The organism is Lachnoclostridium sp. Marseille-P6806 (genome assembly GCF_964238185.1).
In the GTDB taxonomy this organism is placed as follows: Bacteria; Bacillota; Clostridia; order Lachnospirales; family Lachnospiraceae; genus Brotaphodocola.
The window spans coordinates 1-57671 of sequence record NZ_CAXSLG010000008.1; the positions used below are offsets into that span (position 1 = coordinate 1).

Consider the following 57671-nt stretch of genomic DNA (forward strand, 5'->3'; position numbering starts at 1 on the left):
CGCGAGTGGCTCAGTTGGTGGAGTACGACCTTGCCAAGGTCGGGGTCGCGGGTTCGAGTCCCGTCTCGCGCTCTTTTATTTGCAGCGGAAGTCTTTGTAAATCAAGACTTCCGCTGTTTTTGTTTTTGTGGCAATGTTGCCGTCAATATGATATAGTTAAAAAATAAAATTAAGAAAATAAAGTTTATAAGGAAGTGAAAATACAAAACGAAGAAGGAGTCACATTGTGAAAACATGTAATCAGAATTTTATGTTAGATTATTCCGTGTCTGTTTCTCCCCTGGGGGAAATTGAAGGATTTCCGGTAAGGCCAGGACTGTTTGATGTTTTTGGAGCCATGCCGCTTCCCAGCGGAGTCAATTTTACCATTCATACCCACGGAGGAACCTCCTGCGAGCTTCTGCTGTTTCGAAAGGGAGCGGAAGAACCCTATGCCGTCCTGCAGTTTCCAGAGGAGTACAAAATCGGTGATGTATATTCCATGATGGTTTTCGGACTGGAGGTAGAGGAGTTCGAATATGCTTATCGGATTGATGGACCTTATGATCCAGAAAAGGGACTGCTGTTCGATAAAAAAAATATTTTGCTGGATCCCTATGCAAGAGCAGTAACAGGGCAGGGTACCTGGGGCTCTCAGAGTCAGGAACATTATCATGCAAGGGTTGTAAAGGATGTATTTGACTGGGGAACCATGCCGCAGTCAAAAAAGGAACTGAACGAGCTGGTAATTTACGAACTGCATGTACGTGGATTTACAAAGCATCCTTCCTCTGGTGTGCGTCAGAAGGGAACCTTTGCCGGACTGAAGGAGAAAATCCCCTACCTGAAGGAGCTGGGAATCAATGCAGTAGAGCTGATGCCTATTTTTGAGTTTGATGAAACTATGAATGCCAGAGAGGTAAATGGAAAAACTCTTCTGGATTACTGGGGATACAATACAGTTGGTTTTTTTGCACCAAACAGCAGCTATACGGCAGCGGAGGAATACAATCATGAGGGAACGGAACTGAAGGAGCTGATAAAAAGTCTTCATGACAATGGCATTGAGGTTATTCTGGATGTAGTATTTAATCATACAGCAGAAGGAAATGAACTGGGACCGTCATTCTGCTTTAAGGGATTGGATAACAATGAGTATTATATGCTGACACCGGATGGCAACTATTATAATTTCAGCGGCTGCGGAAATACTCTGAACTGCAACAATCCTATTGTCCGTCAGATGATTGCAGATTGTCTCCGCTACTGGACCATCAGCTACCGGGTAGACGGCTTCCGCTTTGATTTGGCCAGTATTCTGGGACGAAGCGAGGACGGTTCTCCCATGAACAATCCGCCGCTGCTTCAGACCTTAACCTATGATCCGATTTTAAGCAATGTAAAACTGATTGCAGAGGCCTGGGATGCAGGCGGTATGTATCAGGTAGGAAGCTTTCCCGCCGGAAAGCGGTGGGCTGAGTGGAACGGAAGATACCGGGATGCGATCAGAGGGTATCTGAAGGGAGACTGCTGGCTTGCCTGGGAGGCTGCCTGGAGCGTAGCCGGTTCCAGTGACCTGTACGGGGAAGGCAACTCTCATGGAAATTATGCCGGATACAATTCCTGCGTGAATTTTATTACCTGCCATGATGGCTTTACCCTGTACGATCTCTATTCTTATAATCAAAAACATAATGAAAATAATGGATGGGACAATACAGATGGAGCCAATGACAACCGGAGCTGGAACTGCGGTGCGGAGGGAGAAACTCAGGATCCGGAGGTTTTAAAACTTCGGTTCCGTATGATTCGCAATGCCTGTGCAGTTTTGATGTGCAGCCGGGGAACTCCAATGTTCCTGGCCGGCGATGAATTTGGAAATACGCAGTTTGGAAATAACAACGGATATTGCCAGGATAATGAATTATCCTGGCTGGATTGGACCTATCTGGAGAAAAATCGGGATCTGTTTGAATTCTTTAAGTTCATGATTGCGTACCGGTTCCGTCATCCGGTCATCCGTAAGGAACTTCCGCGGGCAGTCTGCGGTATGGATGCGCTTCACGCCCATGATGTCAATGCAGATCGGGTAAATATTCCACGGGACACCAGAGTATTTGCCACCAGCTTTGCAGGCTATGATAAAGAAAAAGGCCAGGATGACGTTGTTTATCTTGCCATTAATACTTACTGGGAGGATGTGGAAATTACACTTCCGAAAACAAACCGGGCAGGCTACTGGTATCTCAGCGTCAATACTTATGGAGATGAGAATGGAAGATATTTTTACGAAGAGCATGAGGAGCGGCGGATTGAGGGAAGCTTTGTTATGAAGCCGAGAACGGTTGCCGTTTTCCATGTGAAAAAATATTAAACAGCTCGAGGATTTTCTGTTTAGAGAGGAAAAGAGAAAAAATGCTGAAAATAATGATCTCACCGGCGAAAAAAATGAGAATCGACGATGATTTTCCAGAAGAGGTATCCTTGCCGCTACTGCTGGAACAGACAGAGCAGATTATGGAGTATCTTCAGAGTCTGGAGCCGGAAGCTTTAAAGGAGATCTGGAAGTGCAATGATAAGCTTGTCCAGGAAAATACAGAACGTCTGAAAAACATGAATCTTCGGAATAGGCTGACACCGGCGGTGATTGCGTATGAAGGAATTCAGTATCAGACTATGGCTCCCGGTGTAATGGATCAGAATTCGTTGGAATATCTGAAGAATCATCTTTATATTCTGTCAGGATTCTACGGGATTTTACGGGCCTTTGACGGTGTTGTTCCCTATCGCCTGGAAATGCAGGCAAAAATGAAATGGCAGTGGAAGACGCTGTATGAATATTGGGGAGATAATTTATACCGGATTTTAGCAAGACCGGGAGATACGATTATCAACCTGGCATCCAAAGAATACAGCAAAGCCATAGAACCCTGGCTGACAAAAGAGGTAAGCATGATTACCTGCGTTTTTGGAGAACAGGAGGAGGGAAGCTGCGGGCAAAAAATGCCAGGAGTAAAGGTCAAAGCCACTGCAGCCAAGATGGCCAGAGGAGCTATGGTTCGGTATATGGCTGAAAATCAGGTGACAGCTCCGGAGCAGATAAAGAATTTTGACTGGATGGGATATCGGTATATAGAAAATCTGTCGGATTCTTCCGTCTGGGTCTTTGCTGCGGAGAAAAAAACAAAAAGAAAATCATGAGAAATTCATTTTCAGATTGATAAAATCGCAGGAAGCAGGTAAGATATAGGATAGTATAAAAAGGAGGAGGATAAGAATGACAAAAGCCTATGAGAGACTGACAGCCTGTTATCAGAGTATTCAGGACAGAATTCCCTTTCGACCCAAGGTAGCCCTGGTGCTGGGTTCCGGGTTAGGTGATTATGCAGATGAGATTCAGGCAGAAGCTTTTCTGGATTATCATGATATTGAAGGATTTCCCGTATCAACCGTAAGCGGACACAAGGGACGTTTTGTATTCGGATATGTAAATGAAATTCCTGTAGTGATTATGCAGGGACGGGTTCATTACTATGAAGGCTATGCTATGGAAGATGTAGTGCTTCCCATTCGTTTGATGAAAATGATGGGTGCGGAGATCCTGTTTTTGACCAATGCGTCCGGCGCGGTCAATTATGATTTCCATGTTGGAGATTTTATGATGATTACGGATCAGATTTCCAATTTTGTTCCGTCGCCGTTAATCGGTCCGAATATTGAGGAGCTGGGAGAACGCTTCTGTGACATGAGCCAGATTTACAACCATGATTTATGCCGGATTCTCAGGGAGACGGCAGAGGAGTTGGGAGTCCATCTGCAGGAGGGAACCTATATTCAGCTGACAGGACCCAATTATGAGACACCGAAGGAAGTGAAGATGTGCCGGATTTTAGGGGCAGATGCAGTGGGAATGAGTACTGCCTGCGAAGCAGTTGCGGCCAATCACATGGGAATGAAAATCTGCGGTATTTCCTGTATCTCCAATCTGGGATGCGGAATGTCAGAGCAGCCTTTGAGTCATGAAGAGGTAAAAGAGACGGCGGATCGCGTGGCTCCGTTGTTTAAGAAGCTGATTACAGCTTCGATTACACGCATGGGAAGAATGTAAGAGCTTTCGCAGAAGCTTTGCAGAAATTGCGGGAATTCAGGGAGAATGGTTTTCTGGAATTGCTGCGGGAAATTAATGGAATATGGTAGGTGAATTTACAAATGAAACAAAGAGAAACATTTAAGTCAAGACTGGGATTTTTGCTGCTTTCAGCAGGGTGCGCAATTGGAATCGGAAATGTATGGAGATTTCCTTATGTAGTAGGACAGAACGGCGGAGGCGCTTTTGTTCTGTTTTATGTACTGTTTCTGGCTATTATGGGAGTTCCGGTTCTTTCTATGGAATTTGCAGTAGGACGCGCCAGCCGGAAAAGCCCGGTTAAGGCTTATCAGCAGCTGGAGCCGAAGGGAAGCAAATGGCATCTTCACGGCTATGTTGCGCTGTTTGGAAACTATGTTCTGATGATGTTCTATACCACTGTTGCCGGATGGATGATGTATTATTTTTACAGCTTTTTGACTGGCAAGTTTACGGGAATGACCTCAGAAATGGTGAACGCATCTTTTGGTGAGATGTTAGCAAGCCCTGGAACCAATGTGTTCTGGATGATTGTAGTTGTCATTATGGGAATTATTGTCTGCTCCAGGGGACTGCAGAGCGGAGTTGAGAAGATCACAAAGAACATGATGCTGTGCCTTCTGTGCCTGATGGTGATTCTGGCTGTCCGCGGTATTTCTCTGGAGGGCGGTACCGAGGGTCTGAAGTTCTACCTGTATCCTGATTTTGCAAAAATGAAGGAAGTGGGAATTGGAAATGTCATTGTCGCAGCCATGAATCAGTCCTTCTTTACTCTGAGTCTTGGTATTGGTGCGATGGCTATTTTCGGAAGCTATCTGGAGAAGGAGCATACTCTGCTGGGAGAAGCAGTAAATGTGGCAATTCTTGATACCTTTGTAGCGTTTACAGCTGGATTGATTATTTTCCCAGCTTGCTTTGCCTTTGGTGTAAATCCGGACAGTGGTCCCAGCCTGATTTTTATTACACTGCCCAACGTATTTATTTCCATGTCAGGCGGACGCGTGTGGGGAACCCTGTTCTTCCTGTTTATGTTCTTTGCAGCTTTTTCCACAGTGCTTGCAGTGTTTGAAAATATTATTGCATGTGATATGGAGCTGTTTGAAATTGATCGAAAGAAGTCCGCTTATATCAATCTGGTGCTGATTATTCTGCTTTCTCTGCCCTGTGCTTTAGGTCCCAACCTGCTTTCAGGTTTTCAGCCTATGGGAGAGGGAAGCGTTGTTCTGGATCTGGAGGATTTCATCGTCAGCAACCTGCTGCTTCCAATTGGTTCTCTGATTTATCTGGTATTCTGTACCAACCGTTATGGATGGGGCTTTGAAAAATACCGGGAGGAAGCCAATCAGGGAACAGGAATCCGGGTTGCACCCTGGATGAAGTGGTATGTAACCCTGGTACTTCCAGTTATGATCCTGGTACTGCTTCTGCAGGGACTGTTATAAGGAAAACAAAAAGAATATAAGAATTATTGTGCGGTGTGGCATTTGCCACGCCGCATTTTATGTCATAGGAAAGTTCGCCCTATGACATAAAGACGCTCCGCGAGGATCGCCATGGGGCGGAAGAGAATTTTGTCGCAGAAGCGACCCGCCGCAGGCGGAGAAGCTCGCAAGCGAACTTCTTTTTAAACCTGTGAAAATTAGACAAAACAAGATGAAAGCTTTTAGAGTAATTGCTGAAAATGAGCGAGAAAAATAATTTTACGAAAAAAGATATTGACGAAATATAAAAATCATAATATGATTATCACAGGCAATGAAAATATATTTCATAAAAAATAGGAGGTATGACATGTGATTTACACAGTAACGTTTAATCCGGCTTTGGATTATGTTGTCCGGGTAAATCAATTTGTGCTGGGTGAGGTAAACAGAACCGTACAGGAGCATATATTTTATGGAGGCAAGGGCATCAATGTATCAACGGTTCTGGCGCGTTTGGGGGTTGAAAATACAGCCCTGGGCTTTGTAGCAGGCTTTACTGGAGCGGAAATTGAACGGGGGGCGGCAGGTCTTGGCTTTGCAGGGGATTTTATTCATGTGGAAAAGGGCATGACGCGGATTAATGTAAAGCTGAAGGCAGAAGAGGAAACGGAAATCAATGGAATGGGACCAGAAATACAGCCGGGAGAGGTGCAGCAGCTTTTTGAGAAGCTGGACAGACTGAAAAAAGGAGATGTCCTTGTTTTGTCAGGAAGTATTCCTGCATCTATAAGTGACCGGATTTATGAGGAGATCATGGCACGTCTGGAGGGGAGAGGAATCAGGATTGTGGTAGATGCCACAAAGGATTTGCTTCTGAATGTGCTGCAATACCATCCTTTCCTGATTAAGCCCAATAACCATGAGCTGGGAGAGATGTTTGGCAAAGTTCTTACATCAGAGGAAGAAATCATTCATTATGCCAGAATCCTGCAGGAAAGGGGCGCGGGAAACGTTCTGATTTCTATGGCTGGAGACGGAGCTGTTCTGATTGCGGAAAACGGTGAAATATATAAGAAAAAGCCTCCTGTGGGAAAGGTGAAGAATTCTGTGGGAGCAGGAGATTCTATGGTGGCCGGTTTCATAGCCGGATATCTGAAGACAGGAGATTATGAGGAGGCGCTGAAGCTGGGAACGGCAGCAGGAAGCGCTACGGCATTTTCTGATGATTTGGCGTCAGGAGAATATATTCAAAAGCTTTATAAAGAGATCTAGGGCTTTTGGAGCGGGAGTACAGAAAGTTTCGGAAAGAAGAAAAGGGGAGAAGTATTCGGAACGGCATTTTCTGTAAAACAGGACGCATAGGGCTGGAGAAAGAGGAAGGGCGCAAAGGCCTGTACAGAGGGAAGCAATTCCGGAAAAGACTGGAAGCGGAAGATTCAGAGAAAGCGGAGCGATCGGAATTGTGTGCAGGGGATAGGCGCAGGGAACACAGAAAAAGGGAATGGAAATTCTGTGTAAAAATTGAACGGAGGAAATGAGAATGAAGATTACAGAGCTTTTAAAGCCTGAGAGTATTGCTCTTGGCGTGAAAGCATCATCGAAGGACGAAATTATTGACTGCCTCACAGGCCTGATGGAGCAGGGCGGAAGACTCAATGACAGAGCAGGATACAAAGAAGGAATTTTGGCGAGAGAAGCTCTGGGAAGTACAGCCATCGGGGAAGGAATTGCCATTCCCCATGCAAAGGTTGCTGCAGTAAAGGAGCCGGGACTGGCAGCAGTGACAGTTCCAGAAGGAGTGGACTATGAGGCATTTGACGGTTCTCTTGCCAATTTGATTTTTATGATTGCAGCTCCGGACGGAGAGGCGGATACTCATCTGGAGGCACTGTCCAAGCTGTCCACCTTGCTGATGAACCCTGGTTTTAAGGATGCATTGATTGCAGCAAAGACAAAAGAAGAGTTTCTTCAGATTATTGATGATACGGAAAATGCCCGCTATGCAAAGAAACAGGAGGAGCAGGTATCTCAAAAATCTCAGGATGCTGCAGCGCAGAAGGATGCAGGGACAGAGCCGATGCCGCCACAGTCAGGATATCGAGTTCTTGCTGTAACTGCCTGCCCCACAGGCATTGCCCATACTTATATGGCAGCGGAAAACCTGGAAAATATGGGACGAAAGCTGGGAATTCCATTAAAGGCAGAAACAAACGGTTCTGCAGGCGCAGATAATGTGCTGACAGCAGAGGAAATCAAAAATGCAGAATGTATTATTATCGCAGCAGATAAAAATGTAGAAATGGCCCGTTTTGACGGAAAGCCTTTGATCCAGGTTCCGGTAGCAGAGGGAATTCATCATGGCGAGGAGCTGGTAAAGAGGGCAGTCAGCGGAACCGTTCCCGTATACCATCACAGCGGCAGTGTCGGAGAAAGTGAACGGGGAGGTTCTGGCAGCAGTGATAGCCTGGGACGTCAGATATATAAGCATCTCATGAACGGCGTTTCCCATATGCTTCCCTTTGTCATTGGCGGAGGTATTCTGATTGCCCTGGCATTCCTCTTTGATGATTATGAAATGAATCCGGCAAATTTTGGTAAGAATACACCGCTGGCAGCATATTTAAAGACCGTAGGAGAACAGGCTTTTGGCATGATGCTTCCGGTTCTAGCAGGCTACATTGCCATGAGCATTGCAGATCGCCCTGGACTGGCAGCAGGTTTTGTGGGCGGTCTGGTGGCAAAAATGGGTATGACCTTTGGAAATCCTGCAGGCGGAGATGTAAACGCAGGATTTCTGGGAGCGCTGTTTGCAGGCTTTGCAGCAGGATATATTCTGGTAGGCTTAAGAAAACTGCTGTCAAAGCTTCCTAAGTCTCTGGAGGGAATTAAGCCGGTGCTTTTATATCCGGTACTGGGTGTTTTTATTACCGCAGTCGTTACAACCTTTATTAATCCCTATGTAGGTATGATCAACGATGCCCTGACAAATGCATTAAACAGCATGGGAGGAACCAGCCGCGTGATTCTGGGTATGGTAGTGGCAGGTATGATGTCTGTAGATATGGGCGGCCCGGTGAACAAAGCAGCTTATGTGTTCGGCACAGCACAGCTGGCAGAGGGGAATTTTGAGGTTATGGCAGCTGTCATGGCAGGAGGAATGGTTCCGCCGCTGGTCATTGCCCTGTGCTCCACTTTCTTTAAAAAGAAATTTACCGAAAAAGAACGCCAGTCTGGCCTGGTCAACTATATCATGGGACTGTCCTTTATTACAGAAGGCGTCATTCCATTTGCAGCTCAGGATCCCTTACGTGTCATTCCATCCTGCGTGATCGGTTCTGCAGCAGCAGGGGGCTTGTCCATGTTTCTGGGATGCACCCTCCGGGCGCCTCACGGCGGACTGTTTGTTCTTCCCACGATTGGAAATCCTCTGGGATATCTGGCAGCGGTCTTGATCGGTTCAGTAATTGGATGTATAATACTTGCAGCACTGAAGAAAAATATAGAAGAATAGAGGAGAGTCTTATGATTCGCTGCTGCATATTTGATTTGGATGGAACGCTGCTAAATACCCTGAAAGCCCTGACTTTGACGGTGAATCTGACCCTGGAGCATTTTGGCTATGAGCCAGTGGATGAAGACCATGTCCGGCAGTTTGTAGGTGATGGATACAAGCTTTTGATGGAGCGGGTGCTCCGTTACAGAGGAGATGAACAGCTGGAGCATTATGAAGAAAGTCTGAAGGTTTATCTGGAGCTGTTTGCGGTACACAGCATGGACGGGGTGCATCCCTATGACGGCATCTGCGAACTTCTGGAGGAATTAAAAAAACGGGGAATCAAGACGGCAGTGCTGTCGAATAAGCCGCATCCCAGAACCGTAGAAAATATTGAAACCGTATTTGGGCCAGGATACTTTGACTATGTGGCAGGAGAACAGCCGGGAATTCCCAGAAAGCCGGATCCTGCAGGTGTAAAGCTGATTCTGGACAGGTTTGGAGTAAAGCCGGAGGAGTGCCTGTATTTCGGTGATACCAACACAGATATGAAAACAGGACTGGGCGCCGGTCTTCAGACGGTAGGCGTTACCTGGGGATTCCGGGACAGGGAGGAGCTGGAAAGCTTCCATCCCCAGCATATTATCAGTCATCCAGATGAGGTTTTCGGACAGATTCTTGAGAAAAAAGCATAAAAATTAATGGAAAACCACGAAAATACAGGAAAAAATAAAAACCCTCTTTCTTTTATGAGAAAGACATGGTACAATAGCGGAAATGAATAAATTGTTTCCGCAGACGAAACAGAGATAACATGATAGAGGCGCGGGATTCATCAGTACCAAAGGCAAAAAAGGCAGGACAGCCGCCTGAGGGAAAGGGGATACCGCCGAAGGATGATTTGCCAGTCCAGGCAGATGATTCTGGGATGACGCAGAAGATGCGGCATACTGTCACGATACGTGGAGCGCTATCTGTGCTGTTAAGTAATACTTTTCAAAAGATTTGAAACACCACAAACGCGCTTTTCAGAAAAAACTGCCGTTTGTGGTGTTTTTTATTCGAAATAAAACAATTCAGAATGGTTTGTTACCAGAAAGAAAAGAAAGGGAGAGGTTACAAATGCAGGGAATGAGGAAAAATGCAAAATGGAAGATGGTGCTGCCAGCAGCGCTGATTCTGACGCTGATGTTTGCCTTTGCTGCTTTCGGGGCAGAAGAGGCGGCTGCAGAGTACGTTCCGGAGGCATACGGAACGATATGGGCGCTTCTGCCGCCGATCGTGGCAATTGGGCTGGCCTTGATTACCAAGGAGGTATACAGCTCTTTGTTTGTGGGAATTTTAGTAGGTTCTATTCTGTATTCCGGAATGAATTTTGAAGTGGCAGTTACCCATATGTTTGAGAATGGCGTGATTGGTGTGCTGTCCGACAGCTACAACGTGGGAATTCTTGTATTCCTGGTAATTCTTGGAGCAATGGTAGGCCTGATGAACCGTGCAGGCGGTTCTGCTGCTTTTGGTCAGTTTGCCTCAAAGCGGATTAAGAGCCGTGTAGGAGCCCAGCTGTCTACGATTCTTCTGGGCGTGGTGATTTTTATTGACGACTATTTTAACTGTCTGACTGTAGGAAGCGTAATGCGTCCTGTTACAGACAAATTTAAGGTGTCCAGAGCAAAGCTGGCATATCTGATTGACGCAACAGCAGCTCCGGTCTGCATTATCGCTCCGATTTCATCCTGGGCAGCTGCAGTAACAGGCTTTGTAGAGGGCGAGGATGGATTTTCTATGTTTATCCGGGCCATTCCCTACAACTACTATGCCATTTTAACCATTGTGATGATGATTGCAATGGTTCTGCTTAAGGAAGAGTTCGGACCGATGGCAAAGCATGAGAAAAATGCAGTGAAGGGAGATCTGTATACCACAGAGGGACGTCCTTATCAGGATTCCAACGATATGGTTGTGGCGGCAAAGGGAACAGTTCTGGATCTTCTCATTCCTATCGGAGCCCTGATTGTGTGCTGTGTTATCGGTATGCTGTATACCGGCGGATTTTTCTCTGGAACTGATTTTGTAACAGCCTTCTCTCAGAGTGATGCATCTCTGGGACTGACCCTGGGCAGCTTTTTTGCTCTGGTGATTACGATTGTTTTATATCAGATTCGTCATGTTATGACCTTCAATGACTGTATGGGATGTATCCCGGATGGATTTAAGGCTATGGTTCCGGCTATTATGATTCTGACCTTTGCATGGACCCTGAAAGCAATGACGGACAGTCTGGGGGCAGATGTGTATGTGGCTAACCTGGTAAAGGTCAGCGCAGGCTCTCTGTTAAACTTCCTTCCGGCAATTATTTTTGTGGTGGGATGCTTCCTGGCCTTTGCAACCGGTACCTCCTGGGGAACCTTTGGCATTCTGATTCCGATTGTAGTTGCTGTATTTGAAAACAACAATCCGGAGCTGATGACGATTTCTATTTCTGCATGTATGGCAGGAGCGGTCTGCGGAGATCACTGTTCTCCGATTTCCGATACCACTATCATGGCCTCTGCAGGAGCCCAGTGTGAGCACGTAAACCATGTGATGACCCAGCTTCCTTATGTGGTATTGGCTGCAGTAGTTTCTTTTGTCACCTATGTGATTGCCGGCTTTGTACAGAATCCGTGGATCTGTCTGCCGATAGGATTTGTTTTGATGCTGGGAACTCTGGTCCTGGTGCGGATGTTTGTTTCCGAACCGATTACAGAAGAAAAATAAAAGCAATGTGCAGAAAAATGCAGGATTCCTGCATTTTTTGCATTTTATGCAAAAAAATCGAAAAAAAATACGAATTTTTGAAAGAAAAAGACTTGATTTATTTGAGAAAATGAGTATAATGAATAACTATTGAGAGGTTAATATTTATGCATAATATTCACGTTAAATGAATATATGCAATATGAGGAGGATGTAATTATGAAAAAGAAAATGTTTGCTATTGCTATGGCATCTGTTATGGCTGCTTCTTTAACTGCCTGCGGCGGAGGAGAAAAAGAGACTACCGCAGCTGCAACAGAGGCTGCAACTACTGCAGCTGAGACTTCTGCAGAGGCAGAGGAAAGTGAGACTGCAGCAGAGGGAGAGAGCGCCGCAGAGGCTGCTGCTGAGGTTACAACAGTAAACGAGGGTAAGCTGACTGTGGCTACCAGCCCGGACTTTGCTCCCTATGAGTTTTATGCAATCGGCGAGGATGGAACTCCTCAGCTGGCCGGCTTCGATATGGCTCTGGCTCAGTACATCGCAGATGACCTGGGACTGGAACTGGAGGTAGTTACCGTTGATTTTGACGGCGTATTAAGCGAGCTTTCCACCAAGTCTGTTGACCTGGGCATGGCAGGACTTTCTCCGGATCCCAAGCGTGCAGATATTATGGATTTCTCTGATCTGTATTACATGGGCGGACAGTCTCTGGTTACTACCAAGGCAAATGCTGAGAAGTTCAACAGCTTTGAAGCTGTAAACAAGCCGGAGGTTTCTGTTGGTGCACAGACCGGTTCTATCCAGATGGATCTGGCACAGACAAACAGCCCGGATGCAGATATTGTTGCTCTTCCGAAGGTTACGGATATTATTTCCGAGTTGCTGACTGGAAAGATGGATGCAGCTTATATTGAGACAGATGTAGCTGTAAGTTATCAGAAAAACTATCCGGAGCTGGAACTGGTATTAGAAGTTCCTTATGAGTCTGAAGGATCTGCAATTGGTGTATGCAAAGACAATGAGTCTCTGTTAAAGGCAGTAAATGCTTCGATTGCAAAGGCTCTGGAGGATGGTACTATGGAGAAGTTCATTGCTGAGGCAAATGAGCAGGCATCTGGTGAGAAGTATGAAGGTCTTCTGGATGCAGAGGGCAATATTCAGCAGTAATCTGAGCTGACTCAGAATGATAGTGAAGGCAGCCGGTTTTCCCGGACAGGGAAAAGGCCGGCGGCCTTTTGGTGTGTAAGAAAGAGTCTTGCCGCCGGTCAGGATCCCCATGAAAGGAGTATACTATGGATCAATTTATCAAATGGAGTAATTTCTCCAAAATCGTGCCTTATGCCGAGCTGTTCAGACAGGGACTGCTGGTTACGGTGCTGCTTTCTTTATTTACCGTAATGATTGGTTTCTGTATCGCGCTGGTTTTGGCGCTGATGCGGATGTCCAATGTACGCCCTTTCCGGGCTCTTGGCTTTGATAAGGACGGCCATCAGAAGGAGGAAGGCTTTCTTGCAGCTGTCAGCCGTTTTAATCCTCTGGCATTTCTGGCAACAGCCTATGTGGAAATTCTTCGTTCCACTCCCGTAGTTGTTCAGGTATTTATTATTTATTATGGTGTGTTCGGCATCATTGACCTTCCGGCTTTTAAGATGTTTGGATTTATTAAATTTGACCGGTTTTTCCCGGGCGTTGTGGCTCTGGGCATGAACTCCGGCGCTTATCTGTGCGAGATTATCCGCGCCGGTATCCAGTCCATTGACGGAGGACAGACAGAGGCAGCCCGTTCTCTGGGGCTTTCCCAGGTACAGAACCTGCGGTATATTATTCTGCCTCAGGCGCTGAAGAATATTCTTCCGGCTATTGCCAATGAGTTTGTTGTTATTATTAAGGAATCCGCGATTACCTACACCATCGGTGTGCAGGACATTATGTCTGCAGTAAATGCAGTAAAGGGCGCGACCTTTGTTATTATTGAGCCGCTCCTGGTAGCTACAGCAATTTATTTCTGTCTGTGCTTCCCGGCTTCTAAGCTGATTGCATACTTTGAAAGGAGAATGAGCCATGGCGACAAGAGATAGTCTGATTCAGGTTACGGATTTAAAAAAATGGTATAAGGGCGGCGCCATTAAGGCTCTGGACGGAGTGACAGTTGATATCAATAAGGGGGATGTGATTGCAGTCATTGGTCCTTCCGGTTCCGGAAAGTCCACCTTCCTCAGAAGTCTGAATCTTCTGGAGGAGCCGACAGGAGGAGCCATCCTTTTCAACGGGGTGGATCTGACTAAGAAAAAATATAAAAATAACGAGGGAAAGACTGTCAAGCTGGATGTGGACAGCCTGCGCCAGAAAATGGGTATGGTTTTCCAGCATTTTAATCTTTTCCCTCATATGACCATTTTGGAAAATATGATTCTGGCGCCTATGAAAGTAAAGAATATCAGCCGCGCAGAGGCAGAGGAAAAAGCTCTGGCCCTTTTGGACCGTGTTGGACTGAAGGATCGGGCAGACGCCTATCCGATTCAGCTGTCCGGCGGCCAGAAGCAGCGAGTAGCCATTGTCCGTGCTCTGGCTATGGAGCCGGAGGTTATGCTGTTTGACGAACCTACCTCCGCTCTGGATCCGGAGATGGTTGGTGAGGTTCTTGATGTTATGAAGGAACTGGCCCAGGAGGGCATGACGATGGTGGTAGTTACTCATGAAATGGGCTTTGCCCGTGAGGTGGGAAGCCGGGTTCTCTTTATGGCAGATGGAAAGCTTCTGGAGCATGGTACACCGAAGGAGATCTTTGAAAATCCCCAGAACCCCCGATTGAAGGATTTTCTGGCAAAGGTATTGTAAAAGATATAGCAGAAAGAAGTTCAAAGAATCGTCCGGCTTATCATACAGGAACCGGGCGATTTATTTCATATCATGGGAAAATGGACCTATGAAATTTAGGAATGGCAGCAGTTTGCTCTCGTGGATATGACGGGAATATTGACAAAGGCATCAGGAAAATGACAAAAAGATAAATGGAGGTATGACAGAATGACACAGGAAAAGCAAAATGCAGTAAATGCAATCGAAGAAAAGGCCGGACTGATTGGAGATGTGGCAGATCATATCTGGGAATATGCAGAGCTTTCTCTTCAGGAGGTAAAGTCAGCTGCTCTTTATTGTGAGGTGCTGGAAAAGGAAGGATTTCAGGTGGAAAAGGGAATCAGCGGTATTGAGACGGCATTTTCCGCCAGCTATGGACAGGGACGCCCGATGATTGGATTTCTGGCAGAATACGATGCTCTTTCCGGATTATCTCAGGAAGGCGGAAGTCTGGAGAAGAAGGAACTGACGGCAGGCGGCTGTGGTCATGGCTGCGGTCACAATCTTCTGGGAGCAGGCGCTATGGCTGCTGCTTTGGGGGTAAAGGCTTATCTGGAAGCGACAGGAAAGCCTGGTACCGTAGTGCTTTACGGCTGCCCTGGAGAAGAGGGAGGAGCGGCCAAGGCATTTATGGCCAGAGACGGTGTCTGGAAAGCCCTGGATGCAGCGTTGACCTGGCATCCCGAGGATGTGAATGAGGTAGCTACAGGATCTTCTAATTCCTGTATTCAGGTACAGTATAAGTTTACGGGAGTAGCTTCTCATGCGGCAGGAGCCCCGGAAAAGGGTCGAAGCGCCCTGGATGCAGTAGAGCTGATGAATATTGGCGTACAGTTTTTAAGAGAGCACATGAGTGATAAGGCTCGTGTCCATTATGCGATTACAGATGCAGGCGGATGCAGTCCCAATGTAGTTCAGCCTACAGCGTCTGTGCTTTATATGGTTCGTTCGAATCATGTAGCGGAGGCGGTGGAGCTTCAGGCGAGAGTAGACAAAATTGCAGAGGGAGCAGCTTTGATGACAGAGACGACCGTTGAACGGAAGTTTATTGACGGACTTTCTGACACAGTGAGCAACTTTGCTCTGGAGCGGGTTCTCTATGAGAATTATCGGGAGCTGGGAGTTCCTTCTTATACAGAGGAGGAGCTGGCCTATGCGGATCAGCTGGCAGCAACCTATCCGGGAAGCGATAAGGTGCCGGGAGTAGCTGCAGCCAATGACAGAGAAGCATTTGAAGCAGTAAAGGATATGCAGAAGGCTTTTGGACATAAAATGAACGGTTTTCTGGCTCCGCTTTATCAAAAAGATGCTTTTCAGCCGGGTTCTACGGATGTGGGAGATGTAAGCTGGCTGACGCCCACGGCTCAGATTCATGTGGCAGCATGGCCGAATGGCTGTCCCGGTCACAGCTGGCAGAATGTATCCTGTGACAGAACGGAGATTGGCCACAAGGCAGCCGTTCATGCGGGAAAGGTGCTGGCAGCAGCGGCAATCGATCTGATGAATCACGAGGAGCTTCTCAAAGAGGCAAGAGAGGAATTTGAAAAACGGACAGCAGATGGATTTGTATCTCCGATTCCGGCAGATGCAGTTCCGGTAATTCCCGACTAAAACACAAGGGACAGCAGCTTTGGACGGTGGAAAAATGCCGTCCGGAGCTGTTACACAATTTTTATGCCAACTTTAGAAAGTTTTTATAAGCGAGGGTTACATTACCCTCGCTTTTGTTGTATACTTAATGTTAGACTATTCAGAAAGTAATTGTATTTATAGAATAGTTATATGGAAAAGGAGATTAACATATGGGTATGAAAAATGATGAGCCTAAACGGCCGCCAAAAAGTATTTTATACTATTATGGTATTGTTTTAATTGTATTACTTTTATTGAATGTGCTGGTATTTCCTTCTCTGACCGAGCGGCAGGTAACAGAGGTTACGTATGACCAGTTTCTGGATATGCTGGATCAGGGCATTGTAAAGGGAGTAAACAGGACGGATGATCAGATTACCTTCTGGACAGAAACAGAGCTTCCCACAGACAGCGCCCAGGGAAGTGGCAGCATGTTTGATTTAATTGAGCAGATGCAGATGCGGGCGGAGAATGTACAGCTGTTTAAGACAGGAGCCTGGCCGGATCCGGATTTGCTGAATCGTCTGCGGGCAGAAAATGTTACATTTACAGAGCCGATTCCTACAAAGGCATCGCCCCTGCAGAATATATTGTTTAACTGGATTCTTCCCTTTGTGATGCTGCTGGTGATGGGGCAGGTATTCAGCCGCATAATGATGAAAAAAATGGGCGGAGGCATGGGCAATGCCATGACCTTTGGAAAGTCCAATGCCAAGATCTATGCGGAAAATGAGACGGGAAAGACCTTTGCGGATGTGGCAGGACAGGAGGAGGCCAAGGAGGCCTTAAAGGAGATTGTGGATTTCCTTCACAATCCGAAAAAATATGCGGATATCGGAGCAACTCTGCCGAAGGGCGCGCTTTTGGTAGGCCCTCCCGGAACTGGTAAAACCTTACTGGCAAGAGCTGTGGCAGGAGAGGCCCATGTGCCGTTTTTCTCCATTTCCGGTTCGGAATTTGTAGAGATGTTTGTAGGTATGGGTGCGGCAAAGGTTCGCGATCTGTTTAAGCAGGCCAATGAGAAGGCTCCCTGTATTGTGTTTATTGACGAGATTGATACCATCGGAAAGAAGCGTGACAATGGAGGATTTTCCGGCAATGACGAGCGGGAACAGACCTTAAATCAGCTGCTGACAGAGATGGATGGCTTTGACGGCAAGAAGGGCGTTGTGATTCTGGCTGCCACTAACCGTCCGGAGTCTCTGGATAAGGCTTTGCTTCGTCCGGGACGTTTTGACCGGAGAATTCCTGTGGAACTGCCGGATCTGAAGGGCCGTGTGGCGATTCTGAAGGTTCATGCAAAGCAGGTTAAGCTTTCTGATAACGTGGATTTCGATGCCATTGGCCGGGCTACCTCAGGCGCCAGTGGTGCAGAGCTGGCCAATATTATAAACGAAGGTGCGCTTCGGGCGGTTCGTCAGGGACGCAGCGTAGTCAGTCAGGCAGACTTAGAGGAGAGTGTAGAGGTCGTAATTGCCGGTTATCAGAAAAAGGATTCCGGCGTTTCTGTAGATGAGAAGCGGATTGTGTCTTATCATGAGGTAGGTCACGCTCTGGTAGCGGCCTGTCAGAGCCACAGTGCGCCAGTTCACAAAATTACCATTATTCCAAGAACCTCTGGTGCATTGGGATATACCATGCAGGTGGACGAGGGCGAGCGGTTCCTGATGAGCAAGGAGGAGGCTCTCAATAAGATAGCCACCTTCACCGGCGGACGGGCGGCAGAGGAGTTTATGTTTGGCTCTATCACGACAGGTGCGGCCAATGATATTGAGCAGGCGACCAGAATTGCCAGAGCCATGGTAACCAGGTACGGCATGAGTGATCAGTTTGGTATGGTTGCGCTGGAAACGGTGAATAATCCTTATCTGAGTTCGGATACGTCTATGACCTGTTCTCCAGAGACGGCCCGTATGGTAGACGAAGAAGTAATCAGGATTGTGAAGGAGCAGTATGCAAAGGCCATGGATATTTTAAAGGCTAATGCAGGAAAGCTGAATGAAATTGCTGCGTATCTTCTGGAAAAAGAGACCATTACCGGAGAGGAATTTATGGAGATTTTAAACCGTGGAAAGGAACCGGAAATCGTGGAAGAGCCGCAGGCAGCAGAAGAACCGGTGATAACGAAGAAATCTGAGACAATCGAAGAGCCGGAGAAAACAGAAGAATCAGCGTCTCAGGAAGAAAATGAATGATAATATAGTGTTATAGTTTCTCTAAAAGGGGCGGCTGCTTCCTACGGTCAGGGATCGTGGGAAGCAGCCGCCCCTTTTTAAGGATTGATAGGGATGGAGAACCAGACAACCGTGAATTTTCCCTCTTTGCTCGTGATTTGTAACCGTGAATCAGAGCCATAGGCGAGAATAAGCCGTGCGTTGGTATTGGAAAGTCCAATATGCTGGCTTATGCTGTGTTCCTGATTTTTTAAACGTTTTTTTAGGACCTCCAGCTCATTTTCTGTCATTCCTTTTCCTGTATCATAAATTGTGAAATACAATCGAGAATGTTTTTGATGAACATAAACTTGTATACGTCCGCTGCTTCTGTTTCCTCTTAATCCATGATAAATGGAATTTTCTATTAGAGGCTGCAGCAGCATTTTTTTAATGGAAGCTCTGCTGCATCCAGGATCGGCATAAGTACTGTATTCAAATAGATCAGGATATCGAAGTTTCATAATACTGATATATTTTTCCAGGTATTCAAGTTCGTCTTCAACCAAAACGTCCTCCTGAGGATCGCCTAGGGAATAACGCATCATAGAGGATAGATTGGAAATCATACGGCTGCATAGATTTTCACTTCCGGTGAGACGTATAGATTCCCAATAAATAGTATTAAGTGTATTATGAAGAAAATGCGGGTTAATCTGGTGCTGCAGAGCCTGTATTTTCCAAAGCTGAAGTCTGGCTTCTTTTTCTGAATCCTGAATGCGAAGATAGTTTTGTTCAATAAAGAGATTGATTACATTCGTCAGTATAAATTCAAATGGACCAGAACGAAAGCTGCGGGAAACGGGGACGTTATGAATGGCGGTTTCCGGTGCTGTAAATACAGAGATAATCTGATTTAAATATTTATATTCATGCTTTGTCTTTAACAGGGCGAGAAAACCGGCAACTGCTATAGCAAGAATTGTAATCGGAATATACATACTGGTTAAATGTATGGTAGTAGAATATATTTCTGCTCGCGGGGTTAGAAGCAGAAAAGGAAAACCATAGGAGCGGGGAGTTGTGAGGCAGGCCACAGGATATTTGAACTCGGCTCAATCAGAAATAGCTTTTGATTTGGATAGGTCAAAAGCTGATCCATTTCTTTTTTCAGCCGATCAGAACGAAAACTGTAGATCACAATACCATTTTGTATTTCAGTAGCCCGTTTTGAAAGTTTTCGGCAAATCAGGAGATTTTCCGAAGGGTATTCTGTATACAAAAATGGGGTGGAAGAAAACTCCATCCATGCATCTGTTTCTCCTACACAGTCAAATAACGAAAGAATTCGTTTTTCATTTTCTTCGGAAAAGGACAAAATTTTTGAATTCAGAGGAGCAAAAATCCTTCCATAGTCATTAGTATAATAAATATAAATGGCATTTAAAAGATCATTGGTATAAATCTGATTCTGAAAGCTTAGCGAAATATTTTCCAGTGTTCTTAGTGAATCCAAAGAAAAACTGGGTTCCTTAAATGCCTTATGAAGACTCATGGAAACTTTTGGGTTCGAAGAAAGGAATACACAGGCATTATCAACATGGTTATAGTAGCTTCCCAAAATAGATTCAGCCCGTTTTAAAGTATTATATGCGCTTTCTTTGGCATCTGCATCATTCTCCTTGTATGTGCGGAATATGCTGTAGGTACTTACTAATAAAAGCGGTATTAAAAGAAGAAGCATATTTGCCAGCAGACTTCTGATAAAAAAATGAAGAGTAGTGGAATGGGCTTTTTTTCTGATTTAAATGTTTTTTGATTTGTCCACAAATATGAAATCCCTGTTCTTCCCATGGAAAACAGGAGGCTAAAATCGAGCGGGAACTGGTTTCATCATCTGCGATTAAAAGCTCATACAGGGTAATTCTCCTTTATTTTATGAAAAAGACAGTCCCATAGAGGGGCCTGTCAAGCTGATTTAAGTATATCATGGCCCCCTTTTGAAGTCAAAACATTAGATGCTTTTCAGGATAATACCAAAAATAATGATACACTTCTAAAATAATGATAGATAAAAATGATAGATGAAAGCAATATACGCAGGGGCTCAAATCTCATAAATAATGCTAGAATTATGAAGTAGAAAACCCGATTATGATAGGAGGAAATTGCTATGTATTACGGACTTGACAGACAAACAGAGATTTGGATACAAGATCTGGAAGAAAAATTAACCTATAAGCTTGAGGCAGAGTGCAGGCGGCTGGGAAGCATGATGCCATATGTTCCGGAAAATGGAGCTTATTACGACATGGGTGTCAGGGAATTGAGCACTTGGACTAACGGTTTTTTTGCCGGGATGATGTGGCAGATGTATCACGCAACGGAAAAGGAGTGCTTCAAAGAATCTGCAGAGCAAATTGAAGAAAGGCTGGACGAGGCTTTAACGGAGTTTGTTAAATTAGATCATGATGTCGGATTTATATGGCTTCACACAGCCGTAGCAAACTGGCGTCTTACCGGAAATCAGGCTTCCAGAAAAAGAGGGCTTCATGCGGCTGGTATCCTGGCCGGAAGATATAACCCGGCAGGTCATTTTATACGCGCATGGAATGGAGACAGACAGGGAATTGCTATTGTCGATTGTTTAATGAATCTTCCGCTTTTATATTGGGCGGCAGAAGAAAACGGTACGAGTGCATGGAAACAGATAGCGATTGAGCACTCGAATATGGCTTTAAAATATATTCTGAGACCGGATAGTTCCTGTAATCATATGATTGATATAGAACCGGAAACAGGAGAATACAGAAGTAATCCTGGCGGACAAGGCTATGAAAGTGGTTCATCATGGAGCCGTGGCCAGGCATGGGCAATTTCCGGAATGGCTTTAGCTTACCGTTATACGGGAAATGAAAATTATTTGGATGCGGCAAAAAGAACAGCTCATTATTTTATGGCGTATGCGCAGCATGCGGTTTATTGGAACTTTCGGAACATGTAAAGCCTTTGGAAAAAGATCTTTATGTACAGTCTGCTTTGGAATGTTTAAGAGCAATAGAGTTATTTTGCTGCTGGGATCCGGAGAGGGATGCAGTTTTAGACGGAGGCTCTGCACGATATGATCGGGCTTCAGACAGGCAGGTACCAATTATTTATGGAGATTATTTTCTTGCAGAGGCGATATTACGGTTGACCGGAAAATCATTTCTTACATGGTAGAATGATCCGGCAGAAAAAGACACCGGTATCATAGGAAAGGAAACATTATATCAAATAAATATCTGACACCAATCCAATGAGGTGGTATTCGATGGAATACCACCTCAATTTTTTTTAGGAAAAGGTGATTTCGGTGTAGTTTTTGCCGAAAGCTATTGGAAGAAAGTGGGATTGATGTAAGTCTTTATTAAGGATATACTGAGATATATAGAGAATGTATCTGCCAGTTCGCAAGAGTGTTTTCATAGAACCATAGAGACGGAGGAGCGCGCTATGCAGATGGACGAAAGGTTAGATGCTTTGCTGGCGGTTCTTTCAGAAGAAACCTATCTGAATGTTGAATCAATTGCAAAGAAACTGCAAATTAGTGAGAGAACGGTCCGGATGCAGGTAAATCAGCTGAAAGAACTGTTGGAGCAGAACGGAGCTGATATTGAGCGGCGGAGAAACCTGGGACTTCGGATTCAGGTAAAGGATAGAGAAACCTATCAGGCATTTATGAAGGGAAAAACTTCTCCAGTCTATCCGCAGACAGGAAGGCAGAGAGTTGAATATATTATTGCTCTTTTTTTTGTTTCTTCTGCTTATATCAAGGCAGAAGAGCTCTGCGAAAAGATGTACATATCCCGAAAAACCTTATCTCTGGATTTAAAAACGGTTGAACAGTATTTGAACCGTTATCATCTGGAATTGGAACGAAAACCGTACTACGGGCTGCGTATGTGCGGAAGCGAGTTTGCCAAGAGAATTTGTCTTTGCGCAGTATTCTATGAGTTCCGGGATCAGTGGATTCAGGAGATTCAGAGAGAGCTGAAGGATTCGGAGCTGATTCGCAGTGTGATTTTAGACAGTGTAAAACAGTGCGGATATACCATTTATGAAATGGATATTCCCAACATTGTGCTTCAGATACAGATTGCAATCTACCGTCAGGAGCAGGGCTTTTTTATCCGGATGGAAGAAATTACAGACAGCGGGTTTTTGCAGGAAAGCGATATTTATGCGGCCCGCCTGTGTGCAGAAGGTTTACGCAGCTCTCTGAATATAACTATTCCGATTCCGGAGATCAAATATATTGCAATTCAGCTTTCCGGAAAAAAGAGAGTGGTGGAAAGCGACAAAGGCAATCTGGTAATTGACATGGAGATCAACCAGCTGGTCAATCAGATGCTGAACCGGGTACAGGAAGCGTTTTCCATGGATTTTAGTTCCGACTTTGACTTAAATGCCACATTGCGGCAGCATATGGTACCTTTACGGATTCGGCTTCAATACGGGCTTAGAATAGACAATCCCATTCTTCAGGAGATTAAATCAAATTACAGCTTTCCATATGTAGTTGCGGCTCATGCCTCTACGGTGCTTTCCGAGTATTTTCATACCATTGTACCGGAAGCGGAGATTGGTTATCTGGCACTGTGCTTTGCTCTTTCGATGAAACGCCAGGATCAGGAACGCCATCGTCATAATATCCTTCTGGTGTGTGCGTCAGGAGCCGGAAGTGCAAAGCTGTTTGAATACCGGTTCCGGGAAGTATTCGGGGAATATCTGGACAAGGTGGAAACATGTAATATTGAGTCTCTGGCCCGGAAAGATTTTTCGCAGGTAGATTATGTGTTTTCTACGGTTCCTGTATCTGTTTCAATACCGGTTCCTGTTTATGAGGTACAGTATTTCTTTGAACGCCATAATGTGGCGGAAGTGGAGCGGATTTTAAAGCATAGCGGACGGAAAGGCATTGAGACTTATTTTGATAAAACACTTTTTTTTACTGATATAAAAGGAGATACCCGGGAGCAGGTTCTGCATGAACTGTGCAGAAGGATTGGAGAGGTCCACAGTCTTCCGGAAGGTTTTGAAAATGCTGTTCTGGAGAGGGAAAATCTGATGCAGACAGATTTGTGTCCGCATATTGCAATTCCTCATCCATACCGGCCTATGACAGAAACAACCTTTGTCAGCGTGGGAATCCTGGAAAAGCCGGTATGGTGGCATCATTACGAAGTTCAGATTGTATTTCTGCTGTCGATTTCGTCGAAGAAGGAGGAAAATCTGGAGGACTTTTACAAGGTGGCGCCGCGTTTTATGATGGATGAAAAGCGTATGGAACATCTCATACAGACAAAGAGTTATGATACTTTGCTTGAGCTCATTCACTGGGCAGAACAAGATGGGTTATAAAAAATTTAATTAAATACATAGGAGGTATTAAGTTATGGCAACTATCAGAGTGTTATTGTGCTGCGGAGCTGGATTCTCCAGCGGATTTCTGGCACAGAAGGCAAGACAGGCGGCAAAGAAGGGGAAAATCGACATGTCCATTGAAGCGCGCAGTGAGAGCGTGGTAAGCGAGTACATGGACAAGATGGACGTTCTTTTAGTCGGCCCGCATTATGCAAGTGCACTTCCCAAGTTTAAAGCAGAGTGTGAGCCTCATGGAATTAAGGTAGACCTGATTCCGGCAGATATTTATTCTACTTTAGACGGAGCAGCGCTGGTAGACTTTGCAGTAAAAGTTTCAGAGAGAAAGGACGGATAACAGGATGGAACGTTTGATGAAATGGCTTTCCGAGGTATTTGCCCCGAAGGCGAGAGAGGTATTTGCAAACCCGTGGATTGATACTGTAGCAAGTACAATGAAGAAGGTTCTGCCTATCATTTTGACAGGTTCCCTGATCTTCTTCTATAATGTATTCCGTTCCTATTTATCATTTTTACCAGACTTAAGCCCGATTGCAAACTTTTCCTTTGGTTTGCTGGCAATCTTCGTAGCATTCCTGATTACCCATGAAGCAATGCTGAAGCTGGGACATGGCGAGTATCAGATTAACGCAGCTCTGATTTCCATTGCTGCATATTTAATGCTGTGCCGTCCGGAGGTTGTGGATGGAGTGTTCCAGATTTCCAACGGACGTATTGGAGCCGCTGGTATCATGATGGGTATCGTTGTTGGTCTGTTTGTAGCCATCGTATTCCATCTGTATGCAAAGCTTCACGTTCTGGAGAACAATGATACACTTCCGGACTTTGTAAGAGACTGGATTAACAACATTATTCCGATTACCATTACATTAGGCTTATCCATGATTTTTGCCAATGTACTGAAGCTGGATCTGTATGATATGCTGGTAAGTCTGTTTATGCCGCTGCAGAAGGGCGCTCAGACTCTGCCTGGTTTCATTCTGATTTGTTTTGTACCTGTTATTTTCTACTCTATGGGTATTTCCAGCTGGGTATTCAATGCAGTTACCACTCCTATTTTCATGGTAGCAATCGCAGAGAATATCGAAGCTGTTGCAAATGGCCATGCTCCGCTGAACATTGCTACCAGTGAGGCAGTATTTACTGCAGCTCTGATTACCATGGGCGGACGTGGAGGCACACTTCCGTTAAACGTTTTAATGCTGCGTTCCAAGAGTAAAAAATTGAAAACCATGGGTAAGATTTGTATCGGACCATCCCTGTTTAATATCAATGAGCCGCTGATGTTCGGTGCACCGGTTGTATTTAATCCGCTTCTGATGCTGCCTATTCTGATTAACAGTATTACAGGTCCGGCAGTTGTTTGGCTGACCATGCACTATGGCCTGCTGAAGATTCCGTGCACAATGGTACAGGTTGGACAGATTCCCGCTCCGTTCTCCAGCGTAATGATTACAGGAGACTGGAGAGCAGTTCCGGTTTATATCCTGCTGTTTGCTATTTATCTGATGACCTGGTATCCATTCTTCAAGGTATACGAGAAACAGTGCGTAGAGGAAGAGACAACGGTAGCATAATATTGAAAATTGTCCGATATAGCAGTGTTTCTCTTGCAGGAACACTGCTTTTCAGAAAGGAGAGAACTTTTTATGGGAGAAATGTTATTTCAAGATGATGATAAGGTCGTTCAGGTTGCCATGCAGATTGTAATTGCAGCCGGCGACGCCAGAAATGCAGCTGGCAAAGCATTGGACTGTGTAGGACAGTTTGATTTCGCAGGTGCAAAAGAGTATATGAAGGAGGCGCACAGCCATATTTCTGAAGCACACAATGCACAGACAGAAATGATCCAGGCAGAAATTTCAGGAGAAGAAAAAATCCAGCCCAGTATGCTGTTCAGCCATGCTCAGGATACCCTGATGACGGTAATGTCTGAAATTCACATGGCAGACAAGATGATTGCTGTGTTTGAAAGCTTTTATGATAAAATGGGTAAATAAGGAGGAGGTATGAGCGAAATGATGAAGAAAACCATGCCGGAGAACTTTTTATGGGGCGCATCTACCAGCGCATATCAGGTAGAGGGCGCTGCAGAAGAGGATGGCAAAAAATTATCCCAGATGGATATTTTAAATCGCGGAACTGGATTTGCAGATGCCAGCGTAGCCAGCGATCATTATCATCGCTATAAAGAAGATATTGCTTTGATGAAGGAATGTGGATTTACAGCATATCGCTTTTCTTTCTCCTGGTCCAGAATTTTCCCGGATGGAACGGGAGAGGTGAATCCAAAAGGACTTGAGTTCTACGATAACCTGGTAAACGAGCTGGTTGCCAATGGAATTAAGCCGGTACCGACAATTTACCATTATGATATGCCAATGGCACTGGTTGACAAGTATGACGGATGGGTAAACCGCCAGAGTGTAGAGGATTTCGTGGCTTACGGCGAGTTCCTGATCCGCAGATACGGTGACAGAATCAAAGACTGGCTGATTATCAATGAGCAGAGTATTATTGTGGAATTCTGGAAAAAGAAAAACTATGTTCCGGAAAAATATCATGACAATCCTCAGATTAAGTTCCAGATTAACCATCACATGAATCTGGGACAGGCAAGACTCAGCAAGCTGATTCACGAGCTGGTAGAAGGCGGCCGTTCCGGCGCAGCCATCGGCTATTCTCCGGTATATGGACTGGATTCCAGCCCCAAGAATATGCTGGCAATGCTGAATGCAGAAGATCTGAAGAATCACTTCTTCCTGGATATTTACTTCAAGGGCAAATATCCGGTAGGCGCATTCCGTTATCTGGAAGAGCACAACATGGCTCCGGTAATTGAAGAAGGCGATATGGATATTCTGGCAGAAGGAAAGCTGGATTTCCTGGGAGTTAACTATTACGCAAGCAAATGCGTTCGTTTCCCGGATGCAGATAAGAATGAGCTGACTGAGGCAAAGAGCAATTTAAGCGGTAAGAAGGGCGCTATGGGCGCTTACGAAGTAATGCCGGATTTCTATCAGTATATGAAGAATCCCAATGCAGATACGAACGATTGGGACTGGACCATTGATCCAACCGGTATGGAATACTTATTAAGAGACATTTATCAGCGTTACGGAATTCCCATGATTATTACAGAAAACGGTCTGGGCGCCAGAGACGTTCTAGAAGACGGAAAGGTTCATGATGATTACCGGATTGATTACTGGACCAAGCATCTCCAGTCCATTCACAGAGCTATCGAACTGGGCGTAGATGTAAGAGGATTCCTGCCATGGTCCTTTGTTGACGTACTCAGCACCAGCAACGGATACCAGAAGAGATATGGTCTGGTATATGTAAACAGAGATGACGAGGACTTAAAAGATTTAGCAAGAATTCCGAAAGACAGTTTCTATTGGTACAAGAAAGTAATTGAAACAAACGGAGCTTCCTGCCTGTAGGAAAAGGATAAGGATAGGGAACAAAATGGAATAAAACTGACGGTTTTTAAACAGTTTCCTCAATAGTGTGTTAAAAAAATATCAAAAAATCTCTTGACTTATTGAAGGAAAAGCAGTAAAATGTTAATAATTTAACAAGTTTTAATTCATCAAAAAGAAAAGAGGATATTGAGATGGCTAGATTTACATTACCGAGAGATTTATACTATGGAAAAGGTTCCCTGGAAAATCTGAAAAACCTTTCCGGCAAGAGAGCAATTGTTGTTTCCGGAGGAAGCTCTATGAGAAAAGGCGGCTTTCTTGACAAGGTAGAGGCTTATCTGAAGGAAGCAGGAATGGAAGTAAGATTTTTCGAAGGCGTTGAGCCGGATCCTTCTGTTGAGACTGTGATGAAGGGCGCAGCTGCTATGACCGAATTCCAGCCGGACTGGATTGTTTCTATCGGCGGCGGTTCTCCCATTGACGCAGCAAAGGCTATGTGGGCATTCTATGAATATCCGGATACAACCTTTGAGGATTTGATTACTCCGTTTAATTTCCCGAAGCTGAGAACAAAGGCTCATTTCTGTGCAATTCCCTCTACCTCCGGAACAGCAACAGAGGTAACCGCATTTTCTGTAATCACAGATTATGCAAAGGGAATCAAGTATCCGCTGGCAGACTTTGAGATTACACCGGATGTGGCAATTATTGATCCGGAGCTGGTTGAGAGCCTTCCTATCAAGCAGGTAGCTTATACTGGTATGGATGCTCTTACTCATGCAATTGAAGCATATGTTTCTACTCTGAACAGTCCGTTTACGGATCCGCTGGCAATTAAGGCAATTGAGATGGTATTTGATTATCTGCCAATGTCTTATAAGAAGGATATGGATGCAAGAGAGCAGATGCACTATGCCCAGTGTCTTGCAGGTCAGGCATTCTCCAATGCCCTGCTTGGTATTGTACATTCCATGGCTCACAAGACCGGCGCTGCATTCTCTACCGGTCATATTCCTCATGGCTGTGCAAATGCAATCTACCTTCCGTATGTTATTAAGTACAATGCTCATGAGCCGGAAGCTATGAGAAGATATGCAGATATTGCAAGACGTGTAGGTTTGGGCGGAACCTCTGAAAAAGCTCAGGTAAATGCTCTGATCGAGAAGATTGAAGAATTTAACCGCGCGATGAATATTCCGAAGACCATTCAGGAGTTTGGTGTGAAGGAAGACGAGTTCCTGGAGAAGCTGGATGAGATTGCTGCAAATGCAGTTGGTGATGCATGCACAGGTTCCAATCCAAGATCCATCAATCCGGAACAGATGGCAAAGCTGTTTAAGTGCACCTTCTACGGCACAGAGGTTGATTTCTAAGGATTTCTGATAAAAATGTAAAAAAGAGACTGTGAAGAACAGATTTGTTTTTCACAGTCTCTTTTTGTGTAGTGCGCCTGGCGGCGCACGTTTCTAACGGGTGCAAGTCCCAAATCCGCCCGGTAGTGGGAAGGATATAGCCGAAGGCAAGGGTGTTGCAGGCGACTGCAAATCTGAAGGAAGCCGGATGTGGGGAACCTACTAACCCACGGGCAAACCTCTGGTCTGACGAACAGAAATCGCATACTTCGACACGCTGAACCACACAATCCTCTTAAATCTGCTGAGAAAGCAGGTAAAAGACGAGAGGGTCATACAGATGGTAAAGCGATACCTGAAAGGCGGAGTGATGGAAAACGGTGTTATAACAGAGATAGAAGAAGGCTCCCCGCAGGGAGGGAATCTATCCCCACTCTTAGCAAATGTGTATCTGAATGAATTCGATTGGGAGTTTCACAGACGGGGCGTACCGTGTATTCGCTATGCAGATGATATTGTACTGTTGGCGAAGAGTGAACGGGCGGCGGAACGTCTGCTGGAGAGCAGTACGAAATATCTGGAAGAAACATTAAAGTTGAAAGTAAATCGGGAAAAGAGCCGGACAGTCAGCGTGTTCGCAATCCGAAATTTTAAGTTCATTGGCTTTTGTTTTGGGAAGAGCGGAAAAGGAATCTATATCCGTGTCCATGGAAAGTCATGGAAGAAAGCCAAGGAGAAGCTGCGACAGCTCACTTCCCGGAGCAAATGTGGGAGTATCATCCGAGCCATGGAAAAGATAAAAGTATACATGAGAGGGTGGGTAAATTATTACGGAATAGCGGACATAATGTTTGTTATTAAACAATCAATTTATGGTTACATAAAAATAAATAAGGTAGTTAAATGTTTGTGTGGGGAAAATAGAAAAGAGAATCCGAACAAGTGTTTGCAAATAAGTCTGGTCTGTGATAAAATACAGATCAGTTACGCAAAATACGGACAGGAGACGCCAGAAAGGCTTTCGGAAGCTGCGGCGGATGGAAAAACAAAGGAAAGGTTTGAAGTATGGCAAAGCAGTATATTAAAATACGGGGTGCCAACGAGCACAATTTGAAGAATATTTCTCTGGATATTCCGAGAAATGAGCTGGTGGTGCTGACGGGACTAAGTGGTTCCGGTAAGTCATCTCTGGCATTTGATACTATTTATGCAGAGGGGCAGAGAAGATATATGGAATCTTTGTCTTCTTATGCGAGACAGTTCCTGGGACAGATGGAGAAGCCGGATGTGGAGAGCATTGAGGGACTTTCCCCTGCTATTTCCATTGATCAGAAATCAACCAACAGGAATCCCAGATCTACAGTGGGAACAGTGACAGAGATCTATGACTATCTGAGACTTTTGTACGCCAGAATCGGAATTCCCCACTGTCCCAAGTGTGGGAGAGAGATTCGCAGACAGACGATTGATCAGATGGTAGATCAGATTATGGAGCTGCCGGAACGGACGAAAATCCAGCTTCTGGCTCCGGTGGTCCGGGGACGGAAGGGAGAGCATGTAAAGCTTCTGGAACAGGCCAGACGCAGTGGCTATGTGAGAGTTCGGATTGACGGAAATCTTTATGAGCTGTCAGAAGAGATTAAGCTGGAGAAAAATATTAAGCACAATATTGAGATCGTGGTGGATCGCCTTGCAGTCAGAGAGGGAATTGAAAAGCGTCTTACAGATTCGATTGAGACTGTTATGGGGCTTTCAGATGGTCTGATGCTGGTGGATGTGATTGGAGGAGAATCTATTCAGTTCAGCATGAATTTTTCCTGCCCGGACTGCGGCATCAGTATCGAGGAGGTAGAACCCAGAAGCTTTTCTTTTAACAATCCCTTTGGGGCATGTCCGGACTGCTTTGGTCTGGGATACAAGATGGAGTTTGATGAGGATTTGATGATTCCGGATAAATCTCTAAGCATCCTGCAGGGGGCGATTGTGGTACTTGGATGGCAGTCCTGTACGGACAAGGGAAGCTTTACCAGAGCTATTTTAGATGCTCTTGCGAAGGAATACGGATTTGATTTGGATACGCCTTTTGAAGAGTATCCCAAGGAAATCCACGATGTGCTGATTTACGGAACCGAAGGCCGGGAGATTAAGGTTCATTATAAGGGGCAAAGGGGAGAAGGCGTTTACGATGTGGCCTTTGAAGGCCTTCTGAAAAATGTTGAGCGGAGATACCGGGAAACCTATTCCGAGAATTCTAAGGCGGAATATGAAACCTTTATGCGGATTACTCCCTGTAAGGCATGTAAGGGACAGCGGCTGAAGCCCAGCTCTCTTGCCGTAACCGTAGGGGATCAGAATATTTATCAGGTAACAGAGCTTTCTATCCGCAGATGTCGGGAGTTTATGGAGAACCTGAAGCTGACACAGATGCAGGAATCGATCGGCGCACAGATTTTAAAGGAAGTAAAAGCAAGGCTGGATTTTCTGTTAAATGTGGGTCTGGAGTATCTGTCACTGTCGAGAGCCACAGGAACCCTTTCCGGAGGAGAGGCTCAGCGAATCCGTCTGGCAACTCAGATTGGCTCCGGTCTGGTGGGCGTTGCCTATATTCTGGACGAACCAAGTATTGGTCTTCACCAGCGGGACAATGACAAGCTGCTTTCTACTCTGCTTCACCTGCGGGATCTGGGAAATACGGTTCTTGTTGTGGAGCATGATGAGGATACGATGCGGGCGGCGGATTATATTGTGGATATCGGGCCGGGAGCCGGAGAACATGGCGGACAGGTGGTGGCAGCTGGTACGGCAGAGGAAATTATGCAGTGTCAGGAGTCCGTGACAGGCGCTTATTTGAGCGGACGGATTCAGATTCCAGTGCCGGAGAAGCGCAGAATTCCTACAGGCTGGCTGACAGTCCGGGGAGCGGCAGAAAACAATCTGAAACAGATTGACGTTCGTTTTCCTCTGGGCGTGATGACCTGCGTAACCGGTGTATCTGGCTCAGGCAAGAGTTCTCTGGTCAATGAGATCCTTTACAAGGCTCTGGCGCGGAAGCTGAACAGGGCAAGAACCATTCCGGGAAAGTTCAAGAAACTGGAGGGCGTGGAGCAGCTGGATAAGGTTATCGCTATTGATCAGTCTCCTATTGGAAGAACGCCTCGCTCAAATCCTGCTACCTATACAGGTGTGTTTGACATGATCCGGGATTTGTTTGCATCTACCCCTGATGCAAAGGCAAAGGGATATAATAAGGGGCGCTTCAGTTTTAATGTAAAAGGCGGCCGGTGTGAGGCCTGCAGCGGCGACGGAATTATCAAGATTGAGATGCATTTTCTTCCGGATGTCTATGTACCCTGTGAGGTCTGCGGCGGAAAGCGGTATAATCGGGAGACTCTGGAGGTTCGCTATAAGGGAAAAAGCATTTACGATGTCCTGAATATGACGGTGGAGGAGGCGATGGGCTTCTTTGAGAATATTCCTTCGATTTATCGGAAGATTTCTACACTGAATGATGTGGGGCTTTCGTATATTCGTTTGGGGCAGCCATCCACAGAGCTTTCCGGCGGAGAGGCTCAGCGAATTAAGCTGGCTACAGAGCTGAGCAGGAGAGGAACAGGAAAGACGATTTATATTCTGGATGAGCCTACAACAGGACTTCATTTTGCAGATGTTCATAAACTGGTGGAAATTCTCAGAAGGCTTTCAGATGGTGGAAATACGGTTGTAGTGATTGAACACAATCTGGATGTGATCAAATCTGCGGATTATCTGATTGATATTGGCCCGGAGGGCGGAGAAGGCGGCGGCAGAGTGATTGCCGAAGGAACTCCGGAAGAGGTTGCAGAAAATCCGGAGTCCTATACAGGCAGATATGTGAAGCGGTATCTGAAACAATAGATCAGTCTTGCTGCAGCTGTCTGACAATCTCAACCACTTCCTCCAGCTGTTTGATCTGGAAGTCCGCCAGAGACTGATCAAAATGAAAGCGGGAATCATAAAGGGCAGCAATATGCATTCCCGCCCGATATGCTGCAGTAACGCCAAAGGTAGAATCTTCTACAGCCAGACACTGATTTTCCGGAAGGTTCAGTTTTTTGGCGGTATAGTGATAGATTTCCGGATCCGGCTTACTGCGTTTAAACTGTGCGCCAGAGACAATTTCTTCAAAATAATGATGAATGTTATTTTCGGTCAGAACCCGGTGAATAATCGGCAGACCGGTGGAGGAGGCCAGGGCCAGTCGAAGCCCCATTTCCTGAAGCCGGTCGAGGATGCCAGGGATTTCTTTCCGAAAGATACGGCGGTAGTCCATCTGCGCGTAAACATCTACAGAGGCGCGGAATTCATCCCGCAGCTGCTGCCAGGTCTGGCCATTGTGGACGGCACGGGCCATACAGCTCCATGCGTCTTCCCGGGAGGATCCTACCATGCCGAACAGATCCTCCAGCTGCACCTGGGGATTTTTCGTTCGGGCAAATTCCAGCTCCATTTTCAGATATTCCAGTTCGCTGTCTATGATGATTCCATCCATATCAAAAATGACTGCTTTTATCATAAGATTTTCCACCTCTTTTTTATTTCTGTGCTCGTTCAGCCATGTGAGGATTCAGACAGAAAGATGCTCTGAATGCTTGTTTTTCCAGAAGTTTTCCAGTCTGAAGCGTCGAGAAAATACTTTCTTAATTTAATGCAATAAAGTAATTCTTGCAACAAAAAATGCGTCTGAGAGGAATCGAACCTCCGCACGCGGCTCCGGAGGCCACTGCTCTATCCACTGAGCTACAGACGCATCTTCTATATAATACTATATTTTTTTTTGTTTTGCAAGGGGTATTATTGCTTTTTTTTTTGTATTTTGCTATGATAAGGATCTGGACAATCCCATGGAGGTGGTGGAATGAAAGAAAACAAAAGATTTCGGAAACGGAGCGGGGCGGACGAAGAGCAGAGGGCTCTTTTGACAGCAGCAGCCATTCCGTTAATCGTGATTATATTAATGATTATTATTGTGATTGCAGATCATGGCAAGGCAAAAGAGACAGAAAATCAGGAGCCTTCCACGACCATGGAAGCAGAGACAGGGAATGAATCAGAGCTGCAGACCGAGGAAGCAGAGGCGGAAGGTGAGTCAGAATCAGAAGCTGTGGAGATTCCGGAAATGGAGGGACTGCAGAGGGACCGGGTTCCGGAAATTCTCAGTCTTATGAAGAGCTATTTTGCAGCCAGAGAGGATTCTGATGCAGAAACCATGAGCCGGATTTACGGAAGAGGTGAGCAGACGGAAGCTGAGCTGGAGGAAGAGCGGAAACGGCTGCGCAGCAATGCCAAGTATGTACAGGAATTTGAAAATATTGCCACCTATGTGATGGATGGAGAAACGGCAGATACCTGGCTGGTGTATACCCTTTACGACATCCGTTTTTATTCGGCAGAGACAGCGGCTCCTATGATTATGTGGTGCTATGTGTACCGTGATGCAGAGGGCAATTATCTGATTCGCAGCAACGACACCCTGACAGAGGCGGAGATTGATTTTGCAGATCGAATCAGCCATTCTGAGGAAGTGCGCCGGCTGGCGTCGGGAGTAAATGTAAAGCTGAAGGAGGCTTTAACTGCTGACGAGGAACTGAATTCCATTTACGGCGTACTGAGAGACGGTTCTCCTGTTTATGGGGAAGAGCCGGAGCAGAGAATTGTTGTAGCGGAGACGACAGCTGCCAGCGAGGAGACTTCTGCAGAGGAAGAGACAGAAGCTTCCGAAGAGGCAGAGACAGAGGAAAGCCAGTCGGAAGCTGAGGAGGAGACGATAGAGGCGTTTGTGCCGGAGGAGTCTGGGCAGCAGGAAACTGCAGAAGCTCAGGAACCGGATGCTTCTGGGGAGAGCAGCGTACAGAGCAGTACAGCAGCAGCGCCGGGAGCATAAAGACAGGAGAAGATCCGTCTTTTGAGCAGAAGCGTCCTATGGGAAAGCAGAAGCGCCAGATATCTAAAAATGGATGGATATGCGGATGCGTGACAGAAAACTGCATTTTCAAGAAGCAGGATAAGAACAGAATTTGAAAGAATCATACACAGAGAGCAGGATGAAAACATGGAAACGATGAATGTAAAGGACTTTTATTTTGATTTGCCACAGGAGCTGATTGCCCAGGATCCTCTCGAGGATCGGTCTGCATCCAGACTTTTGGTGCTGGATAAAGAAACCGGTGAAATTGAACACAGACACTTCCGGGATATTGTTTCTTATTTAAAACCGGGGGACTGCCTTGTAATCAACGATACTAAGGTAATTCCGGCGCGGCTGTTTGGCGTGAAGGAGGATACCAGAGCAAAGATTGAGGTACTGCTGTTAAAACGTCGGGAAAATGATATTTGGGAGACGTTGGTGAAGCCGGGAAAAAAGTGCCGTCCCGGTGCAGTGCTGGAGTTTGGAGACGGATTGTTAAAGGGAACCGTTCTGGATGTTGTAGATGAAGGGAACCGTCTCATTCAGTTTTCTTACGATGGTATTTTTGAGGAGATTCTGGATCAGCTGGGTCAGATGCCTCTTCCTCCCTATATTACGCATCAGCTGCAGGATAAAAACCGTTATCAGACAGTGTATGCAAAGCACGAAGGATCTGCAGCAGCGCCGACAGCCGGACTGCATTTTACAAAGGAGCTTCTGGATGAAATCCAGAAAATGGGTGTAAAAATTGCTCATGTTACCCTTCATGTAGGGCTGGGAACCTTCCGCCCGGTAAAGGTGGAAAACGTCCTGGAGCACCATATGCATTCGGAATTTTATATGGTAGAGGAAGCAGAAGCACAGAAAATCAATGAGACAAAGGCTGCAGGCGGGCGGGTGATCTGTGTGGGAACTACCAGCTGCCGAACCATTGAGTCAGCCACAGGAGAAGACGGAATTCTGCGGGCAGGAAGCGGTTGGACTGAGATTTTTATTTATCCGGGATATCAGTTTAAGATTCTGGATTGTCTGATCACCAATTTCCACCTGCCGGAATCGACGCTGGTGATGCTGGTTTCAGCCCTGGCAGGAAGAGAGCATGTGCTTCATGCCTATGATGAGGCTATTCAGGAGCGCTATCGTTTCTTCAGCTTTGGGGATGCGATGTTTATACGATGACACCAAAAATAAACTGAATAGTTGATGAAAAAAAGAGCCGGGAAGTTATTATTCCTGGCTCTTGTCAACTGAAGAATAAATGAAACGGTGAAGCAAACCGTTTTTGAACACGATACTGCCGATCTGACCATCTGAATTGATAGTAATACTGTCTATGATGGAATTGAAGAAATCTTTCAAAATTTCTACATCAGTATTTACTGCCAAACGGCGATAATTTATGTATGAACTGCCGGAGAGTTTCTTTGAAATAATAAAAGCGGTAGCTTGACGGATAAAGTCTTGATCTGAGATGGATCTCTCAGTACGTTCACAAGCGCTTATTTCAGAAAGCTGTATTTCTATGTCTTCATATGCCTCAGAGATACGGTTACGCTCGGTTATGTATTCCTGTTCACTTATGGAATCCTCTGAATACATATAAAGTCGTTTCAGACGTTCCATAGCTCGCTCCAATTTCTGTTGTTCTTTTTTCAACTTTGTTACTTCTGGATTAGCTGCAGGTTTCTTTGATTTCTTTTTAAGTCCGGATTTTGTGCTTTCTGGCAAATTCTCAGATAGAACAGTAAACATTTCACTGACACCTTCTTCGTCAAGATGGTCTACATTATCAAATACTTTTCCATACAAAAGCATACGCTGAAGGTCCTCTTGGGTTCGTAACAATGAAAAATTCCGTTGAGCATTAAGCATATTCAGTATAAAGTTGATGGTAAATTCTCCGACAGTAGAATCGGTTGTATCGTGGCATCCCTCAGAAATATGCCTTCGCTTGGAAGGGCAAAGATAGATAGATGGTCGCCATCCATCACAACTCAGTGCCTTTCCGGTGCTGCTGGTAAGCATCTGACCGCAGTTTTCACAGAAAATCATACCGGAAAATACATGGATATTTTTTCGCTTTACAGATACATTGCCACCTGATTTGATACGTGAGTTTCTGGAAAGTTGAGATATAATTTTCTGTTGGCGTTCTTTCAGAAACAAAGCAGGGTGGTGGTTTTCAAACACGATGAAATCCTCCTCTTTATTTGGAACCTGAGTTCCGGTGCTGAGAGATGTTTGATTGTACACATAATCACCAACACTAAACGGATTCACAAGGATTTTATGCACCTGAACAGGACTCCATAGATTACCAGCTCTTGTCCGATGTCCGAGTTCATTCAGTTTCCTGGAAACATACAGAAGTGAGTGGCTGGACTCATAGAAGTCACACATAAGCAATACGATCTTCTGCTCTTCGGGGGAAATAGAAAATTCCCTGGTGTCATAGTTGTAGGAAAAACCGTATGGGATGCGTCCGCCGTTCCATTTGCCAGAAGTTGCTCTGGAAATCATTGTAGCGGTTACACGCTCAGATGTCATTTTACGTTCCAGTTCAGCAAATACTAAAATGATTTTAAGCATAGCTTCGCCTATTGCGGTACTGGTATCAAACTGTTCGTTTTTGCTTACGAAAGTGACATTAAGACGCTTTAACTCTTCATACATAGCGGCAAAGTCAAGAAGATTCCTGGAAATACGATCCAGCTTCCATACAAGCACATGAGAGAAAAGCCCAGCGCGAATCATCTTCATCATACGCTGATAGTCGGGCCGGTCTGTATTCTTCGCAGAAAAACCGGCATCTTCAAACACTTCATAGTCCTTGATATTCAGGACGTATTTTGCATAGTTTATTAGCTCTTCCCGTTGCAGAGGGAGAGAATCCCTGTCGATTTGGTGGTTTGTTGAAACACGAATGTAAATTGCTACACGAGGACAGGAATTTGACATAGTATTTATAGGTTTATTTAAAGCCATTATGACCTCCATACAATGTTAATCCGCGGATAATCCTACGGACGGTCACGAGTATTGTCACAGGAAAAGTATGTTACAAATATAATGTGGAGGATATAAACGGTAGATATGCTGCTGGGCTTTCATAAAATCAGGATACGGGATAATCCAATAAATCAATGATTTTGCGAATCGTCCATGGACTGTCCGGCGGACGGTCACGAGGAAAATCCGATGTAACCAGTACCAGTACCATTACCATATATATCTATATATAAATATATAGTATGTCCGCGGACAATCCTACGGACGGTCCGATGGACATAAAAAGGATTTACATCATTGTGAAAAAAGAGATGTAAAAATAAGAACAAATGTTCTTAGGGGGGGTAGTGCCCAAGTCAAGACTTTCTATAGCATCATTCAGGTCCCTGTATGTTGTTTTTAGCGGATTAAGAGACAGAAGAGAGTTTAAAGAAATGTTTTTCTGATCTCCGCAGCGCTGATTTAAGACTGATGTGGGGAGGAGGTAAAACTCCCATTGTTCCAGTTGGAGCGGCGTTTCGTTCCGATCTCTGCTTGCGTAAAGACAGAATACATAAAGATCGGACCATCGTTTTACTTCATCGCTGAAATCTGTTTCAGAGTCCCATGATCGGGCTGGACGGATGCTGAACTGAATTTTAGATAAACGCTCAGTATTCCAACTTTGAAGATATGCAGAACATTTGACTTCGATTTTCTTGCCGGACAAAGAAAGTAGGTCGTATGGAGTCCAGTCTTGGCGTGCCACTGTTGTGTCTATCCCAATAGCAGAAGCTACCAAAAATTCCGCCAGCGCTCCACGAAGGGTGTTATTCAGTAAATCAGAAGAGTTCCACGACCAGAAATCGTTGAGAAGGATACCGGCTGGCATCCCTTCATAAGTAAAATGTTCATTTCCTGTTAAAGTTTTCATAGTTTTCATGCCTCCAATCTTTGAAAAAATAAAGGCGGCAAAATAATCTGCCGCCCGTTCTTGCAATTCCAGAGAATGGTGAGAATCTCCGTCTGGATTTATGTGACCGAAATAAATATGACCGAGTTCGTGAAATACCTGGTAGAGCATATCCATCAATGGAAGAACATCATTGTATGCAATCACATAAGAATTAAGCCGCTTGCTGAAAAACGAAAACGCTTTACGGCTGAACAATTCTTGTAATTGCTGCACGCTCAATTCCATACGGAGAGAAACGGATTGGTATGTAGCGATGTGCAGATCATACGTTATTGCCTTCGAATTTTTTTACAGCCTGCTGCCGGAGAGAAGAATCCGTTGAATTCCATTTGTCCTGACCGGATGCGGCTATTTTAATGTCGGAATCCCGGTATTTGTCCAGAACTGCCCATATTACTTTGCGGTCACTCTCTGATGCATTGGAGTAGTAGTAAATCAGTTCCTCTGTTTCAGGAGATAAAGATCCTCTGTTTGGAACTGAAGTAAGACCAAGAAGATAATCGGTGCTTACATTCAGAGCCTCCGCAATAGAAATAATCAGGTCGGCCCGTGGCATACGCCTTGCATCGGAAAGATACCGGGAAATAGTTGCTTCAGTTGTATGTGCCATTTCGGCAAGCATCCGTTGAGTTATATTTCTCTGCTTCAACAGATTGTATAGGATGTTTGAAAAAATCTGCATAAAATCACCTCTACAGTATCATATCCCATAATTACCGAACAGTAAATAATACTTACAAAAAATATAATATAATTATTGACATTTACCGATAGGTAAGTTAAGATGATGTCATAATAAATAAAACAAAGGAGGTGCAAGAATGGATAGCACAAGGCTCCGGGAGCTCCGGGCCGGAAGAAGAGTATCCCTTGAAACATTGGCAGAAGTAATCGGTAAATCCATTGTTTCATATAGCAAGAAAGAAAGGGGAGAGGTTAAGTTCAAGCCGGATGAAGTTATTGCATTGTCTGAATTTTATGGGCTGTCATACGATGAGATGAACGCCATTTTTTATGACAATAACTTACCGAATGGTAAGTTTGACGAATTGAACAAAATTCTTTCGGGCCTTGGTATCATTTAGGTTTAGTTTAGCAGATAAGGAGAAAAAAGAACATGGATTGTGGATGTGTAAATACGGGCATAAGCATCTACTTTCAGTGTAGGATTTTGGCAGCAAAGAACAATGCACATCTCAAAAGCAGGGAAAGTGCGGCAGAATATTTCGGTATTTCTGTTTCGTCTTTGGCAAATTATGAGAGAGGGATCACAGTACCACCCTTAGATTTGATAATGATGATGGCTGATGTTTATGGGGCGCCGCAGTTGAAAAATCGGTATTGTTTAGAGCAGTGTCCATTAGGAAAACAGCAGCCGGTATCTGCAGAGATTAAAACACTGGAAGCAGTAACGGTTGGAATAATAGCAAAGTTAGATGGAAAAGAAATCGAAGAGATGCGTAGAGAACTTCTGAAGATAGCTGAGGATGGAGAAATATCTCCAGACGAAGAAGAAGATTTTACAGCCGTATCAAAAGAATTGGATAAGTTGGCAGTATCCATCAGCGAATTAAGACTGATAAAAGAGCGGCTGATAAAGAATGGCGGTGATACTCATGGATTTTGAGAAGATAAGAGAGTATCTAAAAACCGAGTTTGGAATTGAGACAGTTGAGGAGTTGGAAGAGGCTTGCGAAAAAACGAGAGATATAGATATTGGATTATTCGTAACGCCGATATTCTGGAAAGAAAGGAGAGTAGCGCAGTGAGGAAACGAAAGAAGAAACAAATCATGGTAGGAGAGAAAATTACGGGAATTGGATTTTTTTTAATTGCGCTTATGGGATCTGCTCTGGATGGGTCAGAATGGAAAATTCCTCTAATGGGAGTGATTGCCGGAGTAGTAATTATGATAGTTGGAGAAGTCGTAGTAAGAATGGAGAGTGTGATGAATGTGCAATATCTGTCTAAAGATGCCTTGCGATAGCAGGTGTCCAAACGCACCAGAACCCAAACCGGTCAGGATGTGTTTAGAGTGCGGAGCTGAAATATTTGAAGGAGAAAAATTTTATGACGGACATAATGGTCCTGTATGTATAGAATGCCTGGAAGACATGACGGTATCAGAAATGATGGAGTTGTTCGGAGAAAAACTGACAACGGCGGAGGTGGCATAAATGGAATTGAATAAAAAAGGGCTTCCATTTTTTACGGAATTACGCTTTGAGGATAAACGTCATATTTACACATTAGATGGACAAATTCTTCCAAGTGTCACAACGGTAATGAAGCCATTAGATGAAGCACTTTACAGAGGAATAGATGAAAGTATTATGCAAATGGCAGCAAATCGGGGAACTGCGATACATAATGCGGCTGAAAATTATGTTTTGTATGGCATAGAAGATATTGAACCGAGATATGCAGGATATTTTGAAGCATTTTTGAAGTTTTGGGAAGAGCATGCTCCGAAGCCGTTGGCAACGGAAAGTAGAGTTTATCACAAAATATTGAGGTATGCCGGAACGGCAGATTTACCATGCGTGATTGATGAGAAAAAGATTCTGATAGATTACAAAACATCAGCAACAGTAAACCGAATGTTGACTGGAGTGCAGTTGGAAGCCTATGCGAGAGCGTATGAGAGTCATGGATTTAGATTTGACGAAAAGGCTATCGTACATCTGAAAAGCGATGGTTCCTATCAGATGGTGAGATATAAAGCCAATGATATAGAGAGTTGGCAGGTATTTTCTTCCTTAATGGTAGTTTGGAATCATATACAAAAGTATAAATAGGAGGTCATGTGAAAATGGCGAAAAAAGCAAAGTTGTTGATTATTGCGGATGAAAAAGGTGACGTGAGAGTAGAAATCGAAGGTACACCTCCGGATGTAATGTATTTGGTAAAAATGGCATTGAAAAAAGGGAATGCTGCATTACAGAAAAGTCATTGCATAAGCAAAGAGGATGCTGATGATCTGATTGATGAAGTGATCGAAGATTACCAGACTGAAACCAAGATGGGTACAGAAGCGGCGATTCTGAGAATAATTGCAAAGATGGCAATGATTTTATAGGAGGACTTTATGAGCAAGGAAGTTACAGAAGCAGTAGTAGCAAGAATAGAAACACCGGTAGAACTGGTGCGGGAAGAGGAACTTCAGCAGAGCAATAGTCTGGTTGAGAGACGAGCCAAAGAATTGAAAATATTAACCAATGAGGATTATGAAAAAGCAGCTGAATTTGGACAGAAAATTAAGACTCAGGCAAAAGTAGTCACAGATTTTTTTAAGCCAATGAAGGACAATGCTTACAAGGCACATAAAGCGGTGTGCGACAGAGAAAAAGCGATGTTGAAACCACTTCAGGAAGCGGAAAGAATCTTAAAAGTGAATATTGCCGCATATCAGAAAGAGCAGGAAAGAAAAAAGAGAGAGCTTGAAGAACGGATGCGGTTAGAGGCTGAAGCAGAAAGGGATAAGAAACTGGATGAAGCGGCGGCTGCTGAAGAAGCTGGTAATCATGCGGAAGCTGAGATGGCTCTTGTAGAAGCGCAGATGGTTGAAACAGTAGCTACAAGCACAACGGTTGTAATGAGTACGCCAAAGACAAAGGGAATCGGAATAGCTAAAGATTGGGAAATTGAATCAATAGATCATGAAAAAGTTCCGGTTGTATTCTCAGGAGTAGAAATTAGACCGGTTGATGAAAAAGCAATTATGCGGCTTATTAGAGCGACAAAGGGAAGTATACAGATTCCGGGAATCAAGTATAAAGAAACAGCAAAAGTGAGTATCAGGAGGTAAGCAAGATGGAAGAGAAGATGTTGAGTGTTGTTAAGTATGATGCTGGTGGCGTAGAAATAAAACTGGAACCGGAAACAGTCAAAAATTATTTGGTAAGAGGTAATGGTAAAGTGACCGATCAGGAAGTTTTGTTCTTCATCCGGACTTGTCAGGCGCAGAAATTAAATCCTCTGGTATACGGAGAAGTGTATCTGATTAAGTTCGGAAATGAACCGGCACAGCTGGTTATTGGAAAAGAAACCTATATGAAGAGGGCATTCAAGAATCCGAATTACAATGGAATGAAATCAGGGATTGTTGTTCAGCGTGGAGAGGAAATTATACAGAAAGAAGGGACTTGTCTTTATCCATCAGAAACACTCCTGGGAGGCTGGTGCAGAGTCTATCATGAACTGAACAGTAAGGAAACGGAAACTTTCAAAGAGGTATCGCTTCAGGAATACCAGAAGTTTAAGGATGGAAAGCCTATGGCGAATTGGGGAAGCAAGCCATGCACCATGATTGAAAAAGTAGCAGTCTCTCAGGCGGTAAGAGCAGCGTTCCCGGATGATTACCAGGGATTATATACAGCAGAAGAATTTGGCTATACAGATCGGGATGCAGAGAGAGGACGGGTTCTTGATACTGGCGCAACAGGAACATCCGAAACCGTATGTGACGTTTACATCTCCCAGGAACAGCGGCAGGAGTTTTTTGACCTTGCTACTGGATTCTATGGAAAGAAGAAAGGTAATGCAGTTGTAAAGTATATCTGTAACAATATGGGGCTGGATTCAACTACGAACATGACAGTGGATCAGTTCGAGAAAGCAATGGCTATTCTGAAAAATGGAATCGAAGTAGACAAGAAAAATTCAGAGAAGGAAGAAGAGAGTTCTGAAGACGTAGAACCAGAAAATGAGTAGTTCTAAATGGCGGCGGAAACATATCTGCCGCCACCAAAAGGGCGGTGATGATGTTGGCATGGATTAGCGTACATGACCATGTAGTAGGAGGAAAACTTCGAGAATTGGCAAAAGATATTAGGTGTTCTCAAAAAGAAGCTCTCGGAATCCTTGTTTCTTTGTGGTTATGGGGACTAAATAATGCAGACCAAACCGGGAAACTACGTAGTTGCGATAAAAGCGATGTAGCAGGGGCTGTTTTCTCAAATGGACTGAGTGAAGGGCTGAACAAAATGGAAATCGTAGAAAGCCTTATTGCGCAGCGATGGATTGATGAAAATGAAGAGGGGGATTTATACCTACACGATTGGGATACATGGCAGGAGCAGTGGTATAAGTTTCTGAAAAACAAAGAATACGATGCAGAGCGAAAACGGGCTGAGAGAGCCAGAAAAAAAGCTGAGATCATGAAAAAAGAACAGATGGGAGAAAGTTCTGAAAGCAATACGAAGGATAATCCTACGGACAGTCCGCCGGACGATCTTGCGGACAGTCCACCGGATGCAAAGGAAAAATCCAAAAAGGCAGTAAAAAAGAAAGTTGTGAAGAAACAATATGCAGAGTATGTCTCCCTGAAGGAAGAAGAGTATAGCAAACTTGTATACGGATACGGAGAAAAGGCTACAGAAAAATTTATCGAAGAGTTGAATCTTTACAAAGGCTCTACCGGAAAAACATACAAGAGCGACTATATGACGATTTTGAACTGGGTGACAGATAAGGTCAATAAGAAATACCCGGGCCTGATACGGCATCCAGCTCCAGATGGAACGTCAAAAGAAATTCAGACTCAGAAATCGCTTGAAGATAATCCGTTCGGACAGTGGAAGGAGTAGATGAAAGGTGATAGGAGAAGTTGCAGAAAAAGTGCTTGTTGATATTACAGATTCAGCATATTCGCTGCCCGATGATTACATCGGGAGCGATGGTCTTTTATATTGCGGGAAATGCAACACAAGAAAAGAAGGGGAAATCATTTGGTTTGATGGCAAACCGAAGAAAGTGCCGGTAATGTGTAAGTGTCGGATAGAGGCTAACCAGATAAAAGAAGAGCAGCTTCGTAGAGAAGAGGAAATGAGTAGCATTCGGAGAGCAAAAATTAGTAGCATGATGGACGATACATTTCAGGCAGCAACTTTTGAGAATTTTCAGACGAGAAAAGAAAATGAGAACCATCTAAAGATTGCAAAAAATTATTGTGAAAAATTTCAGATCATGTATGAAAGAAACCAGGGACTTCTTTTCTATGGCACAGTCGGGACTGGGAAAAGCTACATGGCGGCTTGTATTGCAAATTACCTGCTGGAAAGAAATACATCGGTGGTAATGACATCATTTGTCAGAATACTACAGGAGATGCAGGGGTTTGACCGAGAGAGAGAGGAAGCCTTTTCCAATCGTTTAAATAGTGTCAGGCTGCTGATAATAGATGACCTCGGAGCAGAGCGAAGTACAGATTATGCTCTGGAAAAAGTATATGGAATTATCGACAGTAGATACAGGGCCAAAAAGCCATTGATTCTCACAACAAACCTCACGCTCCAGCAGATGCAGAATACTACAGATATTAGGTATGAAAGAATCTATGACCGGATATTTGAAATGTGTTATCCGATGGAGTTTTCTGGAACATCTTGGCGGAAGCGTCAGGCGTTCAAGAGGTTTGAAGAGACGAAAAAGATACTGGAGGGATGAATATGGACAGCAAAGAAGTAGGAAAGTATATCAGGGCTATCCGGGAAGAAAGCAAGATTTCTCAGCGGAAATTGGCTGAGATGACCGGAAGAGGGGAAAGTACAATAGGAAATTATGAGACCGGAGCAACAGATATCCCATGCTCGGCTCTTCTGGACATAGCTCAGGCGCTGGAGGTTGGACCAGAGGAACTGTTTGGAGTGAGGCGGGATAAATTCAATCCGTTGGCGGAGCTTAGAATTTATACCCAGGAAGACCGGCAGACGGTATCTGGAATTTTGGTAAAGAATGGATATACAGTCCGGCAGATTAAGGTTCCGAGAGAGAAAGGGAAAAGCAACTATCTCTGCCTTCAGGCTAAACTGGAGGAATCCAGCTTAGAGAGTCAGTAGGAGGTAATACATGGATGAAAGAGTGTTGAAGTGGGTGGAAGAGCATGACGGAGACAAATGGTGTCAGTATTGCAGATTTAATTATGACTGTGATGGCGGAGTGAGAGGCGGACCAAGTGGACCAATTTTCCCGCCTTGTGCAGATGGAGAACCAGAAATGTTCTTGGATGAAAATGCGATATTGGAGGCGATAGAAAGTGAAAACGGTTAAATTCACTGTATATGGTGAGCCGAAAGCAAAGGGAAGACCACGGGTATCAGTCAGAAAATCTGCTGACGGAGAAAAGACCTTCGCCAGAGCTTACACACCAAAGAATACAGTGATGTATGAGAATCAGGTAAAAGCAGAATACGGAGTTCAGTGTGATAACTTCCGGTTTCCAGATGAAGCAATGCTGGATGTTCGGATTTTTGCCTTTTATGGGATTCCGAAAAGCGTTTCAAAGAAAAAACGGCAGGAAATGATAGAGGGGAAAATTAGACCGGTAAAGAAACCGGATTTTGACAATATCGCAAAGGTTATATGCGATAGCCTCAATGGCATTGCATACAGAGATGATGCAATGATCGTGGACGGGATGTTCCGGAAATATTATTCGGAGCAGCCCAGAGTGGAAGTGAAAATTATGCAGATCGGAGGAGAAGATGACACCTAATGAAGAGCTGTTGATTGAAGCATTTATGAGACATTGCTTTTCTTGCCCGCTGGATGATGATGCTGAAATTGATTTTGAAAGAGAGTGCATAGGTTATAGAGAACATGGATGTAAAGAATGCATTCTAAAACATATAGAAAATCTGAGATAGGAGAGCGATATGGGAGATTACAAGGAGTTACGAATTGAAGCAGAAACCTTTGATAAGATGAGAAGAGATGCTGACATTGTACTGCAGAGGGCGATTGGAACCATGAAAGAGAAGGAAAGCATGGATGGGAAGGTAACAATCACGATTGATATTAAGCTGGTTCCGGAATTTATACCGAACTATGATCCGGCTATTCAGGGAGAAACCAGAAAGATTCTGAAACCAAAATTCGACCACAAGGTTACATCCGCCATTAACATCAAGAATGAGGAAAAAGGAAGCGTAAACCCGGAGATGGCGATGGTATGGGATGAAGATAAGCAGGAATATGTTTTGACTTATGTAAATAACACCTCGCAGCGGAGTATATTTGATACAGATCTTCAGGAGGTTATGGATGAAACTGAGAAAAATCCTGAAGTTCCGTTACTGGAAGGCGATGTAGAAGATGAGATGGAGTTTTTGGAACCAGCGGGAGAAGATGATTATACATATGATGATATCGTATAGGAGGGAAAAAGATGAATGCAAAAGCTCTTGAAATGAATCATGCGGTTATAGTAGGAAAAATTGTATCAGGATTTACTTATAACCATGAATTATATGAAGAAAAATTTTTTACAGTATATGTAGAAGTGGAAAGAACCAGTGGAAATAAAGATACATTGCCGGCGGTAATATCAGAACGTTTGATTAATGTGAATAAGGATTATATAGGACAAATGGTGGAATTAACAGGTCAGTACCGTTCTTATAATCGGCACAGTGGAGATAAGAGCAGGCTGGAGTTATATGTTTTTGTTTTGGATATAAATTTCATAAAAGAGTTTAAGGATTACACAAAGTCCAATGAAGTTTTTCTGGATGGATATATCTGTAAAAAACCAATCTATAGAAAAACGCCATTGGGAAGGGAGATTACAGATCTTCTGCTTGCAGTAAATCGTTCCTATGGAAGATCGGATTATATACCCTGTATTGCCTGGGGAAGAAACGCAATGTACGCCAGAGAAATGGAGATAGGAAGCAGACTCTGCGTTTATGGAAGAATCCAGAGTAGAGAATATTTGAAAGTGTTACCTGAAAAACAGATAGAAAAAAGGGTGGCATACGAAGTTTCGATCAGTAAACTGAGAAGAATATCAGATGTATGAGTTTGCTGAGCTAAAAGCATATAAGCCAGATCAGGAAGGAACTCATTTGCAAATTTTCATTCCTGATCGGCATTTGGAAGAAGCAATAGTAAAGAAACGGATTAAAGATTGTATGATCTGGCTGGATGATGGAAGGCATATCAGCGCAGAGCAGAGAAGGAAAGCATATGCCACAATCTGGGATATTGCAGATTTTACCGGGTATGCACCGGAGGAAATGAAGGAGAGGTTGAAGCTGGAACACATTATCCGGACTGGCTGCAAAGAGTTTTCTCTTTCAGACTGCACAATGGACACAGCCAGGGAGTTTATCAACACTATGTTGGATCTGGCACTTGAAATGGGTATTCCGCTGATGGATTTCGGGAGTAACCGGACGGATGACATAGATCATTACCTATGGGCTTGCTTGAAGAACCAAAGATGTGCTGTTTGCGGAAGATATGGGGAAATTCATCACGTAGACAGCATCGGGATGGGAAATGATCGGGAAAAGGTGGATGACTCTAACCATCGGAAGATATGTTTGTACAGAATCCATCATACAGAGGTGCATACCGTAGGGATGGCTAAATTTGAAGAGATGTATCGGGTGTATGGGATAAAGTTTAAGGAGGAGAGGAACAGTGAGAACTGATAATTCATTTGGAAATTGCAGAAATTGCGGGGACCGGATTTTATGGATTCGGACAGCAGCAGGAAAGAATATGCCGGTAAATCCAGAATTGATAAGCTATCGTGCGGTTTCGGGAGGAAAAGAGAGAATTGTTACACAGGACGGAAGGGTGATTGCTGGAGAGAAATGCAGTTCGGCGATTGCTGACGGAATCGGGTATATCTCTCATTTTGCCACTTGCGGAAAGTGAGGAGAAAATGACAAAGCAGGAAGCATATAAATCCTTCCGGTGTTGGCATTGTTCATATCGGGATAGCGATAGCGGGGAATGCATCTGCGGAGATCCGGATGATGAAAATTGTCCGAGAGATATGGAAGAACCGGACAGGGTAGAAGAGTAAAAGAAAGGACAGCCCATTGGTAAGGCCATCCTTAATATGTCTCGTAAACATATTGTATCAGAAGTATAGAAAAAACGCAATCAGCGAAAAAGGAGGGTTTTACCAATGGGAAAGAATGGTGGAAGACAAACACTGAGTAAGGAGATGCTGGAGGCGATTGCGGAGAAGGCGGCGGAGATAGCTGCAGAGGTAGCGACAAATACTTACCAGCAGAAAGTAAAGGAAGAAGAGAAAGCGAAGTTCGATAAGAGATACAAGAATACGAAACTCCTTCTGGAACATTATCGAGATTTCTCGGATTATGGAGATCGGGCGATATATAGAATCTATGAGGAGCTGGATGAAGACATTGTGGATATTATTGAACTGATGGAGGGAAGAAGAAGAGATAATGATGGAAGGATAGAAAGTATCGAGAGAGGGGTAATAAGGACCAAAGTAATCATGAACCATGTGAATACCATGCTGGAAGTGTACAGAAAAAGCTGCGAACAGTCCCCGTACAATGAGGAGAAACGCCGGTGGAGGGTGATTGAAGGGCTGTACCTGTATAAAGTACCGAAAACGGTGCAGGAAATCGCTGAAGAAGAATTTGTAAATGAACGTACCGTATACAAGGACATTAAGGCAGCTTGCAAGCGTTTGACGGCTCTTATCTTTGGAATTGATGGATTTGAACGGTAGAATGGAACCACGGGACAGTCACAAGGGCAAAACGAGGGCATTGACAGTTCTGCTTACTGTATGGTAAGATGTAACCCGTGAACAACTCATATGTCACTCCTTAAAAATAAGGGACTTTCGATTGACACCAGACAGTAAAGGGTTAGAATGAAGATAAGGAAACTTACCAAAAGGTAATTACAGAGGTGATAGAAATGATTCGGAAGAGTGACATTGTGAGAAGCTTGGTTGCAGAACATCAGTACAAGAAAGCGCTGAGAATTGCAAAAGACTTCCGGCTAGGTATCACACCAGAGCAGTCATTGCGGATGAAAAAAGCGTATGAGTGTATGGTGCATGAAAGGTTCTACTTATCCCTGGGTGAAGACACGAAGGCAAGAATTGCTGAAGGAATTGAAACATTAGTCGACATCTATGGAAGGGAGAATGATAAGAATGCCAAAGTTGTATACCAGCAGATTTAGTAACAAGGAGTTGGAAACGGGGAAATATACGGTAGTCGGAGTTGTCCGAAGTATGCCGAGGTTCCCAGTGAAGTATAGGATTTCCGGTGACATCATACAGATAGCGCCGCCAGGATACCTCTGGAATGAAAATGATAGAGCAAGATTCAGAGAACCGTACTTCAGACATTTAGAAAAAAGTGGATACCCAGTCATCGGGGCTATCATTCAGTCGTATCTGGATGAAGGAAAGGATGTAGTGCTTTGCTGCTATGAAGATGTCCGGAAACCTGGTGAATGGTGTCATAGATTGGTCTTTGCTGAATGGTGGTACAAAAAGACGGGACAGAAGATAGAAGAGCTTCCAGATCCGTCACCGGATCCCGGAGAAAAGCAAAGGAAGAAAGAGGAGCAGAAGCTGAGAGAAGAAGAGTCCGGATATGAGCAGCTGTCGTTCATGGGAGATTTGTACCACATGATGTATCCTCACTACAATACCTAACCGCTGATAGCTTAGTGTTAAAGCACCCGGCTCTTTACCGGGAGGACGCAGTGTTTGATTCCTGCTCGGCGGACCAAAAACAATGCCTCACTCAGAAATGGGTGGGGCTTTTCTTATGACTTGGATTTGTGCAATGTGACAGTAGATGTCTCTCCGATCACGGGGAATATAAAATTACTGATTGGTAAGTATGCACAATAAAGTTGTGAAAGTGTAAAGCGGTTGGTTTATGCAACGGCTTTTTCTTATGCCTGGGATGTTTTACAGTGTAATCCAGAGGCTTTATAGTTCCGGGCAATAAAATATACGGAAAAGAAGGAGGGAAAGGAAATGGCGATGTTTCAGAATCCTGGGGCATTCTTCCTGGGAACACTGGTTCCATCGGAACAAAAGTTCCTGAAGGTGCTTTTGGAAAATGCCAGAAAGAACGGGTACACAAAGTTCGTAGAGCCGTGTGCTGGTGCATTTGCCATGTCACATCTGGCAGTTCAGTCCGGGTTCAAACCGAGTGAGGTTGAGTCTTCAGATGTTTCTATGTTCACATCAATCATGGGATATGCAGTAACAGGTAAACCATTGGACGAGTTGGAGATTCACGCCAAAGGATTCAGCGATGAAGAATTGCTGGATCCGGCGGTGGCGATGTATGCGTGGAAGTATCTCAGCACAGTAAAGAACGCTGGTAAGGAGTATTTCTATAATTTCATGTTAGACCTGGCAAGCCGGAGGGAGGAACACATTAGAAATATCAGGGAGCAGCTGGAACGGGCAAAAGGAATCCTGAATGGAATGAACTACCGGGCGCTGGATATGTGGAAGCATATGGACGAGGTTCTGAATGATGAACACTGTATTGTTATTGCGAATCCGCCAACATACGCCGCAGGATTTGAAAAGTATTATGATACTGGCGGCATGATGACCTGGAAGGAACCAGAATATGGAATCTTTGATCCGAAGACAGGCTTGCAGGAGTTCATGGATTTGTGCAAGGATGCAAAATGCCTGGTTCTTTGCTATGAGGAAAATGAGCCAGGAAAGACTGCCGGAGAACCGGTATTTGCCAGATATGGTGTCCGTAGCGGGGTAAATGTGTATCTTACAGCTAATAGACCAGAAGAGGCAACAGACCTGGCTAATGGAAAGAAGATTGCCAGACCGGGCGAAAGCAAACTTAATTGTCTGGAATGTAGTATGCTGCCAAGAGATTACGAAATTACAGAAAAGACAAAGGTGCAGTTATGCCAGATTGAAAGGGCGGAAGCTCAGTATTACCGTCAGTTGTGGACTCACAACTTTGTTGGCTCCTCTGCGCCGATCAACATAGCTGTTCTGATTGACGGGAAAATAGCTGGTGTATTTGGCGTTGATAAGGCAGCGCTTACAATGGGAGCATTTGGTACTCAGGTATCGGATGCTCTTTTCTTGATGTACGGAATGACAGTTCCGCACGTCAAGTACCGGCTGGGAAGATTGTTGACTATGTTGGCTCAGAACAGAGAATTTGTATATAAGATATGCACAGATCTGGAGAAAGAAAAAGTCGGACATCTAAAAACAGTCCAGATGACAAAGTATCCGGAGGCGAAGGAAATGCGTGGAGTTATGAAATTGACAAAGCGTGTTCCTGATCCGAAGATGGGATTCAGATTGACTTATGAATCAGAGCTAAAGGAGCGGACAGAAAAAGAAACGCTTACAGAATGGTTAAGGAGGGAAAATAAATGGCAGAAGGAAAGAGCGAAAGCCAAAGCAAAATCCGATACGAGCAAATAGCTGATATGGGTTCCGGGCTGATTATCGCAAGAGTTCCAGCTGAGTGTATCAGGGAACAGGATATAAACGCCCGGATTATGAAAAATGAGATGCAGCGACAGTTGACGGACAATATCAAGAAAAGAGGTCAGCTTGAATCGCTGCCTTTTTGTGCGCTGACAGAAGACGGAAATAGAATTGAAATTATTTCCGGACATCACAGGATACGTTCCGGAAAGGATGCTGGAATTAAAGAGTTCTTTGTTATCTTGGATGTCAGCGGATTGAATCGTTCTAAGATTGTGGCAAAGCAGATTGCACATAATGCGATCAGTGGATTTGATGACCAGTCCACACTTAAGGAACTGGCAAAGATGCTGGAAGATGTAGATGATATGATAGAGAGCTATGCCGGAAAGGATATTCTTGAAGAACCGGAGGCAGAGCTGGAAAAGTATCTATCTCCCACAGTAGATTTTGATTGGAAGAACCTGACATTTACATTTCTTCCACATCAGATTGCAGATTTGCAAAAACTCATTGATGCACTGGAAAGTACAAAACCAGATTTCCTCGGAGTTGCTGACATAGAACAGTACAAGCCATTTCTTGAAACGCTTACAAAATATCAGCAGTTCGCCAATGTAAAGAATACCGGAGCCGCCATCCATGCCATGATTAAATGTACGGAGCAGATGTTTGAGAATATCGGGTATACGGAAGACAGTGAGTGGGTACAACTGACAAGTATCTTCGGTAGCAGCGCCGTACCAGCAGAGGCAGCGGAAATTATCCAAGAAGCGGTAAAGAAAATGGCAGACGAAGGCGTGATAGGTTCTAAGAATAAGTGGCAAGCCATTGAATACCTGGCGGTTGAGTACCTGACCGGGAAGTAGGATAAAGCATGGCAGCACCGTTGAAATATAACCAGGCATACCACGATGACTGGGCTTGGTCCTTAGCCATAAAAGGTGCTACCGATGTGGAAATAGCTGAAGCCTTCGGAATATCGGTCAGAACACTGAATAGATGGAAGAAGGACCATGAAAGTTTCATGGTAGCATTGACAGCTGGAAAGGACCAGGCGGATGCGAAAGTGGAGAAGAAATTGTACGAGCGTGCCATCGGATATCGGTACACAGAAAAGGAGACGGTATTGGAGATGGATGCGGATGGAAATAGAAAACCCTTGAAAGTAAGAACTGTGGAAAAGGAATGTCCTCCGGATGTGCTTGCACAGATGTATTGGTTGAATAATAGAAAGTCCAATCTGTACAAGAGGAATCCAGAAAATTTCATCAAGCAAGAGGCAATCGAAACTGAGGACGATGTAGTGTTCTATCTTCCAGATAACGGAAGGGACGGTGATCCGCATGAGTAAGGAGCGGATTATTATTAAGCCACAGCCGGGACCCCAAGAACAGTTTTTGGCAACGTCTGCGGACATTTGCATCTATGGTGGAGCAGCTGGAGGTGGTAAAACTTATGGACTGCTCATGGAGGCAATGCGGCATAAGAACAATGGAGATTATGGTGCGGTTATCTTCAGGCGGAATTACACCCAGGTAACAGCACAGGGGGGGTTATGGGATTCCAGTAGAAGCCTATATAGAAATATCCGTTATGCCGTACCTAGGAAGACGCCGAAACTCCATTGGGAATTTGCAAGTGGGGCAAGCGTGAACTTCGCACATCTCGGAAGTGATGATGATTGTGAAAGTTGGCAAGGTTCACAGATTACCATGATAGGATTCGATGAATTGACACACTTTACCAGATATCAATTTTTCTACATGATGTCTCGAAATCGTTCAGATGCGAATATAAAGCCTTATATCAGGGCAACTTGCAACCCGGATGCAGATTCGTGGGTTGCTGATTTTATATCATGGTGGATAGATCAAGAAACCGGATACCCAATAAAAGAGAGAAGCGGAAAGATCAGATATTTGGTAAGAATCAATGATGAACTGATATGGGCAGATACAAGGCAAGAATTGGTAGACCAAGGAGTAGATGCAGACGATATCAAGAGTGTCACATTTATTGCCAGTACCCTTCAGGACAACAAAATCTTGATGAAGAGGAACCCGAGCTATCTTGCAAACTTGAAAGCCTTACCTCTGGTGGAAAGAGAACGATTGCTTTACGGAAACTGGAAAATCAAACCTGCGGCAGGGCTGTTTTTCAAACGCACTCAGGTAGGGGAAATCCTAAGTCAAGTTCCTGATGATATTATAGCTGTTTGTCGAGGATGGGATCTTGCTGCTACTGACAGGGATGAAGACAATGATGCAGCATATACTGCTGGAGTGCTGATTGGAAAGAGAAGATGCGGAAGGTTTGTTGTACTGGACGTTATCAACAAACAGATTAAGGCAGGAGAAGTACGGAAACTCATCTATATGACGGCAAGAATTGATAGAGATAAATATAGTTGGTCTGGACTTGTAAGACAAAGACTGCCGCAAGATCCAGGTCAAGCAGGAAAAGACCAGGCTCAAGGATACGCAAAACTACTTGCTGGATACGATATAAGGATACTTCCGGAGTCTGGAGATAAGGCAACTAGAGCAGCACCAATGGCAGCACAATGGCAGATGGGGAATTTTGATATTATGACAGGAGATTGGAATGAAGAATATCTTAATCAGCTAGAATCATTCCCGGAATCAAAATTCAAGGATATGGTAGATGCGGGAAGTTCTGCTTTCAACGAAATTACAATAGGCATGGAATTTAACATTAGTGGACTGGTAAATTAAGGAGGTGATTTGAAGATGAATGATAATAATTTGCGGCTTGATGGATATGTGAACATGGTAAATAAGGTCGGAACAAAAAAAGATCCTCTTGAAAATTACCAGTATGCTTATGAAAATCCAACACCAGATATAGACTTGGCACAGATATACGCAACAAATGGACTATTTACAAACATTATCAACAAGCCGGCAGAACTCGCCCTAAAAAATGGGTATAACCTCCGGATGGGAAATGCAGATATAGAAAAACAAGTGGAAAAGCAGCTTGCTCGCCTTAAATGGAAATCGAATGCAGCAAAAGCACTGAAATGGTCTCGGCTTTTTGGCGGGGCAGTAGTTCTTCTTGGAATTGATGATGGGAGAGACTGGGACGAACCTGTTGACAATTCATCTGTTATCGGAATCAGTAACATGATGGTTTTTGAGAGACCAGAAGTAACTCCAGACTACAATTCCATTTATTCACGCTCTTTGGATTTTTCATCCTTGGAGCGTTTTTCGTTACCTGAGTATTACATGGTAAGCCCCATATACGGAGGCCAGCAAATCAAAGTGCACGAATCGAGGCTGTTACTCTTCCGAAATGGCGAGATTCCGAGAACTGGCTCCATGAACACAGACTATATGTTTTTCGGGATCCCGGAATATAACCGGATTAAACGGGAGCTTCGAGATACTATGACAACGCATGGAAATGGTTATAGATTGCTCGAACGATGTGTACAGGCAGTTTACAAGATGAAGAACCTTGCTGCACTTATGGCAACAAAAAACGGCGAAGATGATGTTATTCGAAGAATGCAACTCATTGATATGGCAAGGTCGTTGCTTAACACAATGGTTATTGATGGTGAGGGCGAGGAGTGGAATTTCCAGACCTTCCAGTTGGGCGGAGTTAAGGATATTATAGATGAAAGCTGCAACCTATTATCTGCAGTTACCAATATTCCCCAGACTGTCCTGTTCGGACGTTCTCCGGCCGGCGAAAATGCAACCGGCGAAGGAGACCTGACTAATTATTACGATTACGTTGGGCAGATGCAGGAATTGAATATAACGGATAATCTCCGGCGGGTTATTGACCTGATTCTGCTGGCAGAACATAACACTGGGGAAATTCAGGAAATCCCAGAATACGATCCAGAACCGATTCCACTATGGAACAAGTCGGAAAAGGAACAGGCTGAGCTTGATAATTCCAGGGCTCAGGCTGCATTAACGAAAGCACAGGCTGCACAGGTCTACGTTGACATACAAGCATTAGACCCCATGGAAGTGCGAAGAACATTAGCCTCTGAAGATGAATTCGAGGTTGATGAAATATTATCAGAAGACGATATTGGAAGTGAGCTGGATATTGATGGGCTGATTCAGGAGAGCATCCAAAATCAGAAAGAATCAGAGCTGGGGCCGGAACAGCAGGATTTGGCGCCCCGGGAAACCGATATTACAACTGACGGTAAAGACATAAATAAAGGAGCTGCAGTAATTGTCGTAAAGAACGGAAAGATTCTATGCGGAAAGAGAAGTGATAATGGTCTTATTTGCGGACCTGGTGGTCATATTGAAGAAGGAGAGAACGCAGAAGAAGCAGCCGTCCGGGAAGCAGCCGAGGAATTCTCGATAACTCCAAAATATGTAATGTACCTGGGTAAAATCGGAGCAGTGAAGGGCTGCCTGCCGTCTTCAATTTTTCTATGCACAGAATTTGACGGCATTCCAGAGTGTGACCACGAAGAGATGGAGAAAGCCGGATGGATGAGTCTTCAAGAACTACATCAAGAAGATTTGTTCCCTGCCTTTGAAGAGTCGATAAAAATGCTTATCAATTTAATTGCTGGAGGATAAAAGATATGCGAAACGATGAAAGGGAGTGGTCGAAATTGACAGCAGAGATATGATGAACGAGCAGACCCAGAAAAGGTTTCATGGCAAAACAATCGTACCATCAAAGTACATTCCCAAATTCCCTGAATCTGCGGAAAGGGATTACCTGCGCTTCATGAATCAGTACGTAACAAAAGCTCTAAAAGCAGAATTACAGGCTTCTTTACCTGAACTCATACAAATCCTATATGAAGCAGAAAAGGACGAACCTAGAGCAAATCAGAAGCTCACATTTGATTCTAAGGACAAGGCAAAGGAAAACGCTGAAGAAAGAGCCATGAATAGAAGGGATACACTTGCAATAATAGCTGTGAAGATGGAAAGCTGGTTTGAACGTTTGAAGAATGCATTTCGTAACGGTCTCAATATCTACTTCCTGAGAGACCAGCTCAACCGGATTGCAAACGCCAATCGGAAGCTGACGGTTAAGGAATGGAAGAAGGTAATCGGGAAAACTTTGGGGATAAATCTGCTCGAAGATTATTTTGACGGGGATTTCTTCTCGGAGGCGATAGAACAATGGATTTCTGATAATGTTGACCTGATTGTAACGATTCCCAATGATGCCCTGGATCACATGAAAAAGGTTGTTTATGAATCGTATATGAGCGGTAAGCCGGTAACAGCTATTGTGAAAGATATCCAGAAAAGCTATGGAACCACGAAGTCTCATGCAAGGCTGATAGCAAGGGATCAGATTGGGAAACTGAACAGTCAAATAACTCGCTATCAGCAGCAGTCCTGCGGTGTGAGTCAGTATCAGTGGAGAACCGCAGGAGATGGGAGAGTAAGATCCGGTCATAAGAAACTTGACAAGAAGATTTTCTCTTGGGACAATCCGCCGATTGTAGACAATAGAGGAAGGAGATGTCATCCTGGAGAGGACTACCAGTGCAGGTGTATTGCCGTGCCAGTGCTGGATCTTAAAAAATTGGATATACCTGTAGATGGTACAGTGCAGAACAAAAAACGAGGTAACTGAATATGAGATTAAGAAGAGTGAGCCGATTGGACAGCATACCGCTGACATCGGCTTATTTTACGTCTGAGGGCTATCTTCGGGACAGCCCGATTGTAACCACCTGTGGAATTTTTGAGTATCAGAATGATGATGGAAGCATTCACAGGGAACTCAGACTGCCGGAGGACGTGTTTTCCGAAGATAGCCTAAAAACATATCGAGGCAAGCCTATAATCGTAACACACGATGCAGGAGAGGTCACAAAGGACAATGTACATCGGGAGATTATAGGAACTATGCTGTCTGATGGATTCAGAGACGGCGATAACGTTCGGGC

56 protein-coding genes, 3 tRNA genes, 1 pseudogene and 1 riboswitch (1 of these 61 running past the window's edge) are annotated in these 57671 nt (G+C 44.4%); of the genes and pseudogenes, 54 read left to right on the plus strand and 6 right to left on the minus strand.

Going from position 1 to position 57671, the window contains the following annotated elements; genetic code table 11:
- The 14 genes from ACESON_RS10995 (at position 1) to ftsH (ending at position 18450) form a co-directional block, all read left to right on the plus strand.
- Positions 1 to 72 (plus strand) — tRNA-Gly (locus tag ACESON_RS10995).
- 178 nt (positions 73 to 250) lie between these two features.
- Complete coding sequence (locus ACESON_RS11000; RefSeq protein WP_373110106.1) at positions 251 to 2353, plus strand: glycogen-debranching protein; 2103 nt, start codon at positions 251 to 253, stop codon at positions 2351 to 2353.
- Between the two features lie 44 nt (positions 2354 to 2397).
- A complete protein-coding gene (yaaA, locus tag ACESON_RS11005) occupies positions 2398 to 3180 on the plus strand; it encodes a peroxide stress protein YaaA (RefSeq protein WP_373110108.1) in 783 nt (260 codons plus the stop codon).
- Positions 3181 to 3256: 76 nt separating this feature from the next.
- Positions 3257 to 4087 carry a purine-nucleoside phosphorylase gene (locus ACESON_RS11010; protein WP_177959339.1) on the plus strand — a complete coding sequence of 277 codons (831 nt, stop codon included), beginning with the start codon at positions 3257 to 3259 and terminating at the stop codon, positions 4085 to 4087.
- A gap of 101 nt (positions 4088 to 4188) precedes the next feature.
- Complete coding sequence (locus ACESON_RS11015; RefSeq protein ID WP_177959340.1) at positions 4189 to 5547, plus strand: sodium-dependent transporter; 1359 nt, start codon at positions 4189 to 4191, stop codon at positions 5545 to 5547.
- 351 nt (positions 5548 to 5898) lie between these two features.
- The gene (gene pfkB / locus ACESON_RS11020) at positions 5899 to 6801 is read left to right on the plus strand and encodes a 1-phosphofructokinase (protein WP_177959341.1); all 903 of its coding nucleotides are present in this window, start codon (positions 5899 to 5901) and stop codon (positions 6799 to 6801) included.
- 268 nt (positions 6802 to 7069) lie between these two features.
- Positions 7070 to 9040, plus strand: coding sequence for a fructose-specific PTS transporter subunit EIIC (locus tag ACESON_RS11025; protein ID WP_177959342.1), 1971 nt, complete (start codon positions 7070 to 7072; stop codon positions 9038 to 9040).
- Positions 9041 to 9051: 11 nt separating this feature from the next.
- Entirely contained in the window at positions 9052 to 9717 is a 666-nt protein-coding gene (locus ACESON_RS11030; protein WP_177959343.1) for an HAD-IA family hydrolase, read from the plus strand.
- Between the two features lie 115 nt (positions 9718 to 9832).
- Positions 9833 to 10003: riboswitch (Lysine riboswitch) on the plus strand.
- A gap of 141 nt (positions 10004 to 10144) precedes the next feature.
- Complete coding sequence (locus ACESON_RS11035) at positions 10145 to 11782, plus strand: Na+/H+ antiporter NhaC family protein (protein ID WP_373109834.1); 1638 nt, start codon at positions 10145 to 10147, stop codon at positions 11780 to 11782.
- A 198-nt stretch (positions 11783 to 11980) separates the two neighbouring features.
- Complete coding sequence (locus ACESON_RS11040; protein WP_177959344.1) at positions 11981 to 12931, plus strand: transporter substrate-binding domain-containing protein; 951 nt, start codon at positions 11981 to 11983, stop codon at positions 12929 to 12931.
- 125 nt (positions 12932 to 13056) lie between these two features.
- A complete protein-coding gene (locus tag ACESON_RS11045; protein WP_177959345.1) occupies positions 13057 to 13842 on the plus strand; it encodes an ABC transporter permease subunit in 786 nt (261 codons plus the stop codon).
- Complete coding sequence (locus ACESON_RS11050; RefSeq protein ID WP_177959346.1) at positions 13826 to 14602, plus strand: ATP-binding cassette domain-containing protein; 777 nt, start codon at positions 13826 to 13828, stop codon at positions 14600 to 14602. Before ACESON_RS11045 ends, ACESON_RS11050 begins: the two co-directional genes overlap by 17 nt.
- Positions 14603 to 14791: 189 nt before the next feature.
- Entirely contained in the window at positions 14792 to 16234 is a 1443-nt protein-coding gene (locus ACESON_RS11055) for an amidohydrolase (RefSeq protein WP_177959347.1), read from the plus strand.
- Positions 16235 to 16425: 191 nt separating this feature from the next.
- Entirely contained in the window at positions 16426 to 18450 is a 2025-nt protein-coding gene (gene ftsH / locus ACESON_RS11060) for an ATP-dependent zinc metalloprotease FtsH (protein ID WP_373109836.1), read from the plus strand.
- Positions 18451 to 18527: 77 nt separating this feature from the next.
- Here the strand turns inward: ftsH and ACESON_RS11065 are convergent, their stop codons facing one another.
- Complete coding sequence (locus ACESON_RS11065; protein WP_373109837.1) at positions 18528 to 19409, minus strand: sensor histidine kinase; 882 nt, start codon at positions 19407 to 19409, stop codon at positions 18528 to 18530.
- Positions 19410 to 20581: 1172 nt separating this feature from the next.
- Between ACESON_RS11065 and ACESON_RS11070 the strand changes: the two genes are divergently transcribed.
- The 9 genes and pseudogenes from ACESON_RS11070 (at position 20582) to uvrA (ending at position 32506) form a co-directional block, all read left to right on the plus strand.
- The gene (locus ACESON_RS11070; protein WP_373109838.1) at positions 20582 to 21412 is read left to right on the plus strand and encodes a glycoside hydrolase family 88 protein; all 831 of its coding nucleotides are present in this window, start codon (positions 20582 to 20584) and stop codon (positions 21410 to 21412) included.
- Positions 21413 to 21903: 491 nt separating this feature from the next.
- Positions 21904 to 23811: a transcription antiterminator gene (locus tag ACESON_RS11075; RefSeq protein ID WP_373109840.1), complete on the plus strand. Its 1908-nt coding sequence runs from the start codon at positions 21904 to 21906 to the stop codon at positions 23809 to 23811.
- A 34-nt stretch (positions 23812 to 23845) separates the two neighbouring features.
- On the plus strand, positions 23846 to 24169 hold the full coding sequence (locus ACESON_RS11080) for a PTS sugar transporter subunit IIB (RefSeq protein ID WP_177959353.1): 324 nt from the start codon (positions 23846 to 23848) through the stop codon (positions 24167 to 24169).
- 4 nt (positions 24170 to 24173) lie between these two features.
- The gene (locus ACESON_RS11085) at positions 24174 to 25409 is read left to right on the plus strand and encodes a PTS sugar transporter subunit IIC (RefSeq protein ID WP_373109841.1); all 1236 of its coding nucleotides are present in this window, start codon (positions 24174 to 24176) and stop codon (positions 25407 to 25409) included.
- Positions 25410 to 25481: 72 nt separating this feature from the next.
- The gene (locus ACESON_RS11090) at positions 25482 to 25832 is read left to right on the plus strand and encodes a PTS lactose/cellobiose transporter subunit IIA (protein ID WP_177959355.1); all 351 of its coding nucleotides are present in this window, start codon (positions 25482 to 25484) and stop codon (positions 25830 to 25832) included.
- Between the two features lie 9 nt (positions 25833 to 25841).
- A complete protein-coding gene (locus ACESON_RS11095; protein ID WP_373109842.1) occupies positions 25842 to 27278 on the plus strand; it encodes a glycoside hydrolase family 1 protein in 1437 nt (478 codons plus the stop codon).
- A gap of 173 nt (positions 27279 to 27451) precedes the next feature.
- A complete protein-coding gene (locus ACESON_RS11100) occupies positions 27452 to 28633 on the plus strand; it encodes an iron-containing alcohol dehydrogenase (protein ID WP_177959356.1) in 1182 nt (393 codons plus the stop codon).
- A gap of 244 nt (positions 28634 to 28877) precedes the next feature.
- Positions 28878 to 29459 (plus strand): annotated as a pseudogene (locus tag ACESON_RS11105) (reverse transcriptase domain-containing protein); the annotation flags it as partial.
- Between the two features lie 218 nt (positions 29460 to 29677).
- Positions 29678 to 32506, plus strand: a complete 2829-nt coding sequence (uvrA, locus tag ACESON_RS11110) for an excinuclease ABC subunit UvrA (RefSeq protein ID WP_177959357.1) — start codon at positions 29678 to 29680, stop codon at positions 32504 to 32506.
- Position 32507: 1 nt separating this feature from the next.
- Here the strand turns inward: uvrA and ACESON_RS11115 are convergent, their stop codons facing one another.
- Together ACESON_RS11115 and ACESON_RS11120 are read right to left on the minus strand one after the other, a co-directional pair.
- Positions 32508 to 33164, minus strand: coding sequence for an HAD-IA family hydrolase (locus tag ACESON_RS11115; protein WP_177959358.1), 657 nt, complete (start codon positions 33162 to 33164; stop codon positions 32508 to 32510).
- Between the two features lie 162 nt (positions 33165 to 33326).
- Positions 33327 to 33398: transfer RNA gene (locus ACESON_RS11120), tRNA-Arg, on the minus strand.
- A gap of 108 nt (positions 33399 to 33506) precedes the next feature.
- Here ACESON_RS11120 and ACESON_RS11125 point away from each other — a divergent pair.
- Both ACESON_RS11125 and queA read left to right on the plus strand, forming a co-directional pair.
- Complete coding sequence (locus ACESON_RS11125; protein ID WP_177959359.1) at positions 33507 to 34532, plus strand: hypothetical protein; 1026 nt, start codon at positions 33507 to 33509, stop codon at positions 34530 to 34532.
- A 177-nt stretch (positions 34533 to 34709) separates the two neighbouring features.
- Complete coding sequence (gene queA / locus ACESON_RS11130) at positions 34710 to 35735, plus strand: tRNA preQ1(34) S-adenosylmethionine ribosyltransferase-isomerase QueA (RefSeq protein WP_373110109.1); 1026 nt, start codon at positions 34710 to 34712, stop codon at positions 35733 to 35735.
- Positions 35736 to 35783: 48 nt separating this feature from the next.
- Here the strand turns inward: queA and ACESON_RS11135 are convergent, their stop codons facing one another.
- The 3 genes from ACESON_RS11135 to ACESON_RS11145 form a co-directional block, all read right to left on the minus strand.
- Positions 35784 to 37541, minus strand: coding sequence for a recombinase family protein (locus ACESON_RS11135; protein ID WP_373109843.1), 1758 nt, complete (start codon positions 37539 to 37541; stop codon positions 35784 to 35786).
- Positions 37542 to 37854: 313 nt separating this feature from the next.
- Positions 37855 to 38733, minus strand: coding sequence for an ImmA/IrrE family metallo-endopeptidase (locus ACESON_RS11140; RefSeq protein WP_373109844.1), 879 nt, complete (start codon positions 38731 to 38733; stop codon positions 37855 to 37857).
- A 49-nt stretch (positions 38734 to 38782) separates the two neighbouring features.
- Positions 38783 to 39202 (minus strand): helix-turn-helix domain-containing protein, encoded by a 420-nt coding sequence (locus tag ACESON_RS11145; protein ID WP_373109846.1) that lies wholly within the window; start codon positions 39200 to 39202, stop codon positions 38783 to 38785.
- A gap of 139 nt (positions 39203 to 39341) precedes the next feature.
- Between ACESON_RS11145 and ACESON_RS11150 the strand changes: the two genes are divergently transcribed.
- From ACESON_RS11150 to ACESON_RS11290, 29 genes are all read left to right on the plus strand, one after another.
- Positions 39342 to 39605 carry a helix-turn-helix domain-containing protein gene (locus ACESON_RS11150; RefSeq protein WP_373109848.1) on the plus strand — a complete coding sequence of 88 codons (264 nt, stop codon included), beginning with the start codon at positions 39342 to 39344 and terminating at the stop codon, positions 39603 to 39605.
- Between the two features lie 32 nt (positions 39606 to 39637).
- The gene (locus tag ACESON_RS11155; RefSeq protein ID WP_373109849.1) at positions 39638 to 40147 is read left to right on the plus strand and encodes a helix-turn-helix domain-containing protein; all 510 of its coding nucleotides are present in this window, start codon (positions 39638 to 39640) and stop codon (positions 40145 to 40147) included.
- Positions 40137 to 40289, plus strand: coding sequence for a hypothetical protein (locus tag ACESON_RS11160; RefSeq protein WP_373109851.1), 153 nt, complete (start codon positions 40137 to 40139; stop codon positions 40287 to 40289). Before ACESON_RS11155 ends, ACESON_RS11160 begins: the two co-directional genes overlap by 11 nt.
- A complete protein-coding gene (locus tag ACESON_RS11165) occupies positions 40286 to 40507 on the plus strand; it encodes a hypothetical protein (protein ID WP_373109853.1) in 222 nt (73 codons plus the stop codon). The genes ACESON_RS11160 and ACESON_RS11165 overlap by 4 nt, the downstream gene beginning before the upstream one ends.
- 190 nt (positions 40508 to 40697) lie before the next feature.
- The gene (locus ACESON_RS11170) at positions 40698 to 41318 is read left to right on the plus strand and encodes a hypothetical protein (protein ID WP_373109855.1); all 621 of its coding nucleotides are present in this window, start codon (positions 40698 to 40700) and stop codon (positions 41316 to 41318) included.
- Between the two features lie 14 nt (positions 41319 to 41332).
- Positions 41333 to 41599 carry a hypothetical protein gene (locus ACESON_RS11175; RefSeq protein ID WP_373109857.1) on the plus strand — a complete coding sequence of 89 codons (267 nt, stop codon included), beginning with the start codon at positions 41333 to 41335 and terminating at the stop codon, positions 41597 to 41599.
- 9 nt (positions 41600 to 41608) lie between these two features.
- Entirely contained in the window at positions 41609 to 42328 is a 720-nt protein-coding gene (locus ACESON_RS11180) for a hypothetical protein (protein ID WP_373109860.1), read from the plus strand.
- A 5-nt stretch (positions 42329 to 42333) separates the two neighbouring features.
- The gene (gene bet / locus ACESON_RS11185; protein WP_373109862.1) at positions 42334 to 43233 is read left to right on the plus strand and encodes a phage recombination protein Bet; all 900 of its coding nucleotides are present in this window, start codon (positions 42334 to 42336) and stop codon (positions 43231 to 43233) included.
- 47 nt (positions 43234 to 43280) lie between these two features.
- Complete coding sequence (locus ACESON_RS11190) at positions 43281 to 44108, plus strand: hypothetical protein (protein WP_373109864.1); 828 nt, start codon at positions 43281 to 43283, stop codon at positions 44106 to 44108.
- A 7-nt stretch (positions 44109 to 44115) separates the two neighbouring features.
- Positions 44116 to 44967, plus strand: coding sequence for an ATP-binding protein (locus ACESON_RS11195; RefSeq protein WP_373109866.1), 852 nt, complete (start codon positions 44116 to 44118; stop codon positions 44965 to 44967).
- A 2-nt stretch (positions 44968 to 44969) separates the two neighbouring features.
- The gene (locus ACESON_RS11200) at positions 44970 to 45359 is read left to right on the plus strand and encodes a helix-turn-helix domain-containing protein (protein ID WP_373109868.1); all 390 of its coding nucleotides are present in this window, start codon (positions 44970 to 44972) and stop codon (positions 45357 to 45359) included.
- A 10-nt stretch (positions 45360 to 45369) separates the two neighbouring features.
- Positions 45370 to 45570, plus strand: coding sequence for a hypothetical protein (locus ACESON_RS11205; RefSeq protein WP_373109870.1), 201 nt, complete (start codon positions 45370 to 45372; stop codon positions 45568 to 45570).
- The gene (locus ACESON_RS11210; RefSeq protein ID WP_373109872.1) at positions 45557 to 46015 is read left to right on the plus strand and encodes a RusA family crossover junction endodeoxyribonuclease; all 459 of its coding nucleotides are present in this window, start codon (positions 45557 to 45559) and stop codon (positions 46013 to 46015) included. The genes ACESON_RS11205 and ACESON_RS11210 overlap by 14 nt, the downstream gene beginning before the upstream one ends.
- A complete protein-coding gene (locus ACESON_RS11215; RefSeq protein ID WP_373109875.1) occupies positions 46005 to 46166 on the plus strand; it encodes a hypothetical protein in 162 nt (53 codons plus the stop codon). The genes ACESON_RS11210 and ACESON_RS11215 overlap by 11 nt, the downstream gene beginning before the upstream one ends.
- A gap of 9 nt (positions 46167 to 46175) precedes the next feature.
- Positions 46176 to 46676: a hypothetical protein gene (locus tag ACESON_RS11220; protein WP_373109877.1), complete on the plus strand. Its 501-nt coding sequence runs from the start codon at positions 46176 to 46178 to the stop codon at positions 46674 to 46676.
- 11 nt (positions 46677 to 46687) lie between these two features.
- Positions 46688 to 47320, plus strand: a complete 633-nt coding sequence (locus ACESON_RS11225) for a single-stranded DNA-binding protein (protein ID WP_373109879.1) — start codon at positions 46688 to 46690, stop codon at positions 47318 to 47320.
- Positions 47313 to 47957 carry a putative HNHc nuclease gene (locus ACESON_RS11230; protein ID WP_373109881.1) on the plus strand — a complete coding sequence of 215 codons (645 nt, stop codon included), beginning with the start codon at positions 47313 to 47315 and terminating at the stop codon, positions 47955 to 47957. The genes ACESON_RS11225 and ACESON_RS11230 overlap by 8 nt, the downstream gene beginning before the upstream one ends.
- Entirely contained in the window at positions 47947 to 48186 is a 240-nt protein-coding gene (locus ACESON_RS11235) for a hypothetical protein (protein ID WP_373109883.1), read from the plus strand. The genes ACESON_RS11230 and ACESON_RS11235 overlap by 11 nt, the downstream gene beginning before the upstream one ends.
- 256 nt (positions 48187 to 48442) lie before the next feature.
- On the plus strand, positions 48443 to 49021 hold the full coding sequence (locus tag ACESON_RS11240) for a hypothetical protein (protein ID WP_373109885.1): 579 nt from the start codon (positions 48443 to 48445) through the stop codon (positions 49019 to 49021).
- Between the two features lie 194 nt (positions 49022 to 49215).
- Positions 49216 to 49485, plus strand: a complete 270-nt coding sequence (locus tag ACESON_RS11245) for a hypothetical protein (RefSeq protein WP_373109886.1) — start codon at positions 49216 to 49218, stop codon at positions 49483 to 49485.
- Entirely contained in the window at positions 49448 to 49966 is a 519-nt protein-coding gene (locus tag ACESON_RS11250; protein WP_373109888.1) for a hypothetical protein, read from the plus strand. Before ACESON_RS11245 ends, ACESON_RS11250 begins: the two co-directional genes overlap by 38 nt.
- Positions 49967 to 50042, plus strand: a tRNA-Lys gene (locus ACESON_RS11255).
- A 254-nt stretch (positions 50043 to 50296) separates the two neighbouring features.
- A complete protein-coding gene (locus ACESON_RS11260) occupies positions 50297 to 51742 on the plus strand; it encodes a hypothetical protein (protein WP_373109889.1) in 1446 nt (481 codons plus the stop codon).
- Positions 51691 to 52617, plus strand: coding sequence for a ParB N-terminal domain-containing protein (locus ACESON_RS11265; protein ID WP_373109891.1), 927 nt, complete (start codon positions 51691 to 51693; stop codon positions 52615 to 52617). Before ACESON_RS11260 ends, ACESON_RS11265 begins: the two co-directional genes overlap by 52 nt.
- 8 nt (positions 52618 to 52625) lie before the next feature.
- Positions 52626 to 53102, plus strand: a complete 477-nt coding sequence (locus tag ACESON_RS11270) for a helix-turn-helix domain-containing protein (protein WP_373109893.1) — start codon at positions 52626 to 52628, stop codon at positions 53100 to 53102.
- A complete protein-coding gene (gene terL / locus ACESON_RS11275; RefSeq protein WP_373109895.1) occupies positions 53095 to 54486 on the plus strand; it encodes a phage terminase large subunit in 1392 nt (463 codons plus the stop codon). The genes ACESON_RS11270 and terL overlap by 8 nt, the downstream gene beginning before the upstream one ends.
- A gap of 15 nt (positions 54487 to 54501) precedes the next feature.
- The gene (locus ACESON_RS11280) at positions 54502 to 56334 is read left to right on the plus strand and encodes a DUF1073 domain-containing protein (protein WP_373109897.1); all 1833 of its coding nucleotides are present in this window, start codon (positions 54502 to 54504) and stop codon (positions 56332 to 56334) included.
- 49 nt (positions 56335 to 56383) lie between these two features.
- Positions 56384 to 57355, plus strand: coding sequence for a minor capsid protein (locus tag ACESON_RS11285; protein ID WP_373109900.1), 972 nt, complete (start codon positions 56384 to 56386; stop codon positions 57353 to 57355).
- 2 nt (positions 57356 to 57357) lie between these two features.
- Positions 57358 to 57671 carry the 5' portion of a DUF2213 domain-containing protein gene (locus ACESON_RS11290; RefSeq protein ID WP_373109901.1) on the plus strand. The gene runs 1003 nt beyond the window's last position, so the window shows 314 of its 1317 coding nt (coding positions 1-314); it begins with the start codon at positions 57358 to 57360; the stop codon falls past the right edge of the window.

Bases quoted from the DNA above. Each gene is read 5' to 3' on its own strand.
- ACESON_RS11000 (WP_373110106.1), top strand. From the start codon at position 251: ATGTTAGATTATTCCGTGTCTGTTTCTCCCCTGGGGGAAATTGAAGGA.
- ACESON_RS11010 (WP_177959339.1), top strand. From the start codon at position 3,257: ATGACAAAAGCCTATGAGAGACTGACAGCCTGTTATCAGAGTATTCAG.
- ACESON_RS11015 (WP_177959340.1), top strand. From the start codon at position 4,189: ATGAAACAAAGAGAAACATTTAAGTCAAGACTGGGATTTTTGCTGCTT.
- ACESON_RS11025 (WP_177959342.1), top strand. From the start codon at position 7,070: ATGAAGATTACAGAGCTTTTAAAGCCTGAGAGTATTGCTCTTGGCGTG.
- ACESON_RS11030 (WP_177959343.1), top strand. From the start codon at position 9,052: ATGATTCGCTGCTGCATATTTGATTTGGATGGAACGCTGCTAAATACC.
- ACESON_RS11035 (WP_373109834.1), top strand. From the start codon at position 10,145: ATGCAGGGAATGAGGAAAAATGCAAAATGGAAGATGGTGCTGCCAGCA.
- ACESON_RS11040 (WP_177959344.1), top strand. From the start codon at position 11,981: ATGAAAAAGAAAATGTTTGCTATTGCTATGGCATCTGTTATGGCTGCT.
- ACESON_RS11045 (WP_177959345.1), top strand. From the start codon at position 13,057: ATGGATCAATTTATCAAATGGAGTAATTTCTCCAAAATCGTGCCTTAT.
- ACESON_RS11050 (WP_177959346.1), top strand. From the start codon at position 13,826: ATGGCGACAAGAGATAGTCTGATTCAGGTTACGGATTTAAAAAAATGG.
- ACESON_RS11055 (WP_177959347.1), top strand. From the start codon at position 14,792: ATGACACAGGAAAAGCAAAATGCAGTAAATGCAATCGAAGAAAAGGCC.
- ftsH (WP_373109836.1), top strand. From the start codon at position 16,426: ATGGGTATGAAAAATGATGAGCCTAAACGGCCGCCAAAAAGTATTTTA.
- ACESON_RS11065 (WP_373109837.1), bottom strand. From the start codon at position 19,409: ATGTATATTCCGATTACAATTCTTGCTATAGCAGTTGCCGGTTTTCTC.
- ACESON_RS11070 (WP_373109838.1), top strand. From the start codon at position 20,582: ATGTATTACGGACTTGACAGACAAACAGAGATTTGGATACAAGATCTG.
- ACESON_RS11075 (WP_373109840.1), top strand. From the start codon at position 21,904: ATGCAGATGGACGAAAGGTTAGATGCTTTGCTGGCGGTTCTTTCAGAA.
- ACESON_RS11080 (WP_177959353.1), top strand. From the start codon at position 23,846: ATGGCAACTATCAGAGTGTTATTGTGCTGCGGAGCTGGATTCTCCAGC.
- ACESON_RS11085 (WP_373109841.1), top strand. From the start codon at position 24,174: ATGGAACGTTTGATGAAATGGCTTTCCGAGGTATTTGCCCCGAAGGCG.
- ACESON_RS11090 (WP_177959355.1), top strand. From the start codon at position 25,482: ATGGGAGAAATGTTATTTCAAGATGATGATAAGGTCGTTCAGGTTGCC.
- ACESON_RS11095 (WP_373109842.1), top strand. From the start codon at position 25,842: ATGAGCGAAATGATGAAGAAAACCATGCCGGAGAACTTTTTATGGGGC.
- ACESON_RS11100 (WP_177959356.1), top strand. From the start codon at position 27,452: ATGGCTAGATTTACATTACCGAGAGATTTATACTATGGAAAAGGTTCC.
- uvrA (WP_177959357.1), top strand. From the start codon at position 29,678: ATGGCAAAGCAGTATATTAAAATACGGGGTGCCAACGAGCACAATTTG.
- ACESON_RS11115 (WP_177959358.1), bottom strand. From the start codon at position 33,164: ATGATAAAAGCAGTCATTTTTGATATGGATGGAATCATCATAGACAGC.
- ACESON_RS11125 (WP_177959359.1), top strand. From the start codon at position 33,507: ATGAAAGAAAACAAAAGATTTCGGAAACGGAGCGGGGCGGACGAAGAG.
- queA (WP_373110109.1), top strand. From the start codon at position 34,710: ATGAATGTAAAGGACTTTTATTTTGATTTGCCACAGGAGCTGATTGCC.
- ACESON_RS11135 (WP_373109843.1), bottom strand. From the start codon at position 37,541: ATGGCTTTAAATAAACCTATAAATACTATGTCAAATTCCTGTCCTCGT.
- ACESON_RS11145 (WP_373109846.1), bottom strand. From the start codon at position 39,202: ATGCAGATTTTTTCAAACATCCTATACAATCTGTTGAAGCAGAGAAAT.
- ACESON_RS11150 (WP_373109848.1), top strand. From the start codon at position 39,342: ATGGATAGCACAAGGCTCCGGGAGCTCCGGGCCGGAAGAAGAGTATCC.
- ACESON_RS11155 (WP_373109849.1), top strand. From the start codon at position 39,638: ATGGATTGTGGATGTGTAAATACGGGCATAAGCATCTACTTTCAGTGT.
- ACESON_RS11160 (WP_373109851.1), top strand. From the start codon at position 40,137: ATGGATTTTGAGAAGATAAGAGAGTATCTAAAAACCGAGTTTGGAATT.
- ACESON_RS11170 (WP_373109855.1), top strand. From the start codon at position 40,698: ATGGAATTGAATAAAAAAGGGCTTCCATTTTTTACGGAATTACGCTTT.
- ACESON_RS11175 (WP_373109857.1), top strand. From the start codon at position 41,333: ATGGCGAAAAAAGCAAAGTTGTTGATTATTGCGGATGAAAAAGGTGAC.
- ACESON_RS11180 (WP_373109860.1), top strand. From the start codon at position 41,609: ATGAGCAAGGAAGTTACAGAAGCAGTAGTAGCAAGAATAGAAACACCG.
- bet (WP_373109862.1), top strand. From the start codon at position 42,334: ATGGAAGAGAAGATGTTGAGTGTTGTTAAGTATGATGCTGGTGGCGTA.
- ACESON_RS11190 (WP_373109864.1), top strand. From the start codon at position 43,281: ATGATGTTGGCATGGATTAGCGTACATGACCATGTAGTAGGAGGAAAA.
- ACESON_RS11200 (WP_373109868.1), top strand. From the start codon at position 44,970: ATGGACAGCAAAGAAGTAGGAAAGTATATCAGGGCTATCCGGGAAGAA.
- ACESON_RS11205 (WP_373109870.1), top strand. From the start codon at position 45,370: ATGGATGAAAGAGTGTTGAAGTGGGTGGAAGAGCATGACGGAGACAAA.
- ACESON_RS11215 (WP_373109875.1), top strand. From the start codon at position 46,005: ATGACACCTAATGAAGAGCTGTTGATTGAAGCATTTATGAGACATTGC.
- ACESON_RS11220 (WP_373109877.1), top strand. From the start codon at position 46,176: ATGGGAGATTACAAGGAGTTACGAATTGAAGCAGAAACCTTTGATAAG.
- ACESON_RS11225 (WP_373109879.1), top strand. From the start codon at position 46,688: ATGAATGCAAAAGCTCTTGAAATGAATCATGCGGTTATAGTAGGAAAA.
- ACESON_RS11230 (WP_373109881.1), top strand. From the start codon at position 47,313: ATGTATGAGTTTGCTGAGCTAAAAGCATATAAGCCAGATCAGGAAGGA.
- ACESON_RS11240 (WP_373109885.1), top strand. From the start codon at position 48,443: ATGGGAAAGAATGGTGGAAGACAAACACTGAGTAAGGAGATGCTGGAG.
- ACESON_RS11245 (WP_373109886.1), top strand. From the start codon at position 49,216: ATGATTCGGAAGAGTGACATTGTGAGAAGCTTGGTTGCAGAACATCAG.
- ACESON_RS11250 (WP_373109888.1), top strand. From the start codon at position 49,448: ATGATAAGAATGCCAAAGTTGTATACCAGCAGATTTAGTAACAAGGAG.
- ACESON_RS11260 (WP_373109889.1), top strand. From the start codon at position 50,297: ATGGCGATGTTTCAGAATCCTGGGGCATTCTTCCTGGGAACACTGGTT.
- ACESON_RS11265 (WP_373109891.1), top strand. From the start codon at position 51,691: ATGGCAGAAGGAAAGAGCGAAAGCCAAAGCAAAATCCGATACGAGCAA.
- ACESON_RS11270 (WP_373109893.1), top strand. From the start codon at position 52,626: ATGGCAGCACCGTTGAAATATAACCAGGCATACCACGATGACTGGGCT.
- terL (WP_373109895.1), top strand. From the start codon at position 53,095: ATGAGTAAGGAGCGGATTATTATTAAGCCACAGCCGGGACCCCAAGAA.
- ACESON_RS11280 (WP_373109897.1), top strand. From the start codon at position 54,502: ATGAATGATAATAATTTGCGGCTTGATGGATATGTGAACATGGTAAAT.
- ACESON_RS11285 (WP_373109900.1), top strand. From the start codon at position 56,384: ATGATGAACGAGCAGACCCAGAAAAGGTTTCATGGCAAAACAATCGTA.